53 protein-coding genes, 1 other RNA gene, 3 pseudogenes and 1 riboswitch (2 of these 58 running past the window's edge) are annotated in these 55,378 nt (G+C 59.7%); of the genes and pseudogenes, 36 read left to right on the top strand and 21 right to left on the bottom strand.

What is annotated here, in order from left to right; all coding sequences use genetic code 11:
- Nucleotides 1-95, top strand: partial view of a ferrochelatase gene (hemH, locus tag BW33_RS11945; protein WP_047599195.1) — the final stretch only. 931 nt of this gene lie to the left of the window's left edge; the window shows 95 of its 1,026 coding nt (coding positions 932-1,026); its start codon lies off the left edge, out of view; the stop codon is at nt 93-95.
- 100 nt (nt 96-195) lie between these two features.
- On the opposite strand, the gene BW33_RS11950 is transcribed toward hemH, so the two are convergent.
- Nucleotides 196-1,470, bottom strand: a complete 1,275-nt coding sequence (locus BW33_RS11950) for a uracil-xanthine permease family protein (RefSeq protein ID WP_003228120.1) — start codon at nt 1,468-1,470, stop codon at nt 196-198.
- A gap of 2 nt (nt 1,471-1,472) precedes the next feature.
- The gene (gene upp / locus BW33_RS11955; RefSeq protein WP_003228118.1) at nt 1,473-2,111 is read right to left on the bottom strand and encodes a uracil phosphoribosyltransferase; all 639 of its coding nucleotides are present in this window, start codon (nt 2,109-2,111) and stop codon (nt 1,473-1,475) included.
- A 161-nt stretch (nt 2,112-2,272) separates the two neighbouring features.
- Between upp and BW33_RS11960 the strand changes: the two genes are divergently transcribed.
- From BW33_RS11960 to BW33_RS11970, 3 genes are all read left to right on the top strand, one after another.
- Nucleotides 2,273-2,830 carry a hypoxanthine-guanine phosphoribosyltransferase gene (locus tag BW33_RS11960; RefSeq protein ID WP_016987197.1) on the top strand — a complete coding sequence of 186 codons (558 nt, stop codon included), beginning with the start codon at nt 2,273-2,275 and terminating at the stop codon, nt 2,828-2,830.
- A gap of 178 nt (nt 2,831-3,008) precedes the next feature.
- Nucleotides 3,009-3,494: a hypothetical protein gene (locus BW33_RS11965; RefSeq protein ID WP_047599196.1), complete on the top strand. Its 486-nt coding sequence runs from the start codon at nt 3,009-3,011 to the stop codon at nt 3,492-3,494.
- A 63-nt stretch (nt 3,495-3,557) separates the two neighbouring features.
- Nucleotides 3,558-3,845 carry a PA4642 family protein gene (locus BW33_RS11970; protein ID WP_047599197.1) on the top strand — a complete coding sequence of 96 codons (288 nt, stop codon included), beginning with the start codon at nt 3,558-3,560 and terminating at the stop codon, nt 3,843-3,845.
- Nucleotides 3,846-3,994: 149 nt separating this feature from the next.
- Here the strand turns inward: BW33_RS11970 and mqo are convergent, their stop codons facing one another.
- A complete protein-coding gene (mqo, locus tag BW33_RS11975) occupies nt 3,995-5,503 on the bottom strand; it encodes a malate dehydrogenase (quinone) (RefSeq protein ID WP_047599198.1) in 1,509 nt (502 codons plus the stop codon).
- Between the two features lie 709 nt (nt 5,504-6,212).
- Nucleotides 6,213-6,446, bottom strand: a complete 234-nt coding sequence (locus BW33_RS11980; RefSeq protein WP_007912834.1) for a hypothetical protein — start codon at nt 6,444-6,446, stop codon at nt 6,213-6,215.
- A 203-nt stretch (nt 6,447-6,649) separates the two neighbouring features.
- Between BW33_RS11980 and BW33_RS11985 the strand changes: the two genes are divergently transcribed.
- Nucleotides 6,650-7,234 (top strand): YajG family lipoprotein, encoded by a 585-nt coding sequence (locus BW33_RS11985; RefSeq protein WP_003228101.1) that lies wholly within the window; start codon nt 6,650-6,652, stop codon nt 7,232-7,234.
- Nucleotides 7,235-7,415: 181 nt separating this feature from the next.
- On the opposite strand, the gene BW33_RS11990 is transcribed toward BW33_RS11985, so the two are convergent.
- Nucleotides 7,416-7,622 (bottom strand): hypothetical protein, encoded by a 207-nt coding sequence (locus tag BW33_RS11990; RefSeq protein ID WP_027612213.1) that lies wholly within the window; start codon nt 7,620-7,622, stop codon nt 7,416-7,418.
- Nucleotides 7,623-7,817: 195 nt separating this feature from the next.
- Here BW33_RS11990 and BW33_RS11995 point away from each other — a divergent pair, with 195 nt between their 5' ends.
- Nucleotides 7,818-8,096 carry a hypothetical protein gene (locus BW33_RS11995; protein WP_047599199.1) on the top strand — a complete coding sequence of 93 codons (279 nt, stop codon included), beginning with the start codon at nt 7,818-7,820 and terminating at the stop codon, nt 8,094-8,096.
- A gap of 97 nt (nt 8,097-8,193) precedes the next feature.
- Here BW33_RS11995 and BW33_RS12000 read toward each other — a convergent pair whose 3' ends face one another.
- Nucleotides 8,194-9,357: a 1-acyl-sn-glycerol-3-phosphate acyltransferase gene (locus tag BW33_RS12000; RefSeq protein WP_171061843.1), complete on the bottom strand. Its 1,164-nt coding sequence runs from the start codon at nt 9,355-9,357 to the stop codon at nt 8,194-8,196.
- Between the two features lie 142 nt (nt 9,358-9,499).
- Here BW33_RS12000 and BW33_RS12005 point away from each other — a divergent pair, with 142 nt between their 5' ends.
- Genes BW33_RS12005 through BW33_RS12015 form a run of 3 tightly spaced genes read left to right on the top strand, consistent with a single transcriptional unit; the run spans nt 9,500 to nt 10,612 of the window.
- Entirely contained in the window at nt 9,500-9,682 is a 183-nt protein-coding gene (locus tag BW33_RS12005; RefSeq protein ID WP_047599202.1) for a CPXCG motif-containing cysteine-rich protein, read from the top strand.
- Nucleotides 9,683-9,691: 9 nt separating this feature from the next.
- Nucleotides 9,692-9,952: a putative signal transducing protein gene (locus tag BW33_RS12010; protein WP_025109321.1), complete on the top strand. Its 261-nt coding sequence runs from the start codon at nt 9,692-9,694 to the stop codon at nt 9,950-9,952.
- A gap of 36 nt (nt 9,953-9,988) precedes the next feature.
- Nucleotides 9,989-10,612, top strand: coding sequence for an SOS response-associated peptidase (locus BW33_RS12015; protein WP_047599203.1), 624 nt, complete (start codon nt 9,989-9,991; stop codon nt 10,610-10,612).
- 87 nt (nt 10,613-10,699) lie between these two features.
- On the opposite strand, the gene BW33_RS30435 is transcribed toward BW33_RS12015, so the two are convergent.
- Both BW33_RS30435 and BW33_RS30440 read right to left on the bottom strand, forming a co-directional pair.
- The gene (locus tag BW33_RS30435; RefSeq protein WP_442965401.1) at nt 10,700-11,542 is read right to left on the bottom strand and encodes a methyl-accepting chemotaxis protein; all 843 of its coding nucleotides are present in this window, start codon (nt 11,540-11,542) and stop codon (nt 10,700-10,702) included.
- Between the two features lie 12 nt (nt 11,543-11,554).
- Nucleotides 11,555-12,901: pseudogene (locus BW33_RS30440) on the bottom strand (HAMP domain-containing protein); the annotation flags it as partial.
- Between the two features lie 203 nt (nt 12,902-13,104).
- Between BW33_RS30440 and BW33_RS12025 the strand changes: the two are divergent.
- Nucleotides 13,105-13,923: a M48 family metallopeptidase gene (locus BW33_RS12025; RefSeq protein ID WP_047599205.1), complete on the top strand. Its 819-nt coding sequence runs from the start codon at nt 13,105-13,107 to the stop codon at nt 13,921-13,923.
- A gap of 191 nt (nt 13,924-14,114) precedes the next feature.
- On the opposite strand, the gene BW33_RS12030 is transcribed toward BW33_RS12025, so the two are convergent.
- The 3 genes from BW33_RS12030 to BW33_RS12040 all read right to left on the bottom strand — a co-directional run bounded on the left by BW33_RS12030 (nt 14,115) and on the right by BW33_RS12040 (nt 16,949).
- Entirely contained in the window at nt 14,115-14,699 is a 585-nt protein-coding gene (locus BW33_RS12030; RefSeq protein ID WP_047599206.1) for a TMEM165/GDT1 family protein, read from the bottom strand.
- 88 nt (nt 14,700-14,787) lie between these two features.
- A riboswitch (yybP-ykoY riboswitch) is annotated at nt 14,788-14,912 on the bottom strand.
- A 39-nt stretch (nt 14,913-14,951) separates the two neighbouring features.
- Complete coding sequence (locus BW33_RS12035; protein WP_047599207.1) at nt 14,952-15,950, bottom strand: class I SAM-dependent methyltransferase; 999 nt, start codon at nt 15,948-15,950, stop codon at nt 14,952-14,954.
- Nucleotides 15,951-15,983: 33 nt separating this feature from the next.
- Nucleotides 15,984-16,949 carry a 2-hydroxyacid dehydrogenase gene (locus tag BW33_RS12040; RefSeq protein WP_047599208.1) on the bottom strand — a complete coding sequence of 322 codons (966 nt, stop codon included), beginning with the start codon at nt 16,947-16,949 and terminating at the stop codon, nt 15,984-15,986.
- A gap of 160 nt (nt 16,950-17,109) precedes the next feature.
- Between BW33_RS12040 and BW33_RS12045 the strand changes: the two genes are divergently transcribed.
- Nucleotides 17,110-17,739, top strand: a complete 630-nt coding sequence (locus tag BW33_RS12045; RefSeq protein ID WP_047599209.1) for a LysE family translocator — start codon at nt 17,110-17,112, stop codon at nt 17,737-17,739.
- 94 nt (nt 17,740-17,833) lie between these two features.
- On the opposite strand, the pseudogene BW33_RS12050 reads toward BW33_RS12045, so the two are convergent.
- Nucleotides 17,834-18,043 (bottom strand): annotated as a pseudogene (locus tag BW33_RS12050) (helix-turn-helix domain-containing protein); the annotation flags it as partial.
- Between the two features lie 4 nt (nt 18,044-18,047).
- On the opposite strand from BW33_RS12050, the pseudogene BW33_RS29275 reads away from it, so the two are divergent.
- Nucleotides 18,048-18,119 (top strand): annotated as a pseudogene (locus BW33_RS29275) (LysE family translocator); the annotation flags it as partial.
- A 94-nt stretch (nt 18,120-18,213) separates the two neighbouring features.
- On the opposite strand, the gene BW33_RS12055 reads toward BW33_RS29275, so the two are convergent.
- The gene (locus tag BW33_RS12055) at nt 18,214-18,978 is read right to left on the bottom strand and encodes an AraC family transcriptional regulator (protein ID WP_047599210.1); all 765 of its coding nucleotides are present in this window, start codon (nt 18,976-18,978) and stop codon (nt 18,214-18,216) included.
- Nucleotides 18,979-19,078: 100 nt separating this feature from the next.
- Here BW33_RS12055 and BW33_RS12060 point away from each other — a divergent pair, with 100 nt between their 5' ends.
- From BW33_RS12060 to BW33_RS12080, 5 genes are all read left to right on the top strand, one after another.
- Entirely contained in the window at nt 19,079-20,263 is a 1,185-nt protein-coding gene (locus BW33_RS12060; protein WP_047599211.1) for an MFS transporter, read from the top strand.
- Nucleotides 20,264-20,409: 146 nt separating this feature from the next.
- On the top strand, nt 20,410-22,092 hold the full coding sequence (locus BW33_RS12065) for a fatty acid--CoA ligase (protein ID WP_047599212.1): 1,683 nt from the start codon (nt 20,410-20,412) through the stop codon (nt 22,090-22,092).
- 336 nt (nt 22,093-22,428) lie between these two features.
- The gene (locus BW33_RS12070; RefSeq protein ID WP_047599213.1) at nt 22,429-24,318 is read left to right on the top strand and encodes a DUF1302 domain-containing protein; all 1,890 of its coding nucleotides are present in this window, start codon (nt 22,429-22,431) and stop codon (nt 24,316-24,318) included.
- Between the two features lie 28 nt (nt 24,319-24,346).
- The gene (locus tag BW33_RS12075; RefSeq protein ID WP_047599214.1) at nt 24,347-25,711 is read left to right on the top strand and encodes a DUF1329 domain-containing protein; all 1,365 of its coding nucleotides are present in this window, start codon (nt 24,347-24,349) and stop codon (nt 25,709-25,711) included.
- Nucleotides 25,712-25,978: 267 nt separating this feature from the next.
- Entirely contained in the window at nt 25,979-28,711 is a 2,733-nt protein-coding gene (locus tag BW33_RS12080; protein WP_047599215.1) for a LuxR C-terminal-related transcriptional regulator, read from the top strand.
- 96 nt (nt 28,712-28,807) lie between these two features.
- Here the strand turns inward: BW33_RS12080 and BW33_RS30360 are convergent, their stop codons facing one another.
- Complete coding sequence (locus BW33_RS30360) at nt 28,808-32,143, bottom strand: M10 family metallopeptidase (protein ID WP_047599216.1); 3,336 nt, start codon at nt 32,141-32,143, stop codon at nt 28,808-28,810.
- Between the two features lie 201 nt (nt 32,144-32,344).
- Between BW33_RS30360 and BW33_RS12090 the strand changes: the two genes are divergently transcribed.
- Nucleotides 32,345-32,989, top strand: a complete 645-nt coding sequence (locus BW33_RS12090) for an MBL fold metallo-hydrolase (RefSeq protein WP_047599217.1) — start codon at nt 32,345-32,347, stop codon at nt 32,987-32,989.
- 116 nt (nt 32,990-33,105) lie between these two features.
- A complete protein-coding gene (locus BW33_RS12095; RefSeq protein ID WP_047599218.1) occupies nt 33,106-33,840 on the top strand; it encodes an OmpA family protein in 735 nt (244 codons plus the stop codon).
- A 263-nt stretch (nt 33,841-34,103) separates the two neighbouring features.
- Here BW33_RS12095 and BW33_RS12100 read toward each other — a convergent pair whose 3' ends face one another.
- Nucleotides 34,104-34,538 (bottom strand): YhcB family protein, encoded by a 435-nt coding sequence (locus BW33_RS12100; RefSeq protein ID WP_007961596.1) that lies wholly within the window; start codon nt 34,536-34,538, stop codon nt 34,104-34,106.
- A gap of 144 nt (nt 34,539-34,682) precedes the next feature.
- Here BW33_RS12100 and BW33_RS12105 point away from each other — a divergent pair, with 144 nt between their 5' ends.
- The 3 genes from BW33_RS12105 (at nt 34,683) to zapE (ending at nt 37,877) form a co-directional block, all read left to right on the top strand.
- On the top strand, nt 34,683-35,312 hold the full coding sequence (locus BW33_RS12105) for an alpha/beta hydrolase (protein ID WP_047599721.1): 630 nt from the start codon (nt 34,683-34,685) through the stop codon (nt 35,310-35,312).
- A 24-nt stretch (nt 35,313-35,336) separates the two neighbouring features.
- Nucleotides 35,337-36,692: a tryptophan--tRNA ligase gene (locus BW33_RS12110; RefSeq protein ID WP_047599219.1), complete on the top strand. Its 1,356-nt coding sequence runs from the start codon at nt 35,337-35,339 to the stop codon at nt 36,690-36,692.
- A gap of 90 nt (nt 36,693-36,782) precedes the next feature.
- On the top strand, nt 36,783-37,877 hold the full coding sequence (gene zapE / locus BW33_RS12115) for a cell division protein ZapE (protein ID WP_041074841.1): 1,095 nt from the start codon (nt 36,783-36,785) through the stop codon (nt 37,875-37,877).
- 138 nt (nt 37,878-38,015) lie between these two features.
- On the opposite strand, the gene BW33_RS12120 is transcribed toward zapE, so the two are convergent.
- Nucleotides 38,016-38,912, bottom strand: a complete 897-nt coding sequence (locus BW33_RS12120; RefSeq protein WP_171061848.1) for a GlxA family transcriptional regulator — start codon at nt 38,910-38,912, stop codon at nt 38,016-38,018.
- A 251-nt stretch (nt 38,913-39,163) separates the two neighbouring features.
- Between BW33_RS12120 and BW33_RS12125 the strand changes: the two genes are divergently transcribed.
- Entirely contained in the window at nt 39,164-40,300 is a 1,137-nt protein-coding gene (locus BW33_RS12125) for an acyl-CoA dehydrogenase family protein (RefSeq protein WP_003228064.1), read from the top strand.
- A 104-nt stretch (nt 40,301-40,404) separates the two neighbouring features.
- On the opposite strand, the gene BW33_RS12130 is transcribed toward BW33_RS12125, so the two are convergent.
- Nucleotides 40,405-41,445, bottom strand: a complete 1,041-nt coding sequence (locus tag BW33_RS12130; RefSeq protein WP_047599220.1) for an NADP(H)-dependent aldo-keto reductase — start codon at nt 41,443-41,445, stop codon at nt 40,405-40,407.
- A 244-nt stretch (nt 41,446-41,689) separates the two neighbouring features.
- Here BW33_RS12130 and rplM point away from each other — a divergent pair, with 244 nt between their 5' ends.
- The 7 genes from rplM (at nt 41,690) to BW33_RS12165 (ending at nt 46,575) form a co-directional block, all read left to right on the top strand.
- Complete coding sequence (rplM, locus tag BW33_RS12135; RefSeq protein ID WP_003228062.1) at nt 41,690-42,118, top strand: 50S ribosomal protein L13; 429 nt, start codon at nt 41,690-41,692, stop codon at nt 42,116-42,118.
- A 14-nt stretch (nt 42,119-42,132) separates the two neighbouring features.
- Nucleotides 42,133-42,525, top strand: a complete 393-nt coding sequence (rpsI, locus tag BW33_RS12140) for a 30S ribosomal protein S9 (protein WP_007961615.1) — start codon at nt 42,133-42,135, stop codon at nt 42,523-42,525.
- A gap of 269 nt (nt 42,526-42,794) precedes the next feature.
- Nucleotides 42,795-43,388 (top strand): ubiquinol-cytochrome c reductase iron-sulfur subunit, encoded by a 594-nt coding sequence (gene petA, locus BW33_RS12145; RefSeq protein WP_003228055.1) that lies wholly within the window; start codon nt 42,795-42,797, stop codon nt 43,386-43,388.
- Nucleotides 43,388-44,599 (top strand): cytochrome b, encoded by a 1,212-nt coding sequence (locus BW33_RS12150; RefSeq protein ID WP_047599221.1) that lies wholly within the window; start codon nt 43,388-43,390, stop codon nt 44,597-44,599. The genes petA and BW33_RS12150 overlap by 1 nt, the downstream gene beginning before the upstream one ends.
- The gene (locus BW33_RS12155; RefSeq protein ID WP_047599222.1) at nt 44,599-45,381 is read left to right on the top strand and encodes a cytochrome c1; all 783 of its coding nucleotides are present in this window, start codon (nt 44,599-44,601) and stop codon (nt 45,379-45,381) included. Before BW33_RS12150 ends, BW33_RS12155 begins: the two co-directional genes overlap by 1 nt.
- A 146-nt stretch (nt 45,382-45,527) precedes the next feature.
- A complete protein-coding gene (locus tag BW33_RS12160) occupies nt 45,528-46,145 on the top strand; it encodes a glutathione S-transferase N-terminal domain-containing protein (RefSeq protein WP_007961620.1) in 618 nt (205 codons plus the stop codon).
- Nucleotides 46,146-46,161: 16 nt separating this feature from the next.
- Nucleotides 46,162-46,575: a ClpXP protease specificity-enhancing factor gene (locus BW33_RS12165; protein ID WP_003228047.1), complete on the top strand. Its 414-nt coding sequence runs from the start codon at nt 46,162-46,164 to the stop codon at nt 46,573-46,575.
- A gap of 143 nt (nt 46,576-46,718) precedes the next feature.
- On the opposite strand, the gene BW33_RS12170 is transcribed toward BW33_RS12165, so the two are convergent.
- The 4 genes from BW33_RS12170 to BW33_RS12185 form a co-directional block, all read right to left on the bottom strand.
- Nucleotides 46,719-47,297, bottom strand: a complete 579-nt coding sequence (locus BW33_RS12170) for a BON domain-containing protein (protein ID WP_007961621.1) — start codon at nt 47,295-47,297, stop codon at nt 46,719-46,721.
- Entirely contained in the window at nt 47,294-47,887 is a 594-nt protein-coding gene (locus BW33_RS12175) for a phosphoheptose isomerase (RefSeq protein ID WP_007961622.1), read from the bottom strand. The genes BW33_RS12170 and BW33_RS12175 overlap by 4 nt, the downstream gene beginning before the upstream one ends.
- 104 nt (nt 47,888-47,991) lie before the next feature.
- Entirely contained in the window at nt 47,992-48,354 is a 363-nt protein-coding gene (locus tag BW33_RS12180; protein WP_047599223.1) for a YraN family protein, read from the bottom strand.
- Nucleotides 48,354-50,165, bottom strand: coding sequence for a penicillin-binding protein activator (locus BW33_RS12185; RefSeq protein WP_047599224.1), 1,812 nt, complete (start codon nt 50,163-50,165; stop codon nt 48,354-48,356). The genes BW33_RS12180 and BW33_RS12185 overlap by 1 nt, the downstream gene beginning before the upstream one ends.
- Nucleotides 50,166-50,342: 177 nt before the next feature.
- On the opposite strand from BW33_RS12185, the gene rsmI reads away from it, so the two are divergent.
- From rsmI to BW33_RS12210, 6 genes are all read left to right on the top strand, one after another.
- Nucleotides 50,343-51,248: a 16S rRNA (cytidine(1402)-2'-O)-methyltransferase gene (gene rsmI / locus BW33_RS12190; RefSeq protein WP_081794213.1), complete on the top strand. Its 906-nt coding sequence runs from the start codon at nt 50,343-50,345 to the stop codon at nt 51,246-51,248.
- 73 nt (nt 51,249-51,321) lie between these two features.
- Nucleotides 51,322-51,675, top strand: an RNA gene (rnpB, locus tag BW33_RS28070) — RNase P RNA component class A.
- Between the two features lie 401 nt (nt 51,676-52,076).
- Entirely contained in the window at nt 52,077-52,532 is a 456-nt protein-coding gene (mraZ, locus tag BW33_RS12195; protein WP_003228026.1) for a division/cell wall cluster transcriptional repressor MraZ, read from the top strand.
- Entirely contained in the window at nt 52,529-53,476 is a 948-nt protein-coding gene (rsmH, locus tag BW33_RS12200; RefSeq protein WP_007961626.1) for a 16S rRNA (cytosine(1402)-N(4))-methyltransferase RsmH, read from the top strand. Before mraZ ends, rsmH begins: the two co-directional genes overlap by 4 nt.
- Nucleotides 53,473-53,766, top strand: a complete 294-nt coding sequence (gene ftsL / locus BW33_RS12205; protein ID WP_007961627.1) for a cell division protein FtsL — start codon at nt 53,473-53,475, stop codon at nt 53,764-53,766. The genes rsmH and ftsL overlap by 4 nt, the downstream gene beginning before the upstream one ends.
- Nucleotides 53,766-55,378 carry the 5' portion of a peptidoglycan D,D-transpeptidase FtsI family protein gene (locus BW33_RS12210; protein ID WP_177325626.1) on the top strand. The gene runs 127 nt beyond the window's last position, so 1,613 of the gene's 1,740 nt are visible here — the first part of the coding sequence; the start codon lies at nt 53,766-53,768; the stop codon falls past the right edge of the window. Before ftsL ends, BW33_RS12210 begins: the two co-directional genes overlap by 1 nt.

Consider the following 55,378-nt stretch of genomic DNA (forward strand, 5'->3'; position numbering starts at 1 on the left):
GCGAGGAGTTGGTGCTGGTGCCGTGCCTGAATGACGACCCGCAATGGGCGAAGGCGTTGGCAACCCTCTGCGAAAGAGCGCCTTTGGCCCTCTGAAAGCATCGCGAGCAGGCTCACTCCCACAGGTACTATGTTGCCCTTGTGGGAGCGAGCCTGCTCGCGAAAGCTATCTGTCAGACAATAAAGATCTAAAGCCTTAGATCAGCGGCTCATCCGCCTTCTTGTTCTTCCAGCCATCATTGCCCGGCAGAATCAGGTTCAGCGCAATCGCCACCACTGCGCACAGCGCAATGCCTTTGAGGCCGAAGTCGTCCGGGCCAGTACCGGTGCCGACCAGCACGCCGCCGATACCGAACACCAGGGTCACCGAAACGATCACCAGGTTGCGCGCCTCGCCCAAGTCGATCTTGTGGCGGATAAGGGTGTTCATCCCCACGGCCGCGATCGAGCCGAACAACAGACACAGAATCCCGCCCATCACCGGCACCGGAATGCTTTGCAGCAGTGCGCCGAACTTGCCGATGAAGGCCAGGGTGATGGCGAAGATCGCCGCCCAGGTCATGATTTTCGGGTTGTAGTTCTTGGTCAGCATCACCGCGCCGGTCACTTCGGCGTAGGTGGTGTTCGGCGGGCCGCCAAACAGACCGGCCGCCGTGGTGGCGATGCCGTCACCGAGCAGGGTGCGATGCAGACCCGGCTTCTTCAGATAGTCACGACCGGTCACGCTACCCACCGCGATCACGCCGCCGATGTGCTCGATGGCCGGAGCCAGCGCCACCGGAACGATGAACAGGATCGCCTGCCAGTTGAACTCGGGTGCGGTGAAGTGCGGCAGGGCGAACCATGGCGCCGCCGCAATCTTCGCGGTATCGACCACGCCGAAATAGAACGACATGGCAAAACCGACCAGCACCCCGGAAATGATCGGCACCAGACGGAAGATGCCTTTACCGAACACTGCCACGATCAACGTGGTCAGCAGTGCCGGCATCGAGATCATCATTGCGGTCTGGTAGTGGATCAGCTCGGAACCGTCACCCGCCTTGCCCATCGCCATGTTTGCGGCAATCGGCGCCATGGCCAGGCCGATGGAGATGATCACCGGACCAATCACCACTGGCGGCAGCAGCCGGTCGATGAAACCGGTGCCCTTGATCTTCACGGCGAGGCCGAGGAAGGTGTAGACAAAACCGGCCGCCATCACGCCGCCCATGGTCGCGGCGAGGCCGAACTGGCCCTTGGCGAGGATGATCGGGGTGATGAACGCAAAGCTCGACGCGAGGAACACCGGCACCTGACGCCCGGTGACGATCTGGAACAGAATCGTCCCCAGACCCGCGGTAAACAGTGCCACGTTCGGGTCAAGACCCGTGATCAGCGGCATCAGCACCAGAGCGCCGAAAGCCACGAACAGCATCTGGGCGCCGGACAGCACCGTGCGCCAGAGCGGATCGTTGAACTCTTGCTGCATGCTCACGCGTCCTTCTGCTTGGTACCGAAGATCTTGTCACCGGCATCGCCAAGCCCTGGGATGATGTAACCGTGTTCGTTCAGACGCTCATCGATGGAAGCGGTGTAGATGGTCACGTCCGGGTGAGCCTGTTCCACAGCGGCAATGCCTTCCGGCGCGGCAACCAGCACCATCGCGCGGATGTCCTTGCAACCGGCTTTCTTCAGCAGATCGATGGTCGCGACCATGGAGCTGCCGGTGGCGAGCATCGGGTCGATGATCATCGCCAGCCGTTCGTCGATTTCCGGAACCAGTTTTTCCAGATAGGTGTGCGCTTGCAGGGTTTCTTCGTTGCGGGCGACGCCCACAGCGGAAACCTTGGCACCCGGGATCAGGCTCAGCACGCCTTCGAGCATGCCGATGCCGGCGCGCAGGATCGGCACGACGGTGATCTTCTTGCCGGCGATTTTCTCCACCGACACAGTGCCGCACCAACCTGCGATATCGTAGGATTCGAGCGGCAAATCTTTTGTAGCTTCATAGGTCAACAGGGCGCCGACTTCCTGAGCAAGCTCACGGAAATTCTTGGTGCTGATATCGGCGCGGCGCATCAGGCCGAGTTTATGGCGGATCAGCGGGTGGCGGATCTCGAGGATGGGCATGGAAAAACTCCGGCGGCGGGCAAAAAAACCGGCCTAGATTAATCTATCCGAGGGTGATGTCCTATAGGACATTGAGTACGTTAGTCCATTAAGGCTTGATTCGACCTCACGGGATGCGTACCTTTGCCCGCTTTTCCGAAAACATCCCCCTGGAGAGCGCCATGTCCGCTGATCTCGAGCATATCCGTCAAATCATGCGAGAGGCTGACTGCCTGTACACCGAATCTGAAGTCGAGGCCGCCATCGCCCGCGTCGGTGCACAAATCAACGAACAGCTGGCTGACAGCAACCCGGTGGTGTTCTGCGTGATGAACGGTGGCCTGATCTTCTCCGGCAAGCTGCTGACTCACCTGCAATTCCCGCTGGAAGCGTCCTACCTGCACGCGACCCGTTATCGCAACGAAACCAGCGGCGGCGACCTGTTCTGGAAAGCCAAGCCGGAAGTCTCGTTCATCGACCGCGACGTGCTGATCATCGACGACATCCTCGACGAAGGTCACACCCTGGGCGCGATCATCGACTTCTGCAAACACGCTGGCGCGCGCAAAGTGCACACCGCCGTGCTGATCGACAAGGATCACGACCGCAAGGCGCGTCCTGATCTGAAGGCAGACTTCGTCGGCCTGCCGTGCATTGACCGTTACATCTTCGGTTACGGCATGGACTACAAAGGCTACTGGCGCAACGCCAACGGGATCTTTGCCGTTAAAGGCATGTAAGAACCCTGCACTATCCCTTGTGGGAGCGAGCCTGCTCGCGATAGCGGTCTGTCAGCAATGTTGATGTTGACTGATACGACGCTATCGCGAGCAGGCTCGCTCCCACAGTTGTTTTGTGTGTGCTGATCCATCCGCGTTCCCCATGCTAGAGTGCTCGGCCCCGCCCCCGGAGCCTTCCATGAGCCTCTTGATCCGCAGCCTTGCCGCCCTGTTGCTGACCCTCAGCCTGCCCCTGGCCGCCGCCCCGGCGCCGATGCACAGTCAATTTCTGCCGCCGGATGACCTGACCCTGCGCGATGCCGAACCCGAGCAGCAACAACTGTTGCAAGTCATCGATTATTCGGTGGTGGTCGGCGCGCAACGTCAATCCAATCAGCAGCCGATTCCGGTCACATCGCCGCTGATGATCCGTCTCAAGGGCAAGTCGCTGAACAAGGGCGCAACCATCACCCAGGTGCTGGTCAATTTCGATGGCGAAAGCAAAAGCCTGAAAAAACCGGTTTATGACGACAAGAGCAAAAGTCTGACCCTGTATTACCCGCTGGCCCAGTACCGGGTGGTGATCGATTTGCTGCGCAACGACACCGTGTATGTACAGTTCCTCAGTTATGCCAACGGCCACATCTGGGCCGATCTGCACACCGGGGCCGTTCGTTCGCGTTGAGCCTGGTGGCAGGGCAGGGGTAAACTGCCCGCCCCGTGTAATGTCTGCGAGCTGGAGTCGGCAATGCGTAAAGATAAGAAACAGGTGATTGGTGACGAGATCGGCGATGAGCAGATCAAGCTGTTCCTCGATTTTGAGCCGGTCGACGCCACTTCGCCGTCGCTGCACAAATTGATCAAGGCCTACCGTGGCCTGCGCATCGATGACTTCGAACGCTTCCTCGGCTTCTTCGTCGAGGCGGGCTATGACGTTGATGGCAAGGACGAGCAGGGCAAGACCTTCGTTGAGCTGATCGCCGATCAGCGCAACGCCCCGGACTACATCGAGCTGATCGATAAAGCTCGCGCTTAAGATCAAAAGATCGCAGCCTTCGGCAGCTCCTACAGAGTGAACACAGAACCTTTGTAGGAGCTGCCGCAGGCTGCGATCTTTTGCTTTTCATGGACATAAAAAAACGCCCCGCACTCACTGAGTACGGGGCGTTTTTTTATGCCGCAAGATCAAGCGAAGCTTGGGGTCTCGCTGCTTTCTTCAACCAGTTCCAGGGCGATGTTGTTCTGCGTGTTGATCTTGCGATACAGCGCAGCATCGGTTTCCAGAACCTTCTCGCGGGCCGGGAAGATCTCCGCCAGTTTGGCCGCCCACTCACCCTTGGCCTTGGCCGGGAAGCATTTCTCGATCAGCTCGAGCATGATCGAAACGGTCACCGAAGCACCTGGTGAAGCACCGAGCAGGGCGGCGAGGGAACCGTCCTTCGCTGCGACCAGTTCGGTACCGAACTGCAGGATGCCGCCTTTTTTCGGGTCTTTCTTGATGATCTGTACCCGTTGGCCAGCCACTTCCAGGCGCCAGTCTTCGGCTTTCGCCTCCGGGTAGAAGCGGCGCAGGGAGTCCAGACGCTGCTCCATCGATTGCATCACTTCGCTGACCAGATACTTGGTCAGGTCCATGTTGTTCTTCGCCACCGCCAGCATCGGGCCGATGTTGCCGGCGCGAACCGACAGCGGCAGGTCCATGAAGGAGCCGTGCTTGAGGAACTTGGTGGTGAAACCGGCGTACGGCCCGAACAGCAGGGATTTCTTGCCGTCGACCACGCGGGTGTCCAAGTGCGGCACCGACATCGGTGGCGAACCGACTGCAGCCTGGCTGTAGACCTTGGCCTGGTGGTGCTTGACCACTTCCGGGTTATCGCAACGCAGCCACTGGCCGCTGATCGGGAAGCCGCCGAAGCCTTTGCTTTCTTCGATGCCCGAGGCCTGCAGCAGCGGCAGGGCCGCACCGCCGGCGCCGAGGAAAACGAATTTGGCGTCGACCTCACGGTTGCTGCCGCTGTTGACGTCCTTGATGCTGACGGTCCAGCCGGCGCCGTTACGCTTGAGGCCAGTGACGCGCTTGCAGTATTTGACCTGGGTGTCCGGTGCGCTGGTCAGGTGCTTGAGCAACTGATTGGTCAGGGCGCCGAAGTTGACGTCGGTGCCATTCATCACGCGGGTAGCGGCCAGGACTTCGTCCGGCGAGCGCCCCGGCATCATCAGCGGCATCCACTCGGCCATCTTGGCCTTGTCTTCGGTGTATTCCATGTCGGAGAAGGCGTGGTGCCTGTGCAGCACGTTGAAGCGTTCCTTGAGGAACGACACGCCTTTGTCACCCTGAACGAAGCTCAGGTGCGGCACCGGGCTGATGAAGGATTTGCACGAGCCGAAGGTGCCTTTTTTGGTCAGGTACGACCAGAACTGCTTGGACACTTCGAACTGGGTATTGATGTGCACGGCTTTCTTGATGTCGACGCTGCCGTCGGCTGCCTGCGGCGTGTAGTTCAGCTCGCACAGGCCGGCGTGGCCGGTACCGGCGTTGTTCCACGGGTTGGAACTCTCCGCAGCACCGGAATCCATCAACTCGACGACTTCCAGCTTGATCGCCGGGTCGAGCTCTTTGAGCAGTACTGCCAGGGTGGCACTCATGATGCCGGCCCCAACCAGAACTACGTCGACTGCTTCGTTATGCGCCATTTAACGCGTCTCCAAAATCTGCAGCACCAAATTGTCGGCATGGCTGCCAGGGAGTGACGGGGCAGGTCAGTTACGCCCCGGATACCCATGGTCAGGTTCGTCATGTCCGAATCTTCGCAATTTTTCGCAACTTCGACGGATGCATGCGGCCTGGCTTCAAGAGCTCCATGAACTCATTTCAGCACGCGGCTGGCAATTCGACTTATGGTCGAGACATCCGTTTTTGTGCAACCAAATCCGTAGCGGACAGGCTTCAGGCTCCGATATTCGAGGTATACCCGGTCCTGTGTCGTTGGGCTGTTTCAGACGCTAATGGTGCATGTTCAGACGCAAAACTTTTCATTTGCTCGCCACACTCTTGTGAAGTTGTGAAAACCCGTTTTTTTCACGCTCTTTTGAAGACGTGAACCTCAAAAAAGGGCTGTCCAGGCCTGGCACCCTGCCCGCAAGGGCAAAACAACGCGGTGGCCGAGCGTCGTGACAGCTCTGCAGATTCGCGAAAAGCGGGGTTTTTGCCGGAAGAACAGGCAAGCGCGCCAACTTCACTCGATCTGTGTGGGCGGCTCTCTGTGGGCGATTTGAGTGTCGATGCATGCGCATTGACGGTGTTGCGGGGCCCGATCAGGAGACGTCCTTATAATCGGGGGGAGATTGTATCGAAGAAATGCGGGCAGTTGCTCGTGTTTAATGACTTTTATTAGGCATCCGGTCAGATGCTCAACATCGCTTGCACGCGTGCGCGGGGCTGCGACGCTATGACGCGGGCGCTGGCGGGCAGTGGCTGGTGCAACCAGTTGAGACGGATTTCTTCGATTTCCACCCAGCCATCGCCCATCGGTTGCAGGCTGCACTGCTTGAATGCCTGGCAATGACCGTTGCGGTCGAGCAGGGCAAAGCTGCGGTGCAGCGGACGTGGGGCGAACAACGAGATCAGATAGCGCATGGCGAGTACCTTGTTGGGGACTGGTTTGAAGCTTGCCTGGCGGCCGTGACGCCAAGGTGTATGGGCGGTGAATAATCTGTGACAGGAACCGCATTCCCACGGCCGGGTCAGACATTTGAGTATTCACTGTCGGGTGCTGGTGACCCGCAGTGGCCCACCGCTATACTGCCGGCCTGTTTGTGCCTGATTCTGGAGAAAAGAGCATGTTGCAACGCCTGTTGTTCGGTTTGATCACTGTGACCAGTTTGACCCTGGTTGGCTGCGCCCACAGCCCGCAACAACTGAGCCCGGAACCGAAGCTGACCACGCAGTTGGCCCCGGTCGGCCATGGCCAGCAAGTGGTGGTGCGCGTGGTTGACGGTCGTCCGTCGCCAACCCTTGGCACCCGCGGCGGCCTGTACCCGGAAACCAGCGCGATCACCGTGCAGCGCGAGCAGATCCTGCCCAAGTTGCAGGCTCAGGCTGAAGCCGCCGTGCGTCTGCTCGGCTTCACCCCGACCAGCAACGGGATGAACGCACCGCAACTGACCGTGACCCTGACTGAGCTGAAGTACCAGTCGCCGAAAGAAGGCATGTACGTGACCGAAGCCACCATCGGCGCGACTTTCCGCTCCGACGTGCAGAGCGGCAACCGTCGCTACAGCGGCCGCTACGGCGCTTCGCTGGACCAGCGTTTCGGCATGGCGCCGAATCAGGAGACCAACACCAAGCTGGTCAGCGACGTGTTGAGCGATGCCTTGACCCGTCTGTTCAAGGACCCGACCGTGGGTCAGATCCTCGCCGAGTAAGCTGTTCGGCAGATGTGAAAAAGCCCGGCGCCAGTGATGGTTCCGGGCTTTTTCATGCCCACTGCGGCCCCGCTGATCCCTTGTAGGAGCTGCCGCAGGCTGCGATCTTTTGGTCTTGTTTTTGAAAATCAAAGTCAAAAGATCGCAGCCTGCGGCAGCTCCTACAAGGGGGCGGTGTGGTTCAGGCGGCTTGCGAATAGAAGTCGAGGACACTCACACCGGTCAGCAGATCAGTCTCCGGCAGATCCGCATGCTGATGCCCGCCGAGGGCGCAATACACCAGCCAGTGGCGATCCTGGACATTGAAGGCAAGGCTGCCGACGAGGCTTTGTTGTTCGTCGGTCGGGGTGATGAGGTACAGGCGATCCTGGTTTTCGGCGTGAAGCATGTCGCGTTCCATGTGTGTTTCGAGGCGCGCATGGTGGCCGATGTAAATGACGATGCCGTGACACAGGACAGCCATCGGTCGATTGTCAGGTTATTTGTCGCAAAGGGTAGGGCAGTGGCGGAGTGTTTCGGTAGAATTCGCGCCGCGGTCGTCGATCTGGGCGCCTGCCACACCGATTCAGTTCCGAGGTCTGTGATGTCGCTGCACTTGATGACGCTGTTTACCGCCCATCCCGCCAAATTGATCAACCTGCTGGCGCTGGCACTGGCCTTCCCGGGCAGTTGGTTGCTGCACGCGACCCGCCGTCGTGAACAACGTGCCATGGCCAGCATCGCCGCGCAACGCCAGGCCCAGCCCAACGCCGAACCGATTCTGGATTGGGCGACGTTGCGCATGAACCGCTTTTTCTACCGTTTTGGCTTTGCCTGCCTTGGCCTGGCCCTGATCGTTTCCTGGATCAGCACCCGCTACTGAAAGCAAAAGATCGCAGCCTGCGGCAGCTCCTACAGGGTGTACATCATTCCCCTGTAGGAGCTGCCGCAGGCTGCGATCTTTTGCTCTGGCTGTTGCTTTACAACGGCAACCCAGCCTTGACCCGGTACTGATTGCGCACCGGCGTCGCATATTGCAGCACCAGATACGGACGATGCTCTTCAGGGCAGGCGTCCAGGCGGCGCTGCCATTCTTCCTGCGCCTTGGCCAGTTCGTCGGCGGGGAACACCTCGGCAGCCTTCGGCACGTTCAGTTGCGGATCGGCATCGGCCCATTGCGCGTACGCCAGGTAATGCACCGGGAACAGGCGATAACCGCCGAGAATCTGCTTGTCCATCTCGACCGCCAATTGCTTGGTGTCTTCGAACAGCTCGGTGATCGGCGCGGCAAAGTTCACGTGCACCCGGCCCTTGTAGCCGGTGATGCCCTTGGCGATGCTCACGTCATCCTCGCCCGGCGCCTTGGCGTAGGTGCCGGTGGTGGCGCGGATATACAGCTCGCGAGCCTTGGCCTGGTCGCACGGGTCGTATTCGTAGCTGATCGACACCGGGGTCAGGTTCAGCGACTGGATGACCTCGCCGAACGGCTCGTCCTTGCGGCTCATGTGGAACATCTTGAGGATCGCCGACTCGGTACGGTCGTCGCCATCCTTCGCCCGGCCTTCGGCCTGCGCGATCCAGATCGAGGCGCAATCGTTGCGGATCGAGTGGTTGATATACGCCGAGAGCAATTGATACGCCGCCATCTTCTCGCGACGCCCGGTGATCGAGCGATGCACGATAAAGCTCTTGTTCAGGCGCATCAGGTCGCTGACGAAGGGCTTTTGCAGCAGGTTGTCGCCGATCGCGATGCGCGGGGTCGGCAGGCCGGCGTGGTACACCGCATAGTTGACGAAGGCCGGGTCCATCACGATGTCGCGGTGGTTGGCAATGAACAGGTAGGCGCTGCCGGACTTGAATTGCTCGACACCGGTGTAGGTCACGCCATCAGTGGCGCGCTCGATGGTGTGGTCGACGTAGAACTCGACTTTGTCCTGCAAAGTGGCCACCGAGGTCACGTCGGCAAACTCACGACGCAGCCGATGGGCTATAAGTGGTTTGAGCATCCAGCCGAAGGCACCGGCAAAACGCGGGAAGCGGAAGTGGGTGAGGATATCTAGAAACGCCTTGTCGCCGAGCAGTCTTGCCAGTACCGCAGGTACTTCGCTGTCGTCGTAAGGTCGGATGGCATCGAATTCGCCCATCATGCTCTCTTGTTGGAAACGGCTAGGGTAAGAAAAGGTTTTGATCGAAAACCAACGGGGCACGGTCTGAAAAGGTAGCCAGACAAAAATAGCCCTGCAAATAGACCGGCGATTATACGCACAAGTCACCTGGGAGACCGCGATGCTGGAAAGCGCTGAATACGAATGTCCTTATTGTGGGGAAACGGTCGAGACTACGCTGGACCTGTCCGGTGGCGATCAGACCTACATCGAGGACTGTCAGGTGTGTTGTCGACCGATCAGGTTTGTATTGCAGGTTCACGAAGATGAGTGGCACCTGGAAGTGTTCAGCGAAAACGAGTGAGGGGCGCCCATGCAGCGAATCTACGAGCCGGAAAACCTGATGGAAGGCGAGATGCTCAAGGGCATGCTCGCCAGTGAAGGCATCGAGGCGCATCTGGTGGGTCGGGATCTGCTCGGTGGCACGGGGGAGCTGCCGATTTTTGGCCTGCTGGGCCTGTCGGTCGATAATGATCAGGCCGAATACGCCCGTGAACTGATCACCGCGTACAATGCCGCGCTGCCGCTGCCCGGCGATGAACCGGAGAGCTTTCCCGGGACGCTGGTCTGTTAGGCTGGCGTTCGTTTTACTTCTGAGTCGTGTTGCCCCATGTGTGGACGTTATGCCCTGTTTCGCTGGAACCGCGACTTCGCGGCCCTGCCCGGATTTCCCGCCGATCAGCAGGCGCAGTGGAACATTTCTCCCAATGATTCGGTGTTGATGCTGCGTGCCGAGGCCGACGGCCAACGCACGCTGGCCCGCGCCCGTTGGGGCCTGACGCCGCCGTGGCTGACCGATCTGTCGAAAACACCGGCGCATGCCCGGGCGGAAACGGTGGCCGAGCAACCGATGTTCCGCGAGGCGCTGCGCCTGCGCCGCTGTCTGCTGCCGGCCAACGGTTTCTACGAATGGCGCGGCAATCTGCGCAAGCGTCCTTACTGGCTGACGCCGGGGGAGGGTTCATCGCTGTTTTTCGCGGCGATCTGGGAGGCGTATCCGGTGCAGGAGCAGGTGTGGCTGAGCACCGCGGTCATTACGCAGCCGGCGGCCAGTCAACGCCGACCGCTGATTCTCGATGAGGCGGGGCAGGCGGCCTGGCTCGACCCTGCGACGCCGTTGCATGTGCTGCAGGGTTTGCTCGCCAGTGAGCCGGCGGCATTGCGCGAGCGGGTGCTGGCGAACCTGGTGAATGATCCGAAGCTCAATGGGCCGGAGTGCCTGACCCCGGGTTAAGTCAAAAGCGAAAAGATCGCAGCCTGCGGCAGCTCCTACAGGATCGGTGTAGGAGCTGTCGCAGGCTGCGATCTTTTGATCTTGCTCTTAAACCTTGAACTGATTGATCAGCCGCCGCTGCTGCTCCGCCAGTTTGGTCAGGCCGGCACTGGCCGAACTCGACTCATCCGCACCGCCCGCCACTTCATTGGCCACTTGACCGATATTGATCACGTTGCGGTTGATGTCATCCGCCACTGCGCTTTGCTCTTCAGCGGCACTGGCGATCTGCGTGTTCATGTCATTGATCACCGACACCGCCTGCGTAATCGTCTCCAGCGCCTCCGCCGCTTTCGCCGCGTGCTGCACACTTTCGTCAGTGCGGTTCTGGCTGTCCTCCATGACCCGCACCACATCGCGGGTGCCCTGTTGCAGTTGCTGAATCATGCTCTGGATTTCTTCGGTGGCCTTCTGGGTTTTCTGTGCCAGATTGCGCACCTCGTCCGCCACCACCGCAAAGCCGCGACCCTGCTCGCCGGCCCGCGCCGCTTCGATCGCTGCGTTCAGCGCCAGCAGGTTGGTCTGCTCGGCGATCCCGCGAATCGCGGTGAGGATCGCGTTGATGTTTTCGCTGTCCTTGGCCAGCGTCTGCACCACCTCCACCGCTTTGCCGATTTCCACCGCCAGCACGCCAATCGAGTTCGAGGTATCACGGACGATCTGCATGCCCTGGCCTGCGGCCAGATCCGCATGGCTGGCGGCTTGCGCGGCCTGGGTGGCGTTGCGCGCCACGTCTTGCGCAGTCGCGGTCATTTCCTGCACCGCGGTGGCGACCTGATCGATCTCGGCCATCTGTTTCTGAATGCCGATGTTGGTGCGAATCGCGATGTCGGCAGTGTGTTCGGATGAATCGCTGACGCTCTGCACCGACGTCACCACCTGCGTGATCATCGCCTGCAACTTGGCGAGGAAGGTGTTGAAACCCTTGGCAATCGAGCCCAGTTCATCGCTGCGATCACTGCTCAGGCGACGGGTCAGGTCGCCTTCACCTTTGGCGATGTCATCGAGCATGGCGACCATCTGCTTCAGGGGGCGGGCGATGCCGTGACCCACCAGCCAGATCACCAGCAGACCGATGGCAGCAATGATCAGGCCGACCATGGCCATGCCGAAGGTGTCGGACTTGCGTTGTGCATCGAGGTCGGCCTGGAGTTTTTGCAGATCCGCCATCACCGCGTTCAACGGCAGTTGCAGCATCAGGGTCCAGCGCGCGTCGGTCTGGCCGATGCCGAACGGCAGGTACAGCTCGATGCGGCCCTTGTCCTTGTTGACGGAGTAGGTGACTTCGCCGCGTTTGAGATTGGCCATGTTGGCGATCTGCTCGGCATCGAGGATGTCGCTGACCTTTTCACCGAATTTGCTGGTGTCCTTGGTGTAGGCCACGATTCGGCCGTTGCCGCCGATCAGGGCCATTTGCCCGGCGCCGCCGTACAGCTTCTGGTTGGCACCGAGGAGCATTTCCTGGATGAAGTTCACCGACAGGTCGGCGCCGACGATGCCCTGGAATGCGCCGTTGAGCATGATCGGTTCAATAAAGGAGGCGAGCATGACGATCTTGTCGCCGACCTTGTACGGCGCCGGATCGATCACGCAGGGTTTTTTCGTTTCCTTGGAGCAGAGGTAATACTCACTGGCGCGCACCCCGGTGGACAGGGTTTTCTGATCGTCGACATCGGCCAGTTTGTCCACGCCCAGGCTGCCGTCGGTATTGCGGAACCACCACGGCAGGAAGCGTCCGTTGGCGGGATCGATACCGATCACGGCGCTGCCGACGTAGGCTGCGTCATTGTGGTCCAGTGCGTTTTTTTCCCAGCCGATGTAGGTGCCGAGAATCTTCGGGTTCTTCTCGACGTTCTCCTTGATCAAGCTGATCAGTTGCTCGCGACTGACGCTCAATCGCGGCTGGCCGTCGGCGCCTGGTGTGCCGAGCAGGGCGTTGACCCGCACCAGTCCGCCGGCAATCAGCAGTGGCGCTTCGAGTTCGCGCTGGATCTGGCTGGCCTGGGTCTGCGCCAGTGAGGTCAGGCGTTGTTCGATGACTTGTTCGAACTGCGCCTGGGTGCGCTGTTGCACCATGTCTTGAGTGCGGGCGCCGGAGAACAGCGCGTACAGCACCAGCGCGGCAACCACGCTGAGTACGATGGCGCCGGCCAGGGCGGCGACGGAAAACTGGATCGACTTGAACTTCATGGGAGCTCCGCACGCAAGAGGACGTCTGCGCTGTTGTATCGGCAGCAGGCATTGCGCCATGAGCGTTGAGCGGAACAAAGGGTGGAGGATGTCGCAAATGGATCGGTGCGCGACGCAGCGGCAGCAGGCTTGCCGGTTGCTGTGAATTTTTTACGACAGCGGTGGTGGGAAATTTCCGAAAGACACTGCAACACGTCTGTTGTATCTGGCGTCGATACAATTACCCGCCTAGGATACGCGGCAGGTTTTCAGGGAGCTTTTGAATGAACAAGACATTGGTTGTAAGTGCACTGAGCGCAGCGCTGTTGCTGGCCGGTTGTCAGTCGGTCAACACCACCAGCGGCGGAGCCGTGGGAGTGGAGCGCAAGCAGTACATGTTCAGCATGCTGTCCTCGCAAGAGGTCGACCAGATGTATGCGCAGTCCTATCAGAAGACCGTCGGCGAAGCGTCGAGCAAAGGCGTGCTGGACAAGACCAGTCCGGAGGCCAAGCGGGTTCAGGCGATTGCCAACCGGCTGATCGCCCAGGCGCCGAACTTCCGTCCGGATGCGGCGCAATGGCAGTGGGAAGTCAATCTGATCAAGAACGATGAACTCAACGCCAACTGCGGCCCTGGCGGCAAGATCATTTTCTACACCGGGCTGATCGACAGCTTGAAGCTGACCGACGATGAAATCGCTGCGGTCATGGGCCATGAAATCGCCCACGCCCTGCGCGAGCACGGTCGTGAAGCGATGTCCAAGGCTTATGGCATTGAAATGGCCAAGCAGGGTGCCGGTGCGTTGCTCGGTCTGGGTCAGGACAGTCTGGCGCTGGCCGACACCGTGGCCAACTACGGCATGACCTTGCCCAACAGTCGTGCCAACGAAAACGAAGCCGACCTGATCGGTCTCGAACTGGCTGCCCGCGCCGGCTACAACCCGAATGCGGCGATCACCTTGTGGAACAAGATGAGCAAGGCCTCGGAAGGCGCGCCGCCGGAGTTCATGAGCACTCACCCGGCATCTACCAGCCGGATCGCCTCGCTGCAGGCGGCGATTCCGAAAGTCATGCCGCTGTACGAGAAAGCCCCGAAGTCTTGAGTCCGTCGGGGCTTGAAGGGAACTGGCTTTATTGTGGTGAGGGGATTTATCCCCGATGGGCTGCGAAGCAGCCCCAAAACCTATGACTGCGGTGTACCGGGTGCACCGAGGTGGTCAGCTTGGGGGCGCTTCGCGCCCCATCGGGGATAAATCCCCTCACCACAGGTTTTGGGTAGTTCAGTGGACGGGGGTTAAACCCAGCCACTGCTCTGCATCGCCTTGTACACCGCAACGATCGCCAGAATCAGGAACGCCGAAGCCGCCAGGCGACGGATCAAGGTCAGTGGCAACTTCTCCGCGGCAAAGTTGCCCGCCAATACCACCGGCACGTTGGCAATCAACATGCCCAGGGTGGTGCCGATAATCACCAGCCACAGCTCTGGGTATTGAGCCGCCAGCATCACCGTGGCGATCTGCGTCTTGTCACCGATTTCCGCGAGGAAGAACGCGATCAGCGTGGTCAGGAAGGGGCCGAACTTGCGTGCTGTGCTGGCTTCATCGTCGTCCATCTTGTCCGGAACCAACGTCCACAGCGCCGTGGCGGTGAAGCTCGCGGCAAGAATCCAGTGCAGAACAGAATCGGAGAAGAAGCTGCCGAACCAGGCGCCTACCGCACCGGCTGCCGCGTGGTTGGCCAGGGTCGCGGCGACGATACCGGCAATGATCGGCCAGGGTTTGCGAAAGCGAGCGGCGAGAATCAGCGCGAGCAGTTGCGTCTTGTCGCCGATTTCGGCCAAGGCAACGATTGCGGTAGGAACGAGTAACGAGTCCAGCATCAGGATTTTCCTAAGGGGCGGGTCGACACGGCTATGACACGTACAGCCTTCCCGCCCCGGGTAAGGTGTGCGTGTCATAGGTCTTGTCAAACCCTGCGATCCGTCTGGTGCGGACGCTTGGGTCGCATACGCCATGATCTGAGGATCAAGTATGTTGACGTATGCCGGACGAGCTTGGCGCTCGTGGGAGACTACTCCCCTAGGACGGAGCGGATTCTGCCTTCGCAAAACCGATAGAGCAAGAACAAATTTTCAGCCGCGCTTGGCCCGGTAAATCCGGAAACCATTGCCTTCGGCCTTGATCGCACACACGCCCAGATGCTCTTCGATCAGCGGTTGATACTTCAGGAAACTGTTCGCAACCAGGCGCAGTTCGCCACCGTTTTTCAGATGTTTGGCTGCTTTTCGCAGCAAGTTCTCGGTAGCGAAATAATCGGTGTGCACGCCGACATGGAACGGCGGGTTACTCAGAATCGCGTTCAAACCCATCGGTGCAGCGTCGATACCGTCCCCGGTCAGCACTTCAGCTTCCAGACCGTTGGCCGCCAACGTCAGGCGACTGCTGGCGGCGGCGAAGGCGTCGACGTCGAGCAGGGTCACCTGATTGTGCGGATAACGCCGTTTGACCGCCGCGCCCAAAACCCCGGCGCCACAACCGAAATCGAGCAGATGACCGCTCGGCAGTTTGTCCAGATGCTCCAGCAGCAGGGCGCTGCCGCGATCCAGTCGACCATGGCTGAACACGCCCGGCAGGCTGATGACTTTAAGCGGGCCTTCGGCCAGCGGCAGCTCATAAGTCTGCGCCAGGCTTTCCAGCGATTTTGCTTCAGGCGCATTGGCCACGGTCACTTGCCACAGTTGGCAGTGACGGGCGCTGTCGAGTTTGCGTGGCTTGCCGAACGGGTTGAGCTGCTTGGACGCACCCTCGATGCCGCTGCGTTTTTCCCCGACCAGAAACACCTCGCGCCCGGGCAGACGCGCGGCCACGGCGTTGAGGATGTAATCGGTCAGGTCCTTGGACTTGGGCAAAAACACCACGGCGCTGTCGAACTCGCGCTCCGGCACGTTTACGCCGAAATGGCTGCGATCTTCGAAGCGCGCATCGAGGGCGGCCTGATCGCCGGCATGCCAGCACCAGCCGAACGCATTGGGCAGGCGCCCGAGCAGATCGTCGGCAGGCAAACCGGCCAACAACAGTGCACCCTGGAATAACTCAGCCTGACGAAGCAGTACTTCACTGCGCGGATCCATAACTGCTCCTTGGAAAAAAAGTGCCGCAGTTTATCAACTGACGACCCGCAGCGCTGTACCGCTGAAGAACGCCTGGGCGTTTTCGGTCAATTGGCCGACGATGCGTTGCCGCGCCTCGCGACTGCCCCAAGCGTTGTGCGGAGTGACGATCAGCCGCGGAATATCGGCCGCCAGCAGCGGATTGCCATTGACCGGCGGTTCGACACTGAGCACATCGGTGGCGGCGCCGCCGAGGTGACCGTTGCGCAAGGCATCGGCCAGGGCTTGCTCGTCGATCAAGCCGCCACGGGCGGTGTTGACCACAAAGGCGCCGGGTTTCATCGACGCCAGCTCGCGGGCACCAATGAAGTGCCGGGTGTGTTCGTTGAGTGGGCAGTGCAGGGTCAGAGCGTCGATCTGCGGCAGCAATTCGTTCAGCGGCAGACGATCCGGGCGGGCAGGGCGGCCGGGTATCTGCCCGAGCAACACACGCATGCCAAACGCTTCGGCGAGGCGCGCGACTGCGCCGCCGAGTTCACCATGACCGAGCAGGCCGAGGGTTTTACCCTCCAGTTCGACGATCGGGTAGTCGAGCAGGCAGAACTGTCTCGCCTGCTGCCAGCGACCTTCGCCGACGGCTTTTTGATAATCCGCCAGACGGGTGGCGAGGTTGAGCAGCAACATGATCGTGTGTTGCGCCACCGACGGTGTGCCGTAACCCTGGCAATTGCACACCGTGATACCGTGGGCGCGGGCCGCGTCCAGATCGACGTTGTTGGTGCCGGTGGCAGTGATCAGGATCAGTTGCAGATCGGGGTTGGCGGCCATCGCGGCGGCGTCGATGCGGATCTTGTTGGTGATCGCCACGCTGGCGCCTTGCAGACGCTCGGCGACTTGTTCAGGGGCGGTCTGGGCGAACAGTTGCAGGTCGCTGAAGCAGGCACCCAGCGGGCTGAGGTCAAGATCGCCGAGATCCAGAGACGGGTGATCGAGGAATACGGCGCGGCGCGGGTTCGTCATCAACTGTACCTTTTGTGCTTGGAACGGAAGGCGTAATCTGCCGAGCCTACCAGATGAAACAATTGGTTACTCACTGCCATGGGCTGGCGCAATACCTGTGGCGAGGGAGCTTGCTCCCGCTGGGCTGCCAAGCAGACCCAAACAAAAATAAGGAGCCCCTATGTACTGGACCGAGTTCTTGACCGTTGCACTGATCCACCTGTTGGCCGTGGCCAGCCCCGGCCCGGACTTTGCCGTGGTGGTGCGCGAGAGCGTGACCCATGGTCGCCGCGCCGGCACCTGGACCGCGCTGGGCGTGGGCACAGCGATTTTCCTGCACGTGGGTTATTCGCTGCTCGGCATCGGCCTGATCGTTTCGCAGTCGATCGTGCTGTTCAACGCCTTGAAATGGGCCGCCGCCGCTTACCTGCTGTACATCGGCTTCAAGGCGTTGCGCGCGCAACCGGCGAAAGTCGTGGCCGATGATCTGCACAAAGAGGCCGGCGTACGCACGGCGCGCGGCGCGTTCACCTCGGGCTTCGTGACCAATGGTCTGAATCCGAAAGCCACGCTGTTCTTCCTGTCGCTGTTTACCGTGGTGATCAACCCGCACACGCCGCTGGCGGTGCAGGCCGGTTACGGCGTCTATCTGGCCGTTGCGACAGCGATCTGGTTCTGCCTGGTGGCAATGCTGTTCAGTCAGCAACGCGTGCGCGCCGGCTTCGCCCGCATGGGCCACTGGTTCGACCGCACCATGGGCGCGGTGCTGATCGCTCTCGGCGTGAAAATCGCGTTCACCGAGATGCATTGATCAACACTCACTGTAGGAGTTGCCGCAGGCTGCGATCTTTTGATCTTCTAAAAGCAGAATCAAAAGATCGCAGCCTCGTTTCACTCGACAGCTCCTACACGAGTTCGCTCAGCTTGCTCAGGGTCTGCAGATAATCCCGGGGATTGTCCCCGAGCAAACGGCGAAACATCGCGCTGAACGCCCGCGCGCTGCCGTAACCCAAATCCTGCGCTACACGCTGCACGCTGTCCCCTGCGAGCAGGCGCGGCAGGGCTTCCATCAGGCGCAGTTGCTGGCGCCAGGCGTTAAAACTCATCTTCAGTTGTCGATGGTTCGACCGCACCATGGGCGCGGTGCTGATCGCTCTCGGCGTGAAAATCGCGTTTACCGAGATGCACTGATCAACACTCAATGTAGGAGTTGCCGCAGGCTGCGATCTTTTGATCTTCTAAAAGCAGAATCAAAAGATCGCAGCCTCGTTTCACTCGACAGCTCCTACACGAGTTCGCTCAGCTTGCTCAGGGTCTGCAGATAATCCCGGGGATTGTCCCCGAGCAAACGGCGAAACATCGCGCTGAACGCCCGCGCGCTGCCGTAACCCAAATCCTGCGCTACACGCTGCACGCTGTCCCCTGCGAGCAGGCGCGGCAGGGCTTCCATCAGGCGCAGTTGCTGGCGCCAGGCGTTGAAACTCATCTTCAGTTGTCGCTGGAACAGCCGCGCCAGAGTGCGTGAGCTGGCGCCGACCTGCTGTGCCCAGTCTTCCAGGGTGTTGGGGTGATCCGGAGTGTGCAGCAACGTCAGGCAGATGTTCTGCAGGCGTCGGTCGGTGGGCATCGGAATGTGCAGCGGCAGGTTTTCCAGGCTGGCGAGCTCTTCCAGCATCAACTGCTGGATCAGCGGATTGTCCGCGTGCGGCGGGCCTTGCACGGCGCGCAGGATCAGCTCGCGCAGCAGCGGCGTCACTGCCAGCACGCAGCACTGTTGCAGACTGGCCGGTGACCGCTCCGGGGCGATGAACAGCGAGCGCATCTGCACATCGCCGGACATGAATATCTCGTGCGCGACTTGCGGCGGAATCCACACTGCGCGGCTTGGCGGAATCACCCAGGCACCGAGGTCGGTCACCACCCGCATGATCCCTCGGACGGCATACAGCAACTGCGCCTCGCGGTGCAGGTGCAGCGGCTGGTGCTCACCGTCCAGATAATCCCGGGGATAGGCACTCACCGGGCCGTGTTCGAAGTGGCTGATCAACATGTCTGATTCGATGACCTGGTTGGCAGGTATGCGCTTTTTCGCCAACTTAGCATAAAGCCGCTGACAACCTTCCGCCCATAACAAACACAAGCGTGCTGCCATGAATCAATCTCGAAACGTCATACGCTACGTCAACGCCGCTCATGTGATCGATCACATGTTCATGCTGATTTTTCCCGCCGCCGTGCTCGGCATGACCCAGGCCTTCGGCCTCGACTACGCCGCGCTGATCGGCCTGTCGCTGGGTGGGTTCATTGCCTTTGGCGCCTGTTCGTTACCGGCCGGCTGGCTGGGCGATCACTGGAGTCGGCGGCAGATGATGCTGGTGTTTTTCTTCGGCATCGGCGCCTCGGCAATCTTCACCGGGCTGAGCACCAGCCCGACGATGCTGGTGATCGGGTTGACCCTGATCGGAATTTTCGCCGCGATCTACCACCCGGTGGGCACCGCGATGCTGGTGGCTTACGCGCAGAATCGCGGCCGGGAGATTGGCATCAATGGCATGTGGGGCAACCTCGGCGTGGCGTTCTCGGCGCTGATCACCGGGTTGCTCGTGGCGCAGTTCGGCTGGCGGTCGGCCTTTGTGTTACCCGGCGTGGTGGCGATCTTGCTGGGAATCGGCTTTGCCGTTCAGGTGCGGGAAGAGCCGATCCCGCAGCGTCCACACACCGCACTGAAGGGCGCTGCCGGGCAGCGGATTTCGATGCTCATGGTGTTCGGTGTGCTGGCACTGGCGACGGCCACCGGCGGGGTAGTGTTCAACGCCACCACCATGACCTACCCGAAGCTGTTTCAGGAACGTCTGCATGACTTGTTCGCCTCGCCGCAAACCCTCGGCGTGGTGGTCAGCCTGGCGTATGCCTTTGGTGCGGTGGCGCAGTTGAGCATTGGCCAGGTGCTGCATCGAGTCAGCCTGAAATGGCCGTTTATCGTGTTGACGCTGTTTCAGGCGCCGCTGTTGTACGCCATGGCGTATGTCGATGGCTGGGCAGTGATCGTGCTCGGTGCGGCGTTCATGTTCGTGGTGTTCGGTCAGGTGACGGTAAACGACTCGATGGTCGCCAATTTCGTCGCGCCGCAGTGGCAGTCACGGGTCTTCGCCCTGCGTTACTGCCTGTCGTTCGGCGCCAGTGCGACGGCGATTCCACTCATTGCCTACGTCGAACCGCGCCATGGGTTTGTCGGGCTTTACTTGATTCTGGCGGGTTTTGGCGCGTTGACCTTCCTCGCGGCTGTGGTTTTCCCACGCACACCTTCCGAAGCGGCTGTCGGGCAAACAGCCTGACCGACGCTGAATACCGACAAATGCTGGCGCAAAGCTAGCATTTGTACGGCTGTGCAAATCATTCCTTCGGCTGATTTTACTGGGGTATAACGGCTCTAGAGTAATGCGCTCTACGCCAACACCGTGCAGCCAGAAAAGGGATTCATATGTTGCAGACTCGCGTCATTCCCCCGGCCGATGGGGCCTACCAGTATCCACTGCTGATCAAACGGCTGCTGATGTCTGGCGCCCGTTACGAGAAAACCCGCGAGATCATCTACCGAGACCAGTTGCGCTACAGCTATCCGACTTTGATCGAGCGGGTGGCGCGGCTGGCCAACGTGTTGACGGCGGCCGGGGTGAAGGCGGGTGACACCGTGGCGGTGATGGACTGGGACAGCCATCGCTACCTCGAATGCATGTTTGCCATTCCGATGATCGGCGCGGTGATCCACACCATCAACGTGCGTCTGTCGCCGGAGCAGATCCTCTACACCATGAACCACGCCGAGGACCGCTTCGTGCTGGTCAACAGCGAGTTCGTCGGGCTGTACCAGGCCATCGCGCCGCACCTGACCACGGTGGAGAAAACCCTGCTGCTGACCGACCTGCCGGAAAAGACCGCCGAGCTGCCGAACCTGGTCGGCGAGTACGAGCAACTGCTGGCCGCCGCGAGTGCGCAGTACGACTTTCAGGATTTCGACGAAAACTCGGTCGCCACCACCTTCTACACCACCGGCACCACCGGCAACCCGAAAGGTGTGTACTTCACCCATCGGCAACTGGTGCTGCACACCATGGGTGTGTCGACGATCATGGGCGCGATCGACAGCGTGCGCCTGCTCGGCACCAACGACGTGTACATGCCGATCACCCCGATGTTCCATGTGCATGCCTGGGGCTTGCCGTACGTGGCAACCATGCTCGGGCTCAAGCAGGTTTATCCGGGGCGTTACGACCCGGAATTCCTGGTCGAGCTGTGGCGCAGGGAGAAGGTCACGTTCTCCCACTGCGTGCCGACCATCCTGCAGATGCTGCTCAACGCCAAAGGCGCGCAGGGCACCGATTTCGCCGGCTGGAAAATCGTCATCGGTGGCAGTGCGCTGAACCGTACGCTGTATGAAACTGCCAAGGCCCGGGGTATTCAGCTGACGGCGGCGTACGGCATGTCGGAGACCGGGCCACTGGTTTCCTGTGCGCATTTGAACGACGAGCTGATGGCTGGCACCGAAGACGAGCGCACCACTTACCGGATCAAGGCCGGTGTGCCGGGGCCGCTGGTGGAAGCGGCAATCGTCGACGCCGAGGGCAACTTCCTGCCCGCCGACGGCGAAACCCAGGGTGAACTGGTGCTGCGTGCGCCGTGGCTCACCGAAGGCTATTTCAACGAGCCGCAGAAGGGCGCGGAGCTCTGGTCCGGCGGTTGGCTGCACACCGGCGATGTGGCAACGCTCGACAGCATGGGCGTGATCGACATCCGCGACCGCATCAAGGACGTGATCAAGACCGGCGGCGAGTGGATCTCCTCGCTGGACCTCGAAGACCTGATCAGCCGTCACGTAGCGGTACGTGAAGTAGCAGTGGTGGGCATCGCTGATCCGCAGTGGGGCGAGCGGCCGTTTGCGCTGCTGGTGATCCGTGAAGGGCACGAGATCGGCGCGCGCGAACTCAAGGAACACCTCAAGCCGTTCGTGGAACTGGGGCACCTGAGCAAGTGGGCGATTCCAAGTCAGATCGCCCTTGTTACGGAAATTCCCAAGACCAGTGTCGGCAAACTCGACAAGAAGCGCATCCGCCTCGACATCACCGAATGGCAGGCCAACAACAGCACCTTCCTCTCGACGCTCTGAGCGTCCGCTGGCGCGCCGAAAACGGCGCGCCAGACCCACCAAGCAAGCGCTTGGCTTGTGAAATCGAAAAAATCAGCCATCCTTGCCGGGCCGACATCTGTCGGACTGGCGAAAGGACTGTTCCAGAGTGGCCGGCAGCTGCAAATCACACTTTAGAGGGATCAAGCAGTACCACCTGCTGGCTATAGTCCGCTCAAGGATTTTTAAGAACGGGGCGCACGCACAAACGCGGCGATGCAATTTTGGAGTGACGTCGGGTGGCTACTGGCTCCCGGTCTTCCAGGCGTTTTTAAAAGTACTCACTGCCATAACAATAATGCACATGGAGTAGCGTCGATGACATCAGTAAACCAGTTCTGGCGCCGGGCTAAACTGCCTCTGGCCGTCAGTCTTGCCTCTACGCTCGCCGGGCCCGCATTCGGCGTCAGTTTCAACGTCGGTGAAATCGAAGGTCAGTTCGACTCCTCGCTCTCCCTGGGCATGAGTATCTCGACCCAGCAGCCGAACAAGGACCTTATTGGTGTCAACAACGGCGGCAAGGGCCTGTCCCAGACCTCCGACAACGGCCACCTGAACTTCAAGAGCGGGCAAGCCTTCTCGAAGATCTTCAAGGGCATCCATGATCTGGAACTGAAATACGGCGACACCGGGGTCTTCGTCCGGGGCAAATACTGGTACGACTTCGCACTGCAGAACCAGGACCTGGAATACAAGGACGTCAGCAACCATAACCGCGATATCGCGGCGCGCTCTTCCGGTGGGCAGATCCTCGACGCCTTCGTTTACCACAACTACTCGATCGCCGATGAGCCGGGTTCGGTGCGTCTGGGCAAGCAAGTGGTGAACTGGGGTGAAAGTACCTTCATCGGCGGCGGCATCAACTCGATCAACCCGATCGACGTGTCCGCGTTCCGCCGTCCGGGTGCCGAGATCAAGGAAGGCCTGATCCCGGTCAACATGTTCTACGTGTCCCAGAGCATCACCGAGAACCTTTCGGCCGAAGGTTTCTACCAGATCGACTGGCAGAAGACCGTGACCGACAACTGCGGCACGTTCTTCTCGCAGCCGGACATCGTGACCACCGGCTGCGACGATAATCTGCGGGTCCTGAACAAGCGTTCGACCATTCCGGGCATTGCGCTCGGGCCGTTGGCCAACGCTGGCGTCGACGTCAACGAAGAAGGTGTGCTGGTGCGCCGTTCACCTAACCGCAACGCCCGCGACAACGGGCAGTGGGGCGTTTCCGCCAAGTACATGTTCGACCCGCTGGCCACCGAGTTCGGTGCCTACTTCATGAACTACCACAGCCGTGCGCCGATCTTCAGCGCCACCGGCGCGCCACAGTCGATCTATAACGGCGTGGCAGCATTGCCTGGCCCGTTCCGGGCGCTGGGGCCACTGGTGGTCGCGGGCAACTCGGAATACTTCATCGAATACCCTGAAGACATTCGCCTGTACGGTCTGAGTTTCTCCACCACCCTGCCTACCGGTACGGCGTGGAGCGGTGAGGTCAGCTACCGGCCGAATGCGCCGGTGCAGTTGAACTCCACCGACATCCTGTTCGCCGGCGTGCGCCCGCTGGGTGGCACGTTGAGCAATGCATCGGTCCTCAACGGCGTGCCGGGCCAGGATCTGCACGGTTACAACCGCAAAGAGATCACCCAACTGCAAACCACCCTGACGCACTTCTTCGATCAGGTGATGGGCGCCAACCGGCTGACCCTGGTGGGTGAGGTCGGCGTGACTCACGTCGGTGGGCTGGAGAGCAGATCCGAAGCCCGTTACGGCCGCGATCCGGTGTTTGGTCCGGGCGAACTGCCGTCGACCGGTGGCCTCAATACCTGCTCGCAGATCCTCAATACTTCCACCGTCAACGGTGCCGGGCCGGGAGCTTCGCGCGATAACGTTTCCAGCAACTGCAACAACGACGGTTTCACTACTTCGACCTCGTGGGGCTATCGCGCTCGTGCGATCTGGGATTACAGCGACGTGTTCGCCGGTGTGAACCTCAAGCCGAACGTGGCTTGGTCGCACGACGTGAAAGGTTACTCGCCAGGCCCTGGCGGCAACTTCGAGGAAGGTCGCAAGGCCATCAGCCTCGGTCTGGACGCGGAATACCAGAACACCTACACGGCGAGCGTGGCCTACACCAACTTCTTTGGCGGCGACTACACGACCGTGGACGATCGTGACTTCGTGGCCTTGAGCGTCGGCGTGAACTTCTAAGCACAGTTTTTTCAGGACGAACATACATATGAAAATAACAAAGAGTCTGTTCCACGCCGGTGTTCTGGGGCTGTCGCTGCTGGCGACCAGCGTCATGGCGGCCGTACCCGCCGCCGAAGCTGACAAGCTGGGCAAGAGCCTGACCCCGATGGGCGCCGAGATGGCCGGCAACGCCGACGGTTCGATCCCGGCCTGGAAACCGCTGCCGAAAAATGCCGGCACGGTCGACAGCAAGGGCTTCCTGTCCGATCCGTTCGGCAGTGAAAAGCCGCTGTTCACCATCACCGCGCAGAACGTCGAGCAGTACAAGGACAAGCTTGCACCGGGCCAGTACGCAATGTTCAAGCGCTACCCGGACACCTTCAAGATTCCGGTTTACCCGTCCCATCGCGGCTCGACCGTGCCGGATGCCGTGTTCGCCGCGATCAAGAAAAACGCCACCACCACCAATCTGGTTGCCGGTGGTAACGGTCTGGAAAACTTTGATACCGCCGTGCCGTTCCCGATTCCGAAAAGCGGTCTGGAGGTGATCTGGAACCACATCACCCGCTATCGCGGCGGCAGCGTGACCCGTCTGGTCACCCAGGCGACGCCGCAAACCAACGGCTCGTTCAGCCTGGTGTATTTCCAGGACCAGTTCGTGTTCCGCGACAAGATGAAGGACTACGACCCGGCCAACCCGGGCAACATCCTGTTCTACTTCAAGCAGAAAGTGACTGCGCCGGCCCGTCTGGCCGGTACCGTACTGCTGGTGCACGAAACCCTCGACCAGGTGAAGGAGCCGCGCAAGGCGTGGGTCTACGCCACTGGTCAGCGCCGTGTACGTCAGGCACCGCAAGTGTCCTATGACGGCCCGGGCACTGCCGCGGACGGCCTGCGTACCTCCGACAACCTCGACATGTACAACGGTGCACCGGATCGTTACGACTGGAAGCTCGAAGGCAAGAAAGAGATGTACATTGCCTCCAACAGCTACAAGATCGACTCGCCGACCCTCAAGTACGCCGACATCATCAAGGCCGGCCATATCAACCAGGACCTGACCCGTTACGAGCTGCGTCGTGTCTGGCACGTGGTCGCCACCCTGAAACCGGGTCAGCGCCATATCTATGCCAAACGTGACTTCTACATCGACGAAGACACCTGGCAGGCAGCGGTCATTGACCACTACGACGGTCGCGGTCAGCTATGGCGTGTGGCCGAGGCGCATGCCGAGGACTACTACGACAAGCAAGTGCCGTGGTACGCGCTGGAAGCCCTGTACGACCTGCAATCGGGCCGCTACCTGGCGCTGGGCATGAAGAACGAAGAGAAATCAGCGTATGACTTCGGTTTCTCTGCCTCCAAAAGCGAATTCCAGCCGGGCAACCTGGGCCAGGACGGTATCCGCTAAGCTTTGACCCGAGGCCGCATCCTCGAAAAAACGCCCCGACTGGTTCGGGGCTTTTTTTGCGTCGGGATTTTGTGTAGGAACTGCCGCAGGCTGCGATCTTTTGATCCTGAAAGATCGCAGCCTGCGGCAGCTCCTACAGGAGGGGCGCCGGCTGGCTGATGGTCTTTTTGTAGCCATTTGTAGCAGCAACCTTCATAACCGCTACGTTTAAGGCTAGGCTGCGGACATCTGCTACGCCGCCAACAGCCATTCAAACAAGAGCCGGCCATGACTGATCTGTCCCCGCTTCCGGATCCTGCAAGCGCTGCCGTCGCAACACTGGACGGGCGTTTTTTTCGCCCGCCACTGCCCGACGGTTACGTTTTGCGACCGCGTCTGTGTGAACGCCTGAGCGCCGGGCTCGGTGGACGTCTGTTGCTGGTCAGCGCGCCTGCAGGGTTCGGCAAGAGTTCGCTGGCGGTGGAGTTCTGTCAGAGCCTGCCGGCGCACTGGCAAAGCCTGTGGTTGGGATTGAGCCCGCGGGATAACGATCCGGGGCGGTTTCTCGAGCGGTTGCTGGAAGGGCTGCAGGACTACTTTCCGGATCTGGGCAGTCGCGCGCTTGGCCTGTTGAAGATGCGCCAGCGCCATCAGCCCTTTGCCTTCGAAGAATGGCTCGACGGCTTGCTCGATGAGTTGGCCCTGCAACTGCAACCGACGGCGCCGCTGTTGCTGGTGCTCGACGACTACCATCTCGCCCAAGGCCCGGTACTCGACCGTTGCCTGCAGTTTTTCCTCAATCATCTGCCCGATGGCTTGCTGGTCATGGTCACCAGTCGGCAGCGCCCGGACTGGCATCTGGCGCGCCTGCGCCTGTCGCGGCAATTGCTCGAACTGCATGAACAGGATCTGCGCCTGACCCATGACGAAGCCCTGGCCCTGCTTGATCGGCATAGCACATCGCTGCGGGGTGAAGCCCTGGAAAACCTGATTGAGCGCAGCGAAGGTTGGGTGGCCGGGCTGCGTTTCTGGTTGCTGGCGGCATCCGAAGCCGGCAACGAGGCCGCATTGCCGCAAGCGCTGAACGGCGGGGAAGGGCTGATTCGCGACTACCTGCTCGAAGAAGTCATCGATTGCCTGCCCGCCGAGGTGCAGGCGTTTCTTTACGACACCGCACCTCAGGAGCGCTTTTGCAGCGAGCTCTGCGATGCGGTGCGTGAAGCCCACGACAGCGGCGAAATCCTGCGGTTTCTGTTGGCTCATCAAGTGTTTCTGGTGCCGCTGGACGAGCACGGGCACTGGTATCGCTATCACCATCTGTTTTCCGATCTGCTGCGCAGCCGTCCTGTCGCTCAACCGCTGGTACCCGCTGCGACCTTACACCTGCGCGCCTGCCGCTGGTTCAATGCGCAGGGCCTGCTCGATGAAGCGGTCGAGCAGGCGTTACGCGCCGGCCATCTGGATGTGGCAGCGAATCTGGTGCAGAACCTGTCCGAGGAACAACTGCTCGCCGAGCAGAACGTCGGCATGTTGCTGCGCTGGAAGATGGACTTGCCCGACAGCCTGCTGATCAGTACGCCACGCTTGATCGTGCTCTATAGCTGGGCGCTGGGGCTGGCCTGTCAACTGGATGCCGCTGAAGAGCTGGCCAGTCATTTGAGTCGCTTCCTGCCGGCGCCTTCGGCTTCGGCGCAGAAGTCGATGCTTGCACAATGGCTGGCGCTCAGCGGGATCATCGCTCGTGGGCGTGGTCATCGTGAATTGACTCAGCGCTATTGCAGCGAAGCGCTGGAAAGCCTGCCGGTGAAACGTTACGGGCAACGCCTGATGTGCCTGTCGACCCTGTCCAATCTGGCAATTGCCGATGGCGACCTGTGGCGCGCCCGGGGCTTGAACCGTGAGTCCCTCGAGCTGGCGCAGCGGGTTGGCAATCCGTTGTTCGAAGCCTTGGCGCATTACGACCGGGCGCGGGTGTTGCAGGCCCGTGGCGAGATACTGCGTGCACTGGATGAAGTGCATCAGGGCCTGGAACGGTTGCGTGGACTGTCCCCGCAACGTCTGTATGCGGTGCGTGCGCGGCTGACGTTGTACCAAGGTTTTCTGTTGTCCATGCGCCTGCAACCACAGCAGGCCCGTGCTCGATTGTTGAGCGGTCTGGCCGAAGCGCGGGCCTGTCGCGACATCAGCGTGCTGATCGGCCACTGCGTGATCGCTCGTCTCGACGGCAGCTCAGGCGAGTTTGCCAAGGCCTTTGCCGAACTCGCTGAAGCCGAGCGCCTGATGCACATCTGGGACGTGCCGCCGATCTACTACCTGGCGATGATTACCCTGGTCAAATGTGAACTGTGGCTGGTGCAGGGACGCACCGATCTGGCGTCCGCCTGGCTGGCGCGTCTGGGCCAGACCTACACCGGCGAGCGTGCAGCGGCGCCACCGGAATTTCATCCTCAGCTGCCATTGCACGTCGAACTGCAGCAAGCGCTGCTCGATGTGATTCAGGGGCAGTCGATGCTCGCCGAAGGGCGGTTGAATGTGCTGCTGGAAAACGGTCAGCAAACCGGTCGACAGTTGCTGTGTGTGATGGCGCTGGCGCAGAAGGTCGCCTTGTTGCTGGGCACTGGCCGCGAACCGGAAGCACGCAAGGTCTTGAGTCAGGCGCTGGAAGCGGCGGGTGGCGGCGTGATACAGCCGTTTGACGCACTGATCCGAGAATATCCGGACTGGTTGCGCAGCCAATTGCATGCATCGCCGGCATTGGCAGGACAACCGTTACTGGCGCATTTTCCACTGGTGGCGACTCGTCCAGTGGTCGAGTCCACCGCAGCCGAACAACTCAGCAGCCGAGAGCTGGCGGTGCTGCGTTTGATTGCCCAAGGCTGTTCCAATCAGGAAATCAGCGAACAGCTGTTCATTTCGCTGCATACCGTGAAAACCCATGCGAGTCATATCAACAGCAAGCTTGGCGTTGAGCGGCGCACGCAGGCAGTGGCCCGGGCGAAAGCGTTGGGGGTTCTGACGTAGTCTTGATGTGACACTCACACAAACCAAAACGCCCTGAATCAATCAGGGCGTTTTGGTTTGCACCCGATCCGCAAGCAGATCGGGTGTCGAGCTGGATCAGGCCACCAAGTCGTTGGCGCTGAAACTGTTCACACCCACCAACTGGATTTCAAAGTCGGCACCGGAATTCCCGCTGACGTTACCCGAGAGTACGTGGTCAACGAAGCGAATTTGGCCCGCACCAGTGAAATCATTTGCACCGATGAAGTTGAAACCGTTGATGCCTGCGCTCAACAGGTCGGCATCAAACTTGGTCAGATCGATCTTGTCGCCTTGCGCGCTATTGAAGTCGGTGATGACATCGCGCAGGTTACCGACTCCGGACTCGTTCCAGTTATTGAACACGAACCGGTCCGCACCACCTCCGCCCGTCAGAGAGTCGGTGCCCAGGCCGCCGATCAATGTGTCGTTCCCCAAGCCGCCTTCAAGGGTATCGTTCCCCAGGCCGCCGTCGAGGATGTTCGCGCCATCGTTGCCCACCAGGCGGTTGTTGCTTTCGTTGCCCGTGCCTTTGAGGTTCGCGCTGCCAGTCAGGAGCAGATTTTCGACATTGGCAGTCAGGGTGTAGTCGATGGAGGCGAATACCCGGTCGGTTGCCCCTGGGGTCGCGTCGGTTTCGATCACCACATCACCGACGTTATCGACGTAGTAAGTATCGAAACCACCGCCGCCGATCATGGTATCGGCCCCCAGGCCGCCGTCCAGGGTGTTGGCCTGGTCATTACCGGTCAGGGTGTTGTTCAGGTTGTTGCCGGTGCCGTTGATCACGTCGTTGCCGGTCAGGACAAGGTTCTCGATATTGGCACCCAAGGCGAACGCCACGGAACTGCGGACCGTGTCGACTTCGCCAGCCAGGGTGCTGGTTTCGGTCACGGTGTCGCCGTAGTTGTCGACGATGTAGGTGTCGTTGCCCAGGCCGCCGATCAGGGTGTCGGCACCGAGGCCGCCATCGAGAATGTTGTTGCCGTCGTTGCCGGTGATGCGGTTGTTGGCGGCGTTGCCGGTGCCGTTGAGGTTTGCATTGCCCAGCAGGATCAGGTTTTCGACGTTCTGCACCAGGGTGTAGTCGATGGTCGAGAACACGCGGTCGATGGCGGTCAGCGAGGCGTCGGTTTCGATCACCACGTCACCGACGTTATCCACATAGTAACTGTCGAAGCCACCGCCCCCGATCATGGTGTCGGCACCCAGGCCGCCGTCCAGGGTATTGGCCTGGTCGTTGCCGGTGATGCGGTTGTCCAGTTCGTTGCCGGTGCCGTTGATGATCTCGTTACCGATGAGGATCAGGTTCTCGACATTGGCAGTCAGGTTGTAGCCGATGGAGGCGAACACCCGGTCGGTCGCGCCGAGCGTTGCGTCAGTTTCGATGACGACATCGCCGTAGTTATCGACGTAGTAAGTATCGAAACCACCGCCGCCGATCATGGTATCGGCCCCCAGGCCGCCGTCCAGGGTGTTGGCCTGGTCATTACCGGTCAGGGTGTTGTTCAGGTTGTTGCCGGTGCCGTTGATCACGTCGTTGCCGGTCAGGACAAGGTTCTCGATATTGGCACCCAAGGCGAACGCCACGGAACTGCGGACCGTGTCGACTTCGCCAGCCAGGGTGCTGGTTTCGGTCACGGTGTCGCCGTAGTTGTCGACGATGTAGGTGTCGTTGCCCAGGCCGCCGATCAGGGTGTCGGCACCGAGGCCGCCATCGAGAATGTTGTTGCCGTCGTTGCCGGTGATGCGGTTGTTGGCGGCGTTGCCGGTGCCGTTGAGGTTTGCATTGCCCAGCAGGATCAGGTTTTCGACGTTCTGCACCAGGGTGTAGTCGATGGTCGAGAACACGCGGTCGATGGCGGTCAGCGAGGCGTCGGTTTCGATCACCACGTCACCGACGTTATCCACATAGTAACTGTCGAAGCCACCGCCCCCGATCATGGTGTCGGCACCCAGGCCGCCGTCCAGGGTATTGGCTTGGTCGTTGCCGGTGATGTTGTTGTTCAGTACGTTGCCCGTGCCATTGACCGTATCGAAGCCGGTCAGGACGAGGTTTTCGACGTTAGCACCCAATGTAAAGGCCACCGAGCTACGGACCGTGTCGATTTCACTGACAAGGGTACTGGTTTCCGTGACCGTATCGCCGAGGTTGTCGACGATGTAGGTGTCGTTGCCCGCGCCGCCGATCAGGGTGTCTGCACCCTGACCACCGTCGAGGATGTTATCGCCGACTGTGCCGATGATTGTATTGTTCGATGCGTTTCCGGTGCCATTGAGGTTGGCGGCGCCAGCCAGCGTCAGGTTCTCCAGATGCGCCCCGAGAACGTAATTGATGGAGGAAACGACGGTGTCGGTGCCCATGCCCGGATAATCGAAAATAACGTCTCCGGCGTTGTCAACGTAGTACGTGTCGTTGCCTGCGCCACCGTACATGGTGTCTGCGCCGGCATTGCCGTTGAGTACGTTATCCAGCTCGTTGCCGTACAGAATGTCATCGAAATTCGAGCCGATGGCATTCTCGATTTTTGCGCCGTAAGCAATCGCCAGGCCGTTATTGATGAGACTCGACGTTGACTGGTCGACGAACGCCTTGCCGATCTGGCTGAACGTACCTTCATTCAGATTGAGGGTCACGGACGCCAGTTGGTTGCTGCCATCGAGAGTATCGATACCGCCAGCATCCCATATGGTTTCGAAGATTGACTGGTCTGACGCCCATGAGTAGACGTTGTTACCGGTCTGCCACTGCATATTGGCGCCGTACAGGCTCTGAATCGCCAAGATGTCGAGCAACATCGGCGTAGTCGGCTGATAGGAGTAGTTGCTGTTGTAGCTCATTACCGTGAAATGAACATCATCGAGCGACGAGTCCAGCAATGTTTTATTTGTCGAGCTGACATCGAATGGATGTTTGAGTCCGAGCGCATGACCGATTTCGTGGATGAAGGTCAGGTAGTCGTAGGAGCCATTACCCGGATTTGAGTTGTTCGTCTCCGGGCCGATCCAGACATCGCCCCCGCTAGGGTTGTTGGCCGGGAAGTAGGCCCAGGCAGCTGTCTGGTTATCCATCAACCGATAAGCGCCAAAGCGAAGGTCACCCACGTTGTTGATGTCATCGCTGGTCAGCGTGAAGCTGAGGTTGGCGACAGCACTCCAAGTGGCCAAGGCATTGGTCACCGCGCTTTTCTGCCCGCTCGTCAGTTCGTACAGCGCGTTGTATTCATTATCAGAACTGTAATTAGTGACGAAGTACGACGTGTTGGGCGCCATGAAGCTATAACTAAGGCTGGTCGAACCCGAAGCAGGCCAGTTTGCCCCCAGCCAATAAGTTCCGGAGATCAGGCTGTCAACGTACTTGTTACCGGTCAGTGCTGAAGGAAACGCAATTGAATACGACGAAGGGGTAGGCATGGTTTTTCCTGGGTAATATGCGACTATTCCTGAATGCAGTCGCTACAAAAAGAACGCGATTCTGTACCAGTATTTACTGATTTGACATCATTTGGCCACTATTTTCAGATTGGTGGCGTCAAATTACTGGCCTGGAATTCTGTATCGGCTCCTACAGTAGAATTCTTAGCAAACTCCATCAGCCATTTGCCAAGGGTTCTTATGCCTGCAACTATCCCGTCGCTCATCCGCGAAACCTTCCCCGTCGGCCCGCTCCAGTGCAACTGCACGATCATCGGCGACCCCTTCACTAAAAAAGCCATCGTCGTCGATCCGGGCGGCAATCCTGACCTGATCATGGCGCGCCTTGATGCTCACGGTCTGAAAGTTGTCAGCATCATCCACACCCACGCGCACCTTGATCACTTCCTCGCTTCCGGCCAGATGAAAGAGAAAACCGGCGCAACCTTGCATCTGCACAAGGAAGACCAGTTCCTGTGGGACAATCTCGAAATGCAATGCCAGATGTTCGGCGTGCCGTACACCCCGGTACCGTCGCCGGATCGCTGGTTGAGCGACGATGAAGAACTGGCGTGCGGCTGTGGTGTCGCGCTGCATACGCCGGGACATACACCCGGTTCCATGAGCTTTTGGTTTTCCGAGGCTAAGCTGTTGATTGCCGGCGACACGTTGTTTCGTCGCGGGGTAGGGCGCACGGATTTGTGGGGCGGCGATCAGGCGACCATCGTGCGGTCGATCAAGCAGCGGCTGTACACGCTCGACGAAGACGCAATCGTGGTTGCCGGACATGGTCCGGACACGCGTCTCGGAGATGAAATGCGGGAAAACCCGTTCGTGCGCGCCTAAACATTTTGTCATGAGTGTGCGGCGGAATTTTTCGGCATTGTCATGATCCAACGCCCGCACAGGTCTATTGCCTAGGGCCGCTGCCACACAGAATGCGAAAAAACCAGGAGCTCTTCATGTTCACCACGCCTCGTTTGATTATTGTTGCTACCGCTGTAGCCATGTTGGCCGGCTGCGCCTCGCCCAACCCGTATGACAATCAGGGGCAGGCCGACGGTGGCTCGCAAGGCATGAGCAAAACCGCCAAGTATGGTGGCCTCGGCGCTCTGGCCGGTGCCTTGGCGGGTGCCGCCATCGACCACAACAACCGCGGCAAGGGTGCCCTGATCGGCGCGGCGGTGGTCGGTGCGTCGGCCGCCGGTTACGGTTATTACGCCGACCAGCAAGAGAAAAAGCTGCGCGCCAGCATGGCCAACACCGGGGTTGAAGTGCAGCGCCAGGGCGATCAGATCAAGCTGATCATGCCGGGCAACATCACCTTCGCCACCGATTCGGCGAACATCGCCCCAAGCTTCTATCAGCCGCTGAACAACCTGGCGAACTCGCTGAAGGAGTTCAACCAGAACCAGATCGAAATCGTCGGCTACACCGACAGCACCGGCAGCCGCCAGCACAACATGGACCTGTCCCAGCGTCGTGCACAGAGCGTGGCAACTTACCTGACCTCGCAAGGTGTCAGCGGTGCCAACCAGTCGGCCCGTGGCGCCGGCCCGGATAACCCGATTGCCAGCAACGGCGACGTCAATGGCCGCGCGCAGAACCGTCGCGTCGAGGTTAACCTGAAGGCGATCCCGGGTCAGCAGTATGGTGGTCAGCAGCAACAGCCGGGTACGGTTCAGCAGTATCCGTAAGCGATTGTCCGAATGAAAAAATGCCCGGTCTGAACCCGGGCATTTTTTATGGCCTGAACGCAGTCACCCTGTAGGAGCTGCGGCACGCTGCGATCTTTTGATCTTCAGCTTTCAACAACAAGATCAAAAGATCGCAGCCTCGTTTCACTCGACAGCTCCTACAGGGTTGCTGGGCCGGTGCAGGTACCACAAACTCAACAGGCACAAAAAAGCCCCCGGACAACCGAATTGTCCGGGGGCTTTTTGTTGGGCGCGAAACCCGATTACTTCTTCAGGCCGTAATGCTCATCGAGCATGCCCGGCGAGTTCGGGGCTTTCGGCGCGTAGTCGCGTGGCGGCTCCTGATCGCGCGGCGGCGTCAGGCGTTCGCGCGGTGCCTGCGCGGCATCGGCGTGCAAAGCGGCAATCAGGCGTTGACGGGTCTGCTCGTCCAGAGCCAGACGGTTGGCACCCTCGGCGAGATGATCCTGCACTTCCTGATAGCTCTGGGTCAGCTTCTTGACCAGCATCGCGGTGCTGTTGAAGTGGGTGACCACCTCGTTTTGATAGCTGTCGAAACGCTCCTGGATATCATCCAGTTGACGCTGCGTGCGGCTCGGCGCGGCATTCGGTGCGACGCGAGCGATCAGGAATCCAATGGCGACACCCACAACCAGGGCAAGAGTCGGTAACAACCAAACTAAGAGCGAGTGTTCCACGAGTCCTTCCTCTATAAACGGCTTTGCTTTACGTTAACGGCTCGAACCTGCGCTGTATACCGCGATTCACTCGCAATAGATTGGCACAGACAATTTGCTAGACGAGTCGACCCGATTCGAGGTCACGGAGTTCCTTCCTTGCTGATGCGTGAAACCCCTGTAGTGATTGATGGCCCAGTCGGCCAAATCGAAGCGCTGTACCTCGATAACGAGCAGCCAGTCGGCATCGCGCTGATCTGCCATCCGAACCCGGTGCAGGGCGGCACCATGCTCAACAAAGTTGTCTCGACCCTGCAGCGCACCGCGCGCGACGCAGGTTTGATTACCTTGCGTTTCAACTATCGCGGTGTCGGCGCCAGTGAAGGTACGCACGACATGGGCAGCGGTGAAGTCGATGACGCCCAGGCTGCTGCAGCATGGCTACGGGAAAAACACCCGGATCTGCCGCTGACCCTGTTCGGTTTCTCCTTCGGCGGATTTGTTGCAGCAAGTCTCGGCGGTCGTCTCGAAGCGCAGGGCGTACAGCTCAAGCAGCTGTTCATGGTCGCGCCGGCGGTGATGCGTCTGGGCGATCAGGATCAACTGCCACAGCACGGCGAGCTGACCGTGATCCAGCCGGAAACCGACGAAGTGATCGATCCGCAGTTGGTCTACGACTGGTCGGAAAAACTCCAGCGCCCCCATGAGCTGCTGAAAGTGGCAGAATGCGGACACTTTTTTCATGGCAAGCTGACCGATCTCAAGGATCTGATCCTGCCGCGTCTCTCGAATTGATTGCAGTCTGACAAGCGATTACCCATGACGAACCGTACCCGTATCCTCACCGGCATCACCACCACCGGCACGCCGCACCTGGGCAACTACGCCGGCGCCATTCGCCCGGCGATTCTCGCCAGCCGCGACAGCAATGCCGATTCGTTCTACTTCCTGGCCGACTACCACGCCCTGATCAAATGCGATGACCCGCTGCGCATCCAGCGCTCGCGTCTGGAAATCGCCGCGACCTGGCTGGCCGGTGGCCTGGATGTCGACCGTGTGACCTTCTATCGCCAGTCCGACATCCCGGAAATCCCTGAGCTGACCTGGCTGCTGACCTGCGTCGCCGCCAAGGGCCTGCTCAACCGTGCGCACGCCTACAAGGCCTCGGTGGACAAGAACGTCGAGAGCGGTGAAGACCCGGATGCCGGGATCACCATGGGTCTCTACAGCTACCCGGTGCTGATGGCGGCGGACATCCTGATGTTCAACGCGCATAAGGTGCCGGTCGGTCGCGACCAGATCCAGCACGTGGAAATGGCCCGCGACATCGGCCAGCGCTTCAACCACCTGTTCGGCCAGGGCAAGGAGTTCTTCACCATGCCCGAAGCGCTGATCGAGGAAAGCGTGGCGACCTTGCCAGGCCTCGACGGGCGCAAGATGTCGAAGAGCTACGACAACACCATCCCGCTGTTCTCCAGCGCCAAAGAGATGAAGGACGCGATCTCGCGGATCGTCACCGACTCCAAAGCGCCGGGCGAAGCCAAGGATCCGGACAACTCGCATCTGTTCACCCTGTTCCAGGCCTTCGCCACACCTGTGCAGGCGGACGAATTCCGCAGCGAACTGCTCGGCGGTCTGGGTTGGGGCGAGGCGAAGAATCGTCTGTTCCAGTTGCTCGACAATGAACTGGGCGAGTCCCGCGAGCGTTATCACCAGTTGATCGAGCGCCCGGCAGATCTGGAAGACATCCTGCAACACGGTGCGAAAAAGGCTCGTGCGGTGGCGACGCCGTTCCTCAACGAACTGCGTGAAGCGGTCGGCCTGCGTTCTTTCGTCAATCAGGTGCAAGTCGCGGCGACCACCAAGAAGAAAGCCGTGAAAGCCGCGCGCTTCGTCAGCTTCCGTGAAGACGACGGCAGCTTCCGCTTCCGTCTGCTGGCGGCCGATGGCGAGCAACTGCTGCTGTCGCGCCACTTCGCCGACGGCAAAACTGCAGGCCAGGTGACCAAGCAACTGCAATCCGGTCAGGCACTGGACATCCGCAATCAAGACCTGAGCTTCAGCGTGTGGCTGGAAGGCGAGTGCGTTGGCGATAGCCCGGCGTTCGCTGATGCTGCTGCGCGGGACGCCGCGATCGATGCTTTGCGCGTAGCAATGACCCCGGTTCTGGACTAATCCGCGGCGCGGCCCGACCAAGGGCTGATTGCCATTCCTACGGGCCGTCGCTACAGTGACGGCCCGTTTTTGTTGCCTTGCTAACGAATTATGACGCCCCTAGAACGATATCAAGCTGATCTGAAACGCCCGGACTTCTTCCATGACGCCGCGCAGGAAACTGCCGTGCGCCATCTGCAGCGCCTGTACGACGATCTGATCGCGGCCGAGCAGAACAAGCCGGGTTTGCTGGGCAAGCTGTTTGGCAAGAAGGATCAGACGCCGGTCAAGGGCCTGTACTTCTGGGGCGGCGTGGGTCGCGGCAAGACTTACCTGGTCGACACCTTCTTCGAAGCGCTGCCGTTCAAGGAAAAGACCCGCACCCACTTCCACCGTTTCATGAAACGTGTGCACGAAGAGATGAAAACCCTCGGCGGCGAGAAAAACCCGCTGACCATCATCGCCAAGCGTTTTGCGACCGAGTCGCGAGTGATCTGCTTCGATGAATTCTTCGTCTCGGACATCACCGACGCGATGATCCTCGGCACGCTGATGGAAGAGCTGTTCAAGAACGGCGTGACCCTGGTCGCGACCTCGAACATCGTTCCGGACGGCCTGTACAAGGACGGCCTGCAGCGCGCGCGTTTCCTGCCGGCTATCGCGCTGATCAAGCAGAACACCGAAATCGTCAACGTCGACAGCGGCGTCGACTATCGACTGCGCCACCTCGAACAAGCGGAGCTGTTCCACTATCCGCTGGACGAAGCCGCGCACGAAAGCCTGCGCAAGAGCTTCAAGGCCCTGACACCGGAATGCACGGCGGCGGTGGAAAATGATGTGCTGATCATCGAGAACCGCGAAATCCGTGCCCTGCGCACCTGCGACGACGTGGCCTGGTTCGACTTCCGTGAACTGTGCGACGGCCCGCGCAGCCAGAACGACTACATCGAGCTGGGCAAGATCTTCCACGCCGTGCTGCTCAGCGGCGTCGAGCAGATGAGCGTCACCACCGACGACATCGCCCGGCGTTTCATCAACATGGTCGACGAGTTCTACGACCGTAACGTCAAGCTGATCATTTCTGCCGAAGTCGAGTTGAAAGACCTGTACACCGGCGGGCGCCTGACGTTCGAATTCCAACGTACGCTCAGCCGTCTGCTGGAGATGCAATCGCACGAATTCCTGTCGCGGGCGCACAAGCCTTAAACAGATTCGGCATACAAAAAAGGCCTGCAATTGCAGGCCTTTTTTATGCGCTGAAGAATCAAAAGATCGCAGGCTTCGCCAGCTCCTACAGGTGCATCCCATTCTGCAGGAGCTGCCGCAGGCCGCGATCTTTGGCTGTCAGGCGGCCTGCTGAAATTGCTGCCGATACTGATTCGGCGACAGCTCGGTGTGCTGGCGGAACAGCCGCGCAAAGAAACTCGCATCGTCGTAGCCCACCTCATAACTGATGGTCTTGATGCTCTTGCGGCTGCCGGACAGCAAGCCCTTGGCGGTCTCTATGCGCAGCCGTTGCAGGTAGTGCAGCGGCTTGTCGCCAGTGGCGGTCTGGAAGCGGCGCATGAAGTTGCGGATGCTCATGCCGTGCTCGCGGGCCACGTCTTCGAAGCGGAACTTGTCGGCGAAATGCTCTTCGAGCCAGTGCTGGATCTGCAGGATGATCACGTCCTGGTGCAGCTTCTGTCCGCCGAAACCGATGCGACCCGGCGAATAACTGCGCTGTACTTCATACAGAATGTCGCGGGCCACGGCCTGCGCCACGTTGGCGCCGCAGAAGCGTTCGATCAGATAAATATAGAGGTCGCAGGCCGAAGTGGTGCCGCCGGCGCAATACAGATTGTCGGCGTCGGTCAGGTGCTTGTCCTGATTGAGGTACACCTTGGGGAAGCGCTCGGCGAAGGCATTGAAGAAGCGCCAGTAGGTGGTCGCTTCCTTGCCATTGAGCAGTCCGGCCTCGGCCAGCCAGAACACCCCGGTGGCTTCGCCGCAGAGGACGGCGCCGCGAGCATGTTGCTCGCGCAGCCACGGCAGGATCTGTGGATAACGACCGCAAAGCGTTTCGAAGTCGTCCCAGAACGCCGGGAGGATGATGACGTCGGCGTTTTCCAGGCCGCCGTCCACCGGCATCATCACGTCACTGAAGCTGTTCACCGGTTTGCCGTCGGGGCTGACCAGGCGGGTTTCGAACGCCGGTGTCAGGCCGTGGCCCAGTTGTTTGCCGTAACGCAGGCTGGCCAGATGGAAGAAATCCTTGGCCTGCATGAGAGTGGATGCGAAAACCCGGTCGATTGCCAGGATGCTGACGCGCCGCAAGGGCGTGGAGACTTGCTTGGACATAATTCAACTTTTGTTTTGTTTTTATAAGGGAAAGTGGTCACCAGACGGCTGGATCGTCTTATTTTTTGTCGGATGTGTCCAGTGTCCTGTGTAGGAGGTGAGGCTTAGTCTCTGAAGGCCATATTCCTCCCAACAAGAATGAAAGGTGCCGCATGATCCCCAGAACCTTGTTCAGCTCCGAGCACGAATTGTTCCGCGACAGCGTACGAACCTTCCTCGAAAAAGAAGCCGTGCCGTTCCATGCGCAATGGGAGAAACAAGGCCACATCGACCGTAAATTGTGGAACAAGGCGGGGGAGGCGGGGATGCTTTGCTCGCACTTGCCGGAAGAATACGGCGGCCTGGGCGCGGACTTCCTGTACAGCGCTGTGGTGATCGAAGAGGTCGGTCGCTTGGGTCTGACCGGTATCGGCTTTTCGCTGCATTCGGACATCGTCGCGCCGTACATCCTGCATTACGGCAGCGAAGCGCTGAAGCACAAGTATCTGCCGAAACTGGTCTCGGGCGAGATGGTCAGTGCGATTGCCATGACTGAACCGGGTGCGGGCTCCGACCTGCAAGGGGTCAAGACCACCGCAGTGCTGGACGGCGACGAGTATGTGATCAACGGCTCCAAGACTTTCATCACCAACGGCTTCCTCGCTGATTTGGTGATCGTCGTCGCCAAGACTGATCCTAAGGCCGGCGCCAAGGGCACCAGCCTGTTTGTGGTCGAGGCGAATACGCCGGGCTTCGAGAAGGGCAAACGCCTGGAGAAGGTCGGAATGAAGGCCCAGGACACGTCGGAACTGTTCTTCCAGGACGTGCGTGTACCGAAAGAAAACCTGTTGGGTCAGGCCGGGGCAGGGTTTGCCTATCTTATGCAGGAATTGCCGCAGGAACGTCTGACGGTAGCCATCGGTGGCCTGGCCTCGGCCGAAGCTGCGCTGAAATGGACGCTGGATTACACCCGTGATCGCAAGGCGTTCGGCAAGGCGATCGCAGACTTCCAGAACACCCGCTTCAAACTGGCGGAGATGGCTACGGAGATTCAGATCGGCCGAGTATTTGTCGACAAGTGCCTGGAACTGCATCTGCAAGGCAAGCTCGACGTTCCGACAGCAGCGATGGCCAAGTACTGGGGCACCGACCTGCAATGCAAGGTGCTCGACGAGTGCGTGCAGTTGCATGGCGGCTACGGCTTCATGTGGGAATATCCGGTGGCACGGGCGTGGGCGGATGCGCGCGTGCAGCGAATCTATGCCGGCACCAATGAGATCATGAAGGAGATCATTGCGCGGTCGCTGTGAGTTTTGCAGTGAATTGATGGGCCCCTTCGCGAGCAGGCTCGCTCCCACAAGGATCACGCTGTACCTGTGGGAGCGAGCCTGCTCGCGAAGCTTTTAGCGGTCGATCAAGGCGCCGGATTCGGATGATCCTTGTGAATCGCCTCGATTCCCGCCAGCACTTCATCGGAAAGTTTCAGATCAAAACTGGCAATGTTGCTGTCCAGTTGCTCAAGTGTCGTCGCACCAATGATGTTACTGGTGACGAACGGTTGCTGGGTGACGAACGCCAGGGCCATTTGCGCCGGATCCAGACCGTGTTCACGGGCCAGGGCCACATATCGGCTGCAGGCTGCTTCCGATTGCGCGTTGAAATAGCGGCTGAAGCGGCTGTAGAGGCTCAGGCGACCTTTCGGTGGACGAGCGCCACCTTCGTACTTGCCGGACAGGAAACCGAACGCCAGCGGCGAGTAGGCGAGCAGGCCGCACTGTTCGCGGATGGCGATTTCCGCCAGGCCGATTTCAAAGCTGCGGTTGAGCAGGTTGTACGGGTTCTGGATCGACACCGCACGCGGCCAGCCACGGGCTTCGGCCAGGGCAAGGAAACGCATGGTGCCCCACGGGGTTTCGTTGGACAGGCCGATGTGGCGAATCTTGCCGGCCTTCACTTGTTCGTCGAGGGCTTCGAGGGTGTCTTCGAGCGGCGTCAGGTTGGCTTCGATCTTGTGCTTGTAGCCCAGCTGTCCGAAAAAGTTGGTGCTGCGCTCCGGCCAGTGCAATTGATACAGGTCGATGTAATCCGTCTGCAGGCGTTCGAGGCTGGCATCCACCGCGGCGGTGATGTGCTGGCGATTGTGGCGCAGGTTCTTGTCGCGGATGTAATCGATGGTGTTGCCGGGGCCGGCGATCTTGCTGGCGAGGATCCAGTCGGCGCGATCGCCGCGACGCTTGAAATAATTGCCGATGTAGCGTTCGGTGGTGGCGTAGGTTTCGGCTTTCGGCGGCACCGGGTACATCTCGGCGGTGTCGATGAAATTGATCCCGGCTTCCTTGGCCCGCTCGATCTGGGCGAAGGCTTCAGCTTCAGTGTTTTGCTCACCCCAAGTCATGGTGCCGAGGCAGATTGCACTCACGTTCAGGTCGGTACGGCCTAGCTGGCGATAGTCCATCGGGTACTCCTTGGGCAAAACAATCATAAAAGCAGGTTGAAAAATTTTTCGCAATCTGCATAATTGCCGACCTCTTTCTGCAGTGGAAGTGATGCGCCGCCGCCGAAGAATCTTGCCGTTGAACGGACGCGCCGACCCGAGCCCCCGAAAGCGTCTGTATCCGGCTGCCTTTGACTTGTCAAAGTACGCACTATTCAGTAAGATCCGCCGTCTTATTTACAGGCGGCCCCTGAGGCTATAAAGAATGAAAACTTTTACTGCTAAACCGGAAACAGTAAAGCGCGACTGGTTTGTCGTCGACGCTGCTGGTCAGACCCTGGGTCGTCTGGCCACCGAAATCGCGAGCCGTCTGCGTGGCAAGCACAAGCCTGAGTACACTCCTCACGTTGACACCGGCGACTACATCGTCGTAATCAACGCCGAGCAGATCCGTGTAACCGGCGCTAAAACCACTGACAAAATGTACTACTCCCACTCCGGTTTCCCGGGCGGCATCAAGTCGATCAACTTTGAAAAGCTGATCGCCAAAGCCCCTGAGCGCGTGATCGAGACCGCGGTTAAAGGCATGCTGCCTAAGAACCCGCTGGGTCGTGACATGTACCGTAAGCTGAAAGTCTATGCGGGCGCTGCACACCCTCATACTGCTCAGCAGCCCCAAGAACTGAAGATTTAACGGAATAGTTCATTATGTCGGCGACTCAAAATTACGGCACTGGCCGTCGCAAGACCGCAACCGCACGCGTTTTCCTGCGTCCGGGTACTGGTAACATCTCCATCAACAACCGCTCCCTGGACTCGTTCTTCGGCCGCGAAACTGCCCGCATGGTAGTTCGTCAGCCGCTGGAACTGACCGAGACTGTCGAGAAGTTCGACATCTACGTCACTGTCATCGGTGGTGGTGTAAGTGGTCAGGCTGGCGCAATCCGCCACGGCATCACTCGCGCTCTGATGGACTACGACGAAACCCTGCGTAGCGCTCTGCGCAAAGCTGGCTTCGTTACTCGCGACGCCCGTGAAGTTGAACGTAAGAAAGTTGGTCTGCGTAAAGCGCGTAAGCGTCCGCAGTACTCGAAGCGTTAATTCGTTTCCACGTTCAAAAAAGAACGCCCGATTCCTCACGGAACCGGGCGTTTTTTTATGCCTGCGATTTATTAAAGAATTGCGCTGTGACAACTTGCCACATTCGTAGACCCCCTATACTACAAGGCTTGAGGGTGGGAGCTCCGGGTAATTCCCTTGTCAGAATTGGGGCTTTTCATTACCATCTCGGCAAAATTTTTATAAGTAACATTGATTTATTTAGTAGATGCCTGATTTAACAGGCCACAAAGCTGATGGGAGAGGACTGAATGAGCAATGACGGCGTGAATGCAGGCCGGCGTCGCTTCTTGGTAGCAGCCACATCCGTGGTGGGTGCTGCAGGAGCGGTGGGGGCTGCGGTCCCGTTCGTGGGGTCATGGTTTCCCAGTGCCAAGGCGAAAGCCGCCGGTGCACCGGTGAAAGTGAATGTCAGCAAGATCGAGCCAGGACAGCAGATGATTGCCGAGTGGCGCGGCCAGCCGGTGTTCATTGTCCGCCGTACTGCGGAAATCCTGGGGAATCTCAAGAAGATCGAGGGCCAGCTCTCCGATCCGACTTCCAAAAACTCCACGCAACCTACCTATGTCGATCCTGAAGTGCGTTCGATCAAGCCGGAAATTCTGCTGCTGATCGGGATCTGCACTCACTTGGGTTGCTCACCAACCTTCCGTCCCGAAGTGGCGCCTGCGGATCTGGGTAAAGATTGGGTCGGTGGCTATTTCTGCCCTTGCCACGGCTCCCACTACGATCTGGCTGGCCGCGTCTACAAGTCGCAACCTGCGCCTTTGAACCTGCCAGTTCCCCCGCATTCCTATGAGACCGATGACCTGATTGTCATTGGCGTCGATACGGAGAAAGCGTGATGAGCAAATTCATGGATTGGGTTGATGCGCGCTTCCCCGCGACCAAAATGTGGGAAGACCATCTCAGCAAGTATTACGCGCCAAAAAACTTCAACTTCTTCTATTTCTTCGGCTCCCTGGCGTTGCTGGTGCTGGTCAACCAGATCGTCACCGGTGTCTGGCTGACGATGAGCTACACGCCGTCGGCAGAAGAGGCGTTCGCTTCCGTCGAATACATCATGCGCGACGTCGAGTACGGCTCGATCCTGCGTCTGCTGCACTCGACAGGCGCTTCGGCGTTCTTCATCGTGGTCTATCTGCACATGTTCCGTGGCCTGCTCTACGGTTCGTATCAGAAACCACGCGAACTCGTCTGGGTGTTCGGCATGCTGATCTACCTGGCGCTGATGGCCGAGGCCTTCATGGGTTATCTGCTGCCGTGGGGCCAGATGTCCTACTGGGGTGCCCAGGTGATCATCTCGCTGTTCGGTGCGATTCCGGTAATCGGTAACGACCTGACCCAGTGGATTCGTGGTGACTACCTGATCTCCGGAATCACCCTGAACCGCTTCTTCGCCCTGCACGTCGTGGCGCTGCCGATCGTGATTCTCGGTCTGGTGGTGCTGCACATTCTGGCGCTGCACGAAGTCGGTTCGAACAACCCTGATGGCGTCGACATCAAGAAGCACAAAGACGAAAACGGCATCCCGCTGGACGGCATTGCTTTCCATCCGTACTACACCGTGAAAGACATCGTCGGCGTGGTGGTGTTCCTGTTCATCTTCTGCTTTATCGTGTTCTTCTTCCCGGAAATGGGCGGCTACTTCCTCGAAAAGCCTAACTTTGAACAAGCCAACCCGTTCAAGACGCCTGAGCACATTGCCCCGGTCTGGTACTTCACGCCGTTCTACGCGATCTTGCGTGCGATCCCGGACAAACTCATGGGCGTTATCGCCATGGGCGCCTCGATTGCCTTGCTCTTTGTCTTGCCGTGGCTGGATCGCAGCCCGGTCAAATCGATGCGCTACAAGGGCTGGATGAGCAAGATCTGGCTGCTGGTGTTCTGCATTTCCTTCGTGATCCTCGGCATTCTGGGCGTACTGGCTCCGACGCCGGAGCGCACGCTGGTGTCGCAGATCTGCACCTTCCTGTACTTCGCCTACTTCATTCTGATGCCGTTCTACACCAGGCTCGAGAAGACCAAACCGGTTCCGGAAAGGGTGACTGGCTGATGAAAAAGTTATTTTTTGCTCTGATTTTTGCTGCGCTGCCTGTGCTGTCTTTTGCCGCCGAACACGGTGGTCCGGAGCTGGAAAAAGTCGATATCGACGTGTCCGACAAGGCTGCTCTGCAAGATGGTGCGCGTACCTTCGCCAACTATTGCATGGGTTGCCACAGTGCCAAGTTCCAGCGTTACGAGCGGGTAGCCGATGACCTCGGCATTCCCCACGACATGATGCTCGAGAAGCTGGTGTTCACCGGCGCCAAGATCGGCGACCACATGAACATTGGCATGCAGCCGGCCGACGCCAAGACCTGGTTCGGTGCTGCTCCGCCGGACCTGACCCTGGTGGCTCGCGTACGTGGCACCGACTGGCTCTACGGTTACTTGCGCTCGTTTTACGAAGATCCGGCGCGCCCTTGGGGCGTGAACAACAAGGTCTTCCCGAACGTCGGCATGCCTAACGTGCTGGTCGGCCTGCAGGGGCGCCAGGTAGTTGGCTGCAAGCAGGTGCAGATCGTCGAGGACGGCAAGAAGCAATACGATCCTCTGACCGGTACGCCGCTGACACATGAAGCGTGCGATCAGTTGACCATCGTGCCGAAATCCGGTGCTCTGAACGAAGAGCAGTTCGATGAGAAGGTCAAGAATCTGGTAACCTTCCTGGCTTACTCGGCTAACCCGGTTAAGCTGCAACATCAGCGCATCGGTACTTACGTCTTGCTGTACCTGGCGTTCTTCTTTGTGTTCGCCTACCTGCTCAAGCGTGAATACTGGAAAGACGTGCACTGATACGCTTCAAGCATTGCTGTTAATCGCGCGCGCCCAAGGGTTCCTCCGATAACGCAATGTCTGGTTCGCCAGACATTGCGGGAGGTGCCTTCTGGGCGCGCGCGTTTTTCCGGTTCCGATAATTTCAACAAGCGAGGAGGATCGCCATGGGCGTGACCAATCGGTTGGCCTGTTACTCCGACCCCGCCGACCACTATTCCCACCGAGTGCGCATCGTGCTTGCAGAGAAGGGTGTCAGCGCCGAAATCATTTACGTGGAAGCTGGTCGCCAGCCGCCTAAACTGATTGAGGTGAACCCTTACGGCAGTCTCCCGACACTGGTCGATCGCGACCTGGCGTTGTGGGAGTCGACCGTGGTGATGGAATATCTGGATGAGCGTTACCCGCATCCGCCACTGATGCCGGTTTATCCGGTGGCGCGTGCCAACAGCCGTCTGCTGATTCATCGTATTCAGCGTGACTGGTGTGGTCTGGTGGATCTGATTCTTGATCCCAAGTCCAAGGAGGCCGCGCGTGTCGTGGCGCGTAAGGAATTGCGTGAAAGCCTGACGGGCGTGTCGCCGCTGTTTGCCGACAAGCCGTTTTTCCTCAGTGAGGAACAAAGTCTGGTGGATTGCTGCCTATTGCCAATACTCTGGCGTTTGCCGATTCTGGGTATTGAACTGCCGCGGCCGGCCAAGCCGCTGCTTGATTATATGGAGCGCCAGTTTGCGCGTGAGGCTTTCCAGGCGAGTCTGTCTGGCGTCGAACGCGATATGCGCTAAGGCTTAAGGAGCCGCTATGAACTCCAGTCGACCTTATCTGGTCCGCGCGCTCTACGAGTGGATTGTGGATAACGATTGCACCCCGCACATGCTGGTCAATTCCGAATACCCGGCGGTGCAAGTGCCGCAGGGTTTCGCCAGTGACGGGCAGATTGTCCTGAACATTTCGCCCAGCGCCGTGCGGCATCTGCACATGGACAACGATGTGGTGACCTTCGAGGGTCGCTTCGGTGGCGTTCCGCACAGCCTGTATGTGCCGATCAGTGCGATCCTGGGTATCTATGCCCGAGAGAACGGGCAGGGCATGGTGTTCGATCTCGAGTCGCCGATGGATGACGAAGACGATATCGAACCCGATGACGACTTGCCGCCGCCGGACAGCGAGCCGCCGCGCCCAAGCGGCCGGCCAAGCCTGAAAGTGGTGAAGTAATAAAAAGGCGACCCGAGAGGGTCGCCTTTTTTATTGCGCGGGAGCTGCCGAAGGCTCGGGCCGCGTTCGGACGATCTTTTGATCTTGTTTTTAAGATCACGATCAAAAGATCGCAGCCTGCGGCAGCTCCTACACTGTGTACGTCAGTCGATGTATTCGAACAACTTCACGATTTTCTGTACGCCGGAAACGCTCTGCACCAGATTGGTCGCCTGTTGGGCTTCCTGTTTGGTCAGCAAGCCCAGCAGATAGACGATGCCGTTCTCGGTCACGACCTTGATGCGAGAGCCGGGAATGCTGGCATCGGTCAGCATCTGGGTCTTGATCTTGGTGGTCAGCCAGGCGTCGTTCTGGCGGGCGAGGAAGCTCGATGGCGCAATCACTTGCAGCTCGTTGTGCACCTTCTTCACGCGCTGGACGTTGGCGGCGGCCTGTTCAGCCTTGGCCTTGAGGTCTTCGCGCGGCGTCTGGCCGGCGAGCAGCACCACGCCGTTGAAGCTGGTGACGACGATATGCGAGTCCTTGTCCAGGCCGGGGTCGGCCTTGGCCACGTTGACGCCGACTTTGGTCTCGATCAGCGAGTCGTCGATTTTGCTGCCGAAGGTTCGGGTGCCGCGGTCGTCTTCAATCGGCGCCTCACGGCTGGCATTCACCACCGAGGTGCAGCCGCTGATGCCGAGGCACAGGGTCAAGGCCAGAAGGCCAAGGCGATTAGGGGTCATTCTTCACTCCCGAACAGTTGGCTGTCGATCAGATCGCAGAGGCAATGGATCGCCAGCAGATGGACTTCCTGAATACGTGCAGTGACATGGGCCGGTACGCGAATCTCGACATCTTCAGGCAGCAGCAGCGAAGCCATGCCGCCGCCATCGCGGCCAGTCAATGCTACGACAATCATTTCGCGATCATGTGCGGCCTGGATCGCCTGAATAATGTTTGCCGAGTTACCGCTGGTCGAAATCGCCAGCAATACGTCGCCTGGCTGACCCAGTGCGCGGATCTGCTTGGAGAACACTTCGTTGTAGCTGTAGTCGTTGGCGATCGAGGTGATCGTCGAGCTATCGGTGGTCAGGGCGATGGCCGGCAAGCTCGGGCGTTCGCGTTCGAAGCGGTTGAGCAGCTCCGAGGAAAAATGCTGGGCGTCGCCGGCAGAGCCGCCGTTGCCGCACGAAAGCATTTTGCCTTCGTTGAGCAGGGCGTTGACCATGATCTGGCTGGCTTGCTCGATGTGCGGTGCAAGTACGTCCATCGCCTGTTGCTTGGTGTCGATACTGGCCTGGAAAAGCTGGCGAATTCGGGATTGCATGTCCATCTGTGTGACCTTAAGTAGCGCGGCTGTTCGGCACGTGAATGTGCAGCCCGCAAAGCAAAGAGCAAAAATTGTCGGTGAAAGTGTCCGGGGTGGTGTGCAGAGAATCAACCATCGAACGCATTCTGCAACCAGTTCAATTGATCCGGGTGCCTGTCGATGGCCACCACGTCGAAGCGGCAAGGGGAATCGGCCCAGCGTGACTCACGCTGAAGAAAATACTGCGCGGCGAAAATCAGTTTCTGCCGTTTGCGCTCATCGATGCTAGCGAGTGCGCCACCCCATTGAGTGTTTTTTCTGTAGCGGACTTCGACGAATACTACTGTATCGCCATCAAGCATGACCAGATCAAGCTCGCCCCGTTTGCATGACCAGTTCTGCGCCAGCAGGCGCAGACCCTGGTGTTGCAGATGCTCGAGCGCCCGGCGCTCGGCATCCTTGCCGCTTTGCAGGTGCGAGCCGTCGGGCATCAGCGTGGGGTGTCCGGCAGGCGTTGAACCTGACCGTTGACGAACTGCGCCCATGGCAGCTGACGTACGACGCGTTGGGTCTGGGTCATGCCCAGGCTACCCGACTGACCTTCGATGCGGCTGTCCGGCAGCGCCTTCAACTGACCCAGGCGCGGTGCCAGGCGGTAGGCGTCGACGCCCATGGCGTACAGACGACCAAGGCTGCCGGCCGCTTGTGGCCATTGCGCGGTGACTTGCTGGCGCAGCGGGTCATTGGCTTCCAGCAACCATGGGGTTTCGCAGAAGCGCACGCCGTTCATGTCGTTGTACTGGTTCACATCGCCGCTGGCGCTGTAGACGTGGGAAGTTGCGTACACCGGAACGTCACCCGCGTACTGGAAGTTCAGGGTCGGCTTGATCTGCTGCGCCTGTTGCGGGGTGGCCGCGAGGAAGATGAACTCGATGTCCTGACGACGCGAAGGCTGTGCGGCGACGTTGGTGCCAGCAGCATTTTGCAGACTCTTGGCGCGGGCTTCGCTTTGACGCAGTTGGAACATGTCGGCGATCTGCTGGGCCAGTTGCACCGGCTGATCGACACGTTCGGTGGCGACGATGCTACCGCCATTGGCCTGCCAGTCCTGGCTGAACGCACGCAGTACGCGGTCGCCCCATTCGCCTTTCGGCACCATGATCGCCGCGCGATGCAGGCCGTCGGCGCGGGCACGACGCGAAACTTCGCGAGCTTCGTCTTCAGCCGCCAGACCGAACTGGAACAGTTGCGCCGGACCTTGATCGCCTTCGCTGTAGTTCAGCGCGAGGGTGGTGATTGGCAGTTGCGGGCGGGTGCTCAGTTGTTTGACCAGCGGTTTTTCCAGCGGGCCGACGACCAGTTGCACGCCATCAGCCTGGGCCTTGCGGTAGAACTCGTCCATCGAGGTCAGCTTGGAGCTGTCGTAGAACTCGATGGCGGGCGGCTTCTGGCCGGCCTGTTGCGCTTGATAGTGCGCCGCCATGAAACCTTCACGCAGGGCCTTGCCGACCGAGGCCAGTGGGCCGTCTTGCGGCAGCAGCAGGGCAATCTTGCTCAGGGGCTGGCTGGCCAGTTCCTTGAGCTTGGTCAGGGGCAGCGGCAGGTTGATCGCTGCCGGGTGTTTTGGATTCTGCGCGCGCCAGGCATCGATCGCCGCTTGCTGCTGTTCCAGGGTGCCGGCGGTTTTCACGGCCAGGGCCAGGGACATCCAGCCGCCGAGATCGTCGGTGGTGTTGGGTTGCAGTTGATCGGTCGGCAGCGAAGCGATCAGGGTCCAGATCGCTTCGTGGTTCTTGCTCGCGACTTCGCCTTTGAGCATCGGTGCGATGAAGATCCGCTCGCGAGCGGCAGCCAGGGTCTGGCCGTCGGCTTCCAGTGCGCGGGCATGCACGGTGCCGGTGCGGACTTGCTGATCTTCCGGCATTTCGCTCAGGTGCTGCAGGCTTGGATGGCTCAGGGCGGTCAGCGCAGCTTTCGGCTGATTGCGGGTCATCGCCAGTTCAGCGGACAGGGTGCTGGCGAAGATCTGCTGGCCTGGCTTCAACTGCTCCATCGGCACTTGTTGCAGGATCTGCGCAGACTGGCCGGCGTTGCCCTGGCGATAAGCCAGGTCTGCCGCGCTCAGGCGCAACAGGGCGGCTTTTTCCGGCGTCTTGGCCTGGGTAGCCTGTTCGAGCAGTTGCTCGATGCTGGCATCCGGAGTCCGTGGAAGTTCGCCAAGGCTGGAGGAGGGGGAGCTGGCGCAAGCCGCCAGCAAGGCAGCGAGGCAGAGGGCAGTGAACAGCCGCAGGCAAGCGATCATGTAAGTGTTCCTGATACTCGATCAAATTAGCGTGGAATTGTACCCAAGCACTGGCCGGGGCGCGATGTTACTGGCGTGAATCAATCAATTTAGCTGGAGTAAATGTTGCGGCGGCGCACAACTGCGTGCAAAACCGCGCTCGGCTCATACGGTTCGCAAGCCTCGTGACGCGTTACAATGCCGGCTTTTACCGAACACGAGGTGTGCGCTTTGACTGCTCCAGGTCCTTTGAATTCCGCTGCTGGCTCGCTTTATGTGGTGGCGACGCCCATCGGCAACCTGGACGACATCAGCGCCCGGGCCCTGAAAATCCTCCGCGAAGTGGCGCTGATCGCCGCTGAAGACACGCGGCACTCGGCGCGGTTGATGCAGCACTTCGGCATTTCCACGCCGTTGGCCGCCTGCCACGAACACAACGAACGTGATGAAGGTAGCCGCTTTATTACTCGTTTGCTGGCGGGCGATAACGTCGCGCTGATTTCCGATGCCGGGACACCACTGATTTCCGATCCGGGTTATCACTTGGTGCGTCAGGCGCGGGCGGCGGGGATCAATGTGGTGCCGGTGCCGGGTGCCTGTGCATTGATCGCTGCGCTGTCGGCGGCGGGTCTGCCCTCCGACCGGTTCATCTTCGAAGGCTTCCTGCCGGCCAAGTCGGTAGGGCGCAAGGCGCGACTGGAAGCGGTAAAGGAAGAGCCGCGCACGCTGATTTTCTACGAGGCCCCGCACCGTATTCTCGAATGCTTGCAGGACATGGAAGCGGTGTTCGGTGGCGAGCGTCAGGCGTTGCTGGCCCGGGAAATCACCAAAACCTTCGAGACGCTCAAAGGCTTGCCGCTGGCTGAGTTGCGCGCATTTGTCGAGTCCGACAGCAATCAGCAGCGCGGCGAGTGCGTGGTGCTGGTGGCGGGCTGGTCTGCACCGGAGTCCGAAGATGCGGTCAGCAGCGAGGCGATGCGCGTGCTCAATCTGCTGCTCGAAGAGATGCCGCTCAAGCGCGCTGCCGCCCTGGCTGCGCAAATCACCGGCGAGCGCAAAAACGTCCTGTACCAGGTCGCACTCGATCAGCAGAAGGGCGAGTAACCCGTCGCGCAGACGGGTTTCACGGCTATTAGCGCTTGTTCTTCGGGCGCTCTGCCGTTAACCTGCGCGGCGGAGAGTCGATCGGACAGTCGCTGCCCTCTATGAAAATTAGGGGGGGGAGGAAAGTCCGGGCTCCATAGGGCGAAGTGCCAGGTAATGCCTGGGAGGCGTGAGCCTACGGAAAGTGCCACAGAAAATAACCGCCTAAGCGCTTCGGCGCCGGTAAGGGTGAAAAGGTGCGGTAAGAGCGCACCGCACGTCTGGCAACAGTTCGTGGCTAGGTAAACCCCACTTGGAGCAAGACCAAATAGGGTCCCAAGGCGTGGCCCGCGCTGGGACCGGGTAGGTTGCTAAAGATGTCCAGTGATGGCCATCGTAGACGAATGACTGTTCAAGACAGAACCCGGCTTACAGATCGACTCTCCACCTTTTTCTTTCCCTGCTTGAATCAATGGCATCAGGGCTGGTTATTATCGGCAGTCCTGCGCTAAAGTCCGGCAGCGGCAAATGCAGTAATAGCCATTTCCCACCTTGCTTCAATCAACAGCAGAAGCGCTTTTGTAATACCGAAAAAATCTTACTCTTAACAAATTACTTTAACTTCCGAGCGCAGCTTTCCGTGCTGCATCAAGTTATTGGTCAAAAGTATCCGCCAAATTGTCGTTACCCCTCCTTTTAAGCTCCTAAATCTCCGTTCTGTAAGGGTTTTCCTTTGATCCGCGCCTTGACGGTGTGGTGGGCGCATTCCTATAGTGTGCGCAAGTGGCGGAAAGTGGCATGAAGTGGGTTTTTTGAGCTCAAAACGATAAAAATTGGAGAAACGCTGACGTGTTTCGCGGAGCTAACGCTATCAGTCTCGATGCAAAGGGCCGTCTCGCCATGCCGAGCCGGTACCGTGACGAGCTCGTTTCGCGTAGTTCCGGCCAGTTGATCGTGACCATTGATGCCGTTGATCCGTGCCTGTGTGTCTACCCGCTCGACGAGTGGGAAATCATTGAAACCAAGTTGCGTGCGCTCCCTTCGCTTCGCGAAGAGAACCGTCGCCTGCAGCGTTTATTGATTGGTAATGCCGTCGACCTCGAACTCGACGGCAGTGGTCGTTTTCTGGTTCCACCGCGTCTGCGCGAATACGCAAAGCTTGATAAGAAAGCGATGCTGGTGGGCCAACTGAACAAGTTCCAATTGTGGGACGAGGATGCATGGAACGCGGTGTCTGCCGCTGACCTTGCTGCTATTCAACAACCGGGCGCCATGCCTGACGAACTGCGTGATTTGATCCTGTGACTATTGATAGCGGCTTTAACCACATCACCGTACTGCTTGACGAAGCCGTCGAGGCTCTCGCCGTACGTCCTGATGGCTGCTATCTGGACGGTACGTTCGGGCGCGGCGGGCACAGTCGGCTGATCCTCAGCCAGCTCGGGACGGACGGTCGGCTCATCGGGTTCGACAAAGATCCACAAGCGATTGCCACCGGGCAAACGCTAGCGGCCGAAGACGGCCGCTTTGTCGTTGTGCAGCGCAGCTTTGCCGAGCTGGGGTCGGTGGTTGCCGAGCAAGGTCTGAGCGGCAAGGTCAGCGGTATCCTGCTCGACCTCGGCGTTTCGTCGCCGCAACTGGATGACGCCGAGCGCGGCTTCAGTTTCCTCAATGACGGCCCGCTGGACATGCGCATGGATCCGTCCCGTGGCATCAGCGCCGCCGAGTTCGTCAACACCGCGCCGGTAGAAGAAATCGCCCGGGTGTTCAAGGAATACGGCGAAGAACGTTTCTCCGGGCGCATGGCCCGTGCCGTGGCCGAGCGCCGCGACATCAAGCCGTTCGAGCGCACCGCTGATCTTGCCGAAGTCTTGAAAGTCGCCAACCCGGCGTGGGAGAAGGGCAAGAACCCGGCGACCCGTGCATTCCAGGGTTTGCGCATTCACGTCAACAACGAACTGGGTGATCTGGAAGCCGGCCTCGAAGCCGCACTGGATGCTCTGGAAATCGGTGGCCGTCTGGTGGTCATCAGCTTCCACTCGCTGGAAGACCGCATCGTCAAACTGTTCATGCGCAAGCTGGTGAAAGGCGAAGCCGACAACCTGCCGCGCAACCTGCCCGTGCGCCACGTGGCGTTCGAACCGAAAATCAAAATTCACGGCAAAGCGCAGACGGCCTCCGACGCCGAACTCAAAGCCAACCCACGTTCCCGTAGCGCTGTCATGCGTGTCGCGGAGAAGTTGCGGTGAGCAAGCTTTTCGCCAAGCCCCTGCCGGGCGGCAGCTTTATCATGCTGCTGCTGTTTATCGGCGTGCTCGTGTCGGCCATCGGCGTGTCTTACAGCGCGCACTGGAACCGGCAGTTGCTCAACAATCTTTATAACGAACTCAGCGTACGCGACAAGGCGCAGGCCGAGTGGGGACGCCTGATTCTCGAGCAAAGCACCTGGACTGCGCACAGCCGTATCGAAGTGCTGGCCACCGAACAACTGAAGATGCACATCCCCGGCGCGGCTGACGTGAAGATGGTGGCGCCATGATGAAACTCGAAGGGGCACTCTTCCCGTGGCGCTTCCGCTTGATGGTGGCACTGCTTGGTGTAATGGTCGCGGCGATCTGCTGGCGCATCATCGACCTGCAAGTGGTTGACCGTGACTTCCTGAAAGGTCAGGGCGATGCGCGCAGTCTGCGTCATATTCCGATTCCTGCTCACCGTGGTCTGATCACCGACCGTAACGGCGAGCCTTTGGCCGTGAGTACCCCAGTGACCACGCTGTGGGCCAACGCCAAGGAAATGCAAACCGCCAAAGAGAAGTGGCCAGCACTGGCCGCCGCGCTGGGTCAGGATCCGAAAGCCCTGACTGAACGCCTCGAAGCCCAGGCCAACAAAGAGTTCATTTATCTGGTGCGCGGGCTGACCCCCGAGCAGGGCCAGGCTGTGCTCGATCTGAAAGTGCCGGGCGTTTACGGCATCGAAGAGTTCCGCCGTTTCTACCCGGCCGGTGAAGTCACCGCGCACATGGTCGGCTTTACCGACATTGACGATCACGGGCGCGAAGGCGTCGAGCTGGCCTACGACGAGTGGCTGGCCGGGGTGCCGGGCAAACGGCAGGTCATCAAGGATCGGCGCGGTCGGCTGATCAAGGATGTTCAGGTCACCAAGAACGCCAAGGCCGGCAAGCCCTTGGCGTTGTCGATTGACCTGCGTCTGCAATACCTGGCCAACCGCGAACTGCGCAACGCGATCATCGAGAACGGCGCCAAGGCCGGCAGCCTGGTGATCATGGACGTGAAGACCGGCGAGATTCTCGCCATGGTCAACCAGCCGACCTACAACCCGAACAACCGTCGCAACCTGCAGCCGGCGATGATGCGTAACCGCGCGATGATCGACGTGTTCGAACCGGGTTCGACCATGAAAGCGATCTCGATGAGTGCCGCGATCGAAACCGGCCGCTGGAAACCGAGCGACACTGTCGAGGTGTACCCGGGCTCCCTGCAGATCGGCAAGTACACCATCAAGGACGTGTCGAAGACCGAAGGTCCGGTACTCGACCTGACCGGCATCCTGATCAATTCCAGTAACGTCGGCATGAGTAAGGTCGCGTTCGATATTGGCGGTGAAACCATTTTCCGCCTCGCACAGAAAGTCGGCCTCGGCCAGGACACCGGCCTCGGCTTCCCGGGTGAGCGCGTCGGCAACCTGCCGAACTACCGTGAATGGCGCAAGGCCGAAACCGCGACGCTGTCGTACGGCTACGGTATTTCCGTGACCGCGATCCAGTTGGTGCATGCGTTCTCGGCGCTGGCCAACAACGGGCGTCTGGCGCCGCTGACCCTGATCAAAACCGACAAGCCGCCACAGACCACTCAGGTGCTGCCGGAAGCGGTCGCGAAAACCATGCAAGGCATGCTGCAGCAAGTGATCGAAGCACCGCGCGGCGTGTTCCGTGCGCAGGTGCCGGCGTATCACGTGGCCGGCAAGTCGGGTACTGCACGTAAGACTTCGGTGGGCACCAAGGGCTACGCCGAAAACTCCTACCGCTCGCTGTTCGCCGGTTTCGGGCCGATGAGCGATCCGCGTTACGCCATCGTGGTGGTGATCGATGAACCGTCCAAGGCCGGTTACTTCGGTGGTCTGGTGTCGGCGCC

This window comes from Pseudomonas sp. RIT288 (assembly GCF_000631985.1).
Taxonomy (GTDB): Bacteria; Pseudomonadota; Gammaproteobacteria; order Pseudomonadales; family Pseudomonadaceae; genus Aquipseudomonas.

What these genes read in the sequence shown, in the direction of transcription:
- BW33_RS12170 (WP_007961621.1), bottom strand. Translation starts at nt 47,297, where the DNA reads ATGACCCCTAATCGCCTTGGCCTTCTGGCCTTGACCCTGTGCCTCGGC.
- BW33_RS12155 (WP_047599222.1), top strand. Translation starts at nt 44,599, where the DNA reads ATGAAAAAGTTATTTTTTGCTCTGATTTTTGCTGCGCTGCCTGTGCTG.
- BW33_RS12165 (WP_003228047.1), top strand. Translation starts at nt 46,162, where the DNA reads ATGAACTCCAGTCGACCTTATCTGGTCCGCGCGCTCTACGAGTGGATT.
- BW33_RS30360 (WP_047599216.1), bottom strand. Translation starts at nt 32,143, where the DNA reads ATGCCTACCCCTTCGTCGTATTCAATTGCGTTTCCTTCAGCACTGACC.
- rsmI (WP_081794213.1), top strand. Translation starts at nt 50,343, where the DNA reads ATGCCGGCTTTTACCGAACACGAGGTGTGCGCTTTGACTGCTCCAGGT.
- BW33_RS12060 (WP_047599211.1), top strand. Translation starts at nt 19,079, where the DNA reads ATGAATCAATCTCGAAACGTCATACGCTACGTCAACGCCGCTCATGTG.
- BW33_RS12130 (WP_047599220.1), bottom strand. Translation starts at nt 41,445, where the DNA reads ATGGACTATCGCCAGCTAGGCCGTACCGACCTGAACGTGAGTGCAATC.
- BW33_RS12025 (WP_047599205.1), top strand. Translation starts at nt 13,105, where the DNA reads ATGAACAAGACATTGGTTGTAAGTGCACTGAGCGCAGCGCTGTTGCTG.
- BW33_RS12080 (WP_047599215.1), top strand. Translation starts at nt 25,979, where the DNA reads ATGACTGATCTGTCCCCGCTTCCGGATCCTGCAAGCGCTGCCGTCGCA.
- BW33_RS12175 (WP_007961622.1), bottom strand. Translation starts at nt 47,887, where the DNA reads ATGGACATGCAATCCCGAATTCGCCAGCTTTTCCAGGCCAGTATCGAC.
- BW33_RS11970 (WP_047599197.1), top strand. Translation starts at nt 3,558, where the DNA reads ATGCGTAAAGATAAGAAACAGGTGATTGGTGACGAGATCGGCGATGAG.
- BW33_RS11960 (WP_016987197.1), top strand. Translation starts at nt 2,273, where the DNA reads ATGTCCGCTGATCTCGAGCATATCCGTCAAATCATGCGAGAGGCTGAC.
- rpsI (WP_007961615.1), top strand. Translation starts at nt 42,133, where the DNA reads ATGTCGGCGACTCAAAATTACGGCACTGGCCGTCGCAAGACCGCAACC.
- mqo (WP_047599198.1), bottom strand. Translation starts at nt 5,503, where the DNA reads ATGGCGCATAACGAAGCAGTCGACGTAGTTCTGGTTGGGGCCGGCATC.
- BW33_RS12125 (WP_003228064.1), top strand. Translation starts at nt 39,164, where the DNA reads ATGATCCCCAGAACCTTGTTCAGCTCCGAGCACGAATTGTTCCGCGAC.
- rplM (WP_003228062.1), top strand. Translation starts at nt 41,690, where the DNA reads ATGAAAACTTTTACTGCTAAACCGGAAACAGTAAAGCGCGACTGGTTT.
- BW33_RS30435 (WP_442965401.1), bottom strand. Translation starts at nt 11,542, where the DNA reads ATGATCACGCAGGTGGTGACGTCGGTGCAGAGCGTCAGCGATTCATCC.
- upp (WP_003228118.1), bottom strand. Translation starts at nt 2,111, where the DNA reads ATGCCCATCCTCGAGATCCGCCACCCGCTGATCCGCCATAAACTCGGC.
- BW33_RS12035 (WP_047599207.1), bottom strand. Translation starts at nt 15,950, where the DNA reads ATGGATCCGCGCAGTGAAGTACTGCTTCGTCAGGCTGAGTTATTCCAG.
- BW33_RS12180 (WP_047599223.1), bottom strand. Translation starts at nt 48,354, where the DNA reads ATGCCCGACGGCTCGCACCTGCAAAGCGGCAAGGATGCCGAGCGCCGG.
- petA (WP_003228055.1), top strand. Translation starts at nt 42,795, where the DNA reads ATGAGCAATGACGGCGTGAATGCAGGCCGGCGTCGCTTCTTGGTAGCA.
- BW33_RS12105 (WP_047599721.1), top strand. Translation starts at nt 34,683, where the DNA reads ATGCGTGAAACCCCTGTAGTGATTGATGGCCCAGTCGGCCAAATCGAA.
- BW33_RS12030 (WP_047599206.1), bottom strand. Translation starts at nt 14,699, where the DNA reads ATGCTGGACTCGTTACTCGTTCCTACCGCAATCGTTGCCTTGGCCGAA.
- BW33_RS12065 (WP_047599212.1), top strand. Translation starts at nt 20,410, where the DNA reads ATGTTGCAGACTCGCGTCATTCCCCCGGCCGATGGGGCCTACCAGTAT.
- BW33_RS11980 (WP_007912834.1), bottom strand. Translation starts at nt 6,446, where the DNA reads ATGCGCTATCTGATCTCGTTGTTCGCCCCACGTCCGCTGCACCGCAGC.
- BW33_RS11950 (WP_003228120.1), bottom strand. Translation starts at nt 1,470, where the DNA reads ATGCAGCAAGAGTTCAACGATCCGCTCTGGCGCACGGTGCTGTCCGGC.
- BW33_RS12185 (WP_047599224.1), bottom strand. Translation starts at nt 50,165, where the DNA reads ATGATCGCTTGCCTGCGGCTGTTCACTGCCCTCTGCCTCGCTGCCTTG.
- BW33_RS12015 (WP_047599203.1), top strand. Translation starts at nt 9,989, where the DNA reads ATGTGTGGACGTTATGCCCTGTTTCGCTGGAACCGCGACTTCGCGGCC.
- BW33_RS12070 (WP_047599213.1), top strand. Translation starts at nt 22,429, where the DNA reads ATGACATCAGTAAACCAGTTCTGGCGCCGGGCTAAACTGCCTCTGGCC.
- BW33_RS11985 (WP_003228101.1), top strand. Translation starts at nt 6,650, where the DNA reads ATGTTGCAACGCCTGTTGTTCGGTTTGATCACTGTGACCAGTTTGACC.
- BW33_RS12150 (WP_047599221.1), top strand. Translation starts at nt 43,388, where the DNA reads ATGAGCAAATTCATGGATTGGGTTGATGCGCGCTTCCCCGCGACCAAA.
- BW33_RS11995 (WP_047599199.1), top strand. Translation starts at nt 7,818, where the DNA reads ATGTCGCTGCACTTGATGACGCTGTTTACCGCCCATCCCGCCAAATTG.
- BW33_RS12040 (WP_047599208.1), bottom strand. Translation starts at nt 16,949, where the DNA reads ATGACGAACCCGCGCCGCGCCGTATTCCTCGATCACCCGTCTCTGGAT.
- BW33_RS12055 (WP_047599210.1), bottom strand. Translation starts at nt 18,978, where the DNA reads ATGTTGATCAGCCACTTCGAACACGGCCCGGTGAGTGCCTATCCCCGG.
- BW33_RS12075 (WP_047599214.1), top strand. Translation starts at nt 24,347, where the DNA reads ATGAAAATAACAAAGAGTCTGTTCCACGCCGGTGTTCTGGGGCTGTCG.
- zapE (WP_041074841.1), top strand. Translation starts at nt 36,783, where the DNA reads ATGACGCCCCTAGAACGATATCAAGCTGATCTGAAACGCCCGGACTTC.
- BW33_RS12005 (WP_047599202.1), top strand. Translation starts at nt 9,500, where the DNA reads ATGCTGGAAAGCGCTGAATACGAATGTCCTTATTGTGGGGAAACGGTC.
- BW33_RS11965 (WP_047599196.1), top strand. Translation starts at nt 3,009, where the DNA reads ATGAGCCTCTTGATCCGCAGCCTTGCCGCCCTGTTGCTGACCCTCAGC.
- BW33_RS12110 (WP_047599219.1), top strand. Translation starts at nt 35,337, where the DNA reads ATGACGAACCGTACCCGTATCCTCACCGGCATCACCACCACCGGCACG.
- BW33_RS12090 (WP_047599217.1), top strand. Translation starts at nt 32,345, where the DNA reads ATGCCTGCAACTATCCCGTCGCTCATCCGCGAAACCTTCCCCGTCGGC.
- BW33_RS11990 (WP_027612213.1), bottom strand. Translation starts at nt 7,622, where the DNA reads ATGCTTCACGCCGAAAACCAGGATCGCCTGTACCTCATCACCCCGACC.
- BW33_RS12000 (WP_171061843.1), bottom strand. Translation starts at nt 9,357, where the DNA reads ATGGGCGAATTCGATGCCATCCGACCTTACGACGACAGCGAAGTACCT.
- BW33_RS12010 (WP_025109321.1), top strand. Translation starts at nt 9,692, where the DNA reads ATGCAGCGAATCTACGAGCCGGAAAACCTGATGGAAGGCGAGATGCTC.
- BW33_RS12095 (WP_047599218.1), top strand. Translation starts at nt 33,106, where the DNA reads ATGTTCACCACGCCTCGTTTGATTATTGTTGCTACCGCTGTAGCCATG.
- BW33_RS12160 (WP_007961620.1), top strand. Translation starts at nt 45,528, where the DNA reads ATGGGCGTGACCAATCGGTTGGCCTGTTACTCCGACCCCGCCGACCAC.
- BW33_RS12045 (WP_047599209.1), top strand. Translation starts at nt 17,110, where the DNA reads ATGTACTGGACCGAGTTCTTGACCGTTGCACTGATCCACCTGTTGGCC.